The organism is Mesorhizobium sp. B2-3-11 (assembly GCF_006442215.1).
GTDB lineage: Bacteria > Pseudomonadota > Alphaproteobacteria > Rhizobiales > Rhizobiaceae > Mesorhizobium > Mesorhizobium salmacidum.
Window position 1 is genome coordinate 255,001 of the sequence record NZ_VFVS01000002.1, and the last position, 55,418, is coordinate 310,418.

At 63.0% G+C, this 55,418-nt stretch carries 55 protein-coding genes, 1 tRNA gene and 1 pseudogene (1 of these 57 running past the window's edge); 28 read left to right on the top strand and 29 right to left on the bottom strand.

The genetic code is table 11. The features are described 5' to 3' along the window. Nucleotides 1-426: 426 nt before the first annotated feature. Complete coding sequence (locus FJ960_RS04690; protein WP_181165918.1) at nt 427-2,397, top strand: M23 family metallopeptidase; 1,971 nt, start codon at nt 427-429, stop codon at nt 2,395-2,397. A gap of 1 nt (nt 2,398) precedes the next feature. Here the strand turns inward: FJ960_RS04690 and FJ960_RS04695 are convergent, their stop codons facing one another. Further along, nucleotides 2,399-3,952, bottom strand: a complete 1,554-nt coding sequence (locus tag FJ960_RS04695; protein WP_140712188.1) for an MFS transporter — start codon at nt 3,950-3,952, stop codon at nt 2,399-2,401. 151 nt (nt 3,953-4,103) lie between these two features. Between FJ960_RS04695 and FJ960_RS04700 the strand changes: the two genes are divergently transcribed. Then, nucleotides 4,104-4,736, top strand: a complete 633-nt coding sequence (locus tag FJ960_RS04700) for a TMEM175 family protein (protein ID WP_140712190.1) — start codon at nt 4,104-4,106, stop codon at nt 4,734-4,736. Nucleotides 4,737-4,880: 144 nt separating this feature from the next. Here the strand turns inward: FJ960_RS04700 and FJ960_RS04705 are convergent, their stop codons facing one another. From FJ960_RS04705 to FJ960_RS04740, 8 genes are all read right to left on the bottom strand, one after another. Then, nucleotides 4,881-6,374, bottom strand: a complete 1,494-nt coding sequence (locus FJ960_RS04705; protein WP_140712192.1) for a L,D-transpeptidase family protein — start codon at nt 6,372-6,374, stop codon at nt 4,881-4,883. Between the two features lie 150 nt (nt 6,375-6,524). Next, nucleotides 6,525-6,890, bottom strand: coding sequence for an MmcQ/YjbR family DNA-binding protein (locus FJ960_RS04710; protein WP_027143419.1), 366 nt, complete (start codon nt 6,888-6,890; stop codon nt 6,525-6,527). Nucleotides 6,891-7,031: 141 nt separating this feature from the next. Then, nucleotides 7,032-9,638: an ATP-dependent chaperone ClpB gene (gene clpB, locus FJ960_RS04715; protein WP_140712194.1), complete on the bottom strand. Its 2,607-nt coding sequence runs from the start codon at nt 9,636-9,638 to the stop codon at nt 7,032-7,034. Nucleotides 9,639-9,857: 219 nt separating this feature from the next. Further along, nucleotides 9,858-10,880: a DUF4167 domain-containing protein gene (locus tag FJ960_RS04720; protein WP_140712196.1), complete on the bottom strand. Its 1,023-nt coding sequence runs from the start codon at nt 10,878-10,880 to the stop codon at nt 9,858-9,860. 302 nt (nt 10,881-11,182) lie between these two features. Continuing rightward, nucleotides 11,183-12,061 (bottom strand): peptide chain release factor N(5)-glutamine methyltransferase, encoded by an 879-nt coding sequence (prmC, locus tag FJ960_RS04725; RefSeq protein ID WP_140712198.1) that lies wholly within the window; start codon nt 12,059-12,061, stop codon nt 11,183-11,185. Continuing rightward, complete coding sequence (gene prfA, locus FJ960_RS04730; protein ID WP_140712200.1) at nt 12,054-13,133, bottom strand: peptide chain release factor 1; 1,080 nt, start codon at nt 13,131-13,133, stop codon at nt 12,054-12,056. Before prfA ends, prmC begins: the two co-directional genes overlap by 8 nt. 10 nt (nt 13,134-13,143) lie before the next feature. Next, nucleotides 13,144-15,414: a phosphoenolpyruvate--protein phosphotransferase gene (gene ptsP, locus FJ960_RS04735; RefSeq protein WP_140503185.1), complete on the bottom strand. Its 2,271-nt coding sequence runs from the start codon at nt 15,412-15,414 to the stop codon at nt 13,144-13,146. A gap of 82 nt (nt 15,415-15,496) precedes the next feature. Beyond that, nucleotides 15,497-16,750: an aspartate kinase gene (locus FJ960_RS04740; protein ID WP_015315600.1), complete on the bottom strand. Its 1,254-nt coding sequence runs from the start codon at nt 16,748-16,750 to the stop codon at nt 15,497-15,499. 242 nt (nt 16,751-16,992) lie between these two features. Here FJ960_RS04740 and FJ960_RS04745 point away from each other — a divergent pair, with 242 nt between their 5' ends. Further along, on the top strand, nt 16,993-18,831 hold the full coding sequence (locus tag FJ960_RS04745; RefSeq protein WP_140712346.1) for a CHASE3 domain-containing protein: 1,839 nt from the start codon (nt 16,993-16,995) through the stop codon (nt 18,829-18,831). An 18-nt stretch (nt 18,832-18,849) separates the two neighbouring features. Here FJ960_RS04745 and FJ960_RS29750 read toward each other — a convergent pair whose 3' ends face one another. Together FJ960_RS29750 and FJ960_RS04750 are read right to left on the bottom strand one after the other, a co-directional pair. Next, a complete protein-coding gene (locus tag FJ960_RS29750; RefSeq protein WP_348642344.1) occupies nt 18,850-19,080 on the bottom strand; it encodes a putative glycolipid-binding domain-containing protein in 231 nt (76 codons plus the stop codon). Continuing rightward, nucleotides 18,971-19,420: a putative glycolipid-binding domain-containing protein gene (locus tag FJ960_RS04750; protein WP_246672615.1), complete on the bottom strand. Its 450-nt coding sequence runs from the start codon at nt 19,418-19,420 to the stop codon at nt 18,971-18,973. Before FJ960_RS04750 ends, FJ960_RS29750 begins: the two co-directional genes overlap by 110 nt. Before the next feature lie 181 nt (nt 19,421-19,601). Here FJ960_RS04750 and ubiG point away from each other — a divergent pair, with 181 nt between their 5' ends. After that, entirely contained in the window at nt 19,602-20,351 is a 750-nt protein-coding gene (ubiG, locus tag FJ960_RS04755) for a bifunctional 2-polyprenyl-6-hydroxyphenol methylase/3-demethylubiquinol 3-O-methyltransferase UbiG (protein ID WP_140712202.1), read from the top strand. Between the two features lie 82 nt (nt 20,352-20,433). Here the strand turns inward: ubiG and FJ960_RS04760 are convergent, their stop codons facing one another. Beyond that, complete coding sequence (locus FJ960_RS04760) at nt 20,434-21,324, bottom strand: DMT family transporter (RefSeq protein WP_140712204.1); 891 nt, start codon at nt 21,322-21,324, stop codon at nt 20,434-20,436. A 97-nt stretch (nt 21,325-21,421) separates the two neighbouring features. Here FJ960_RS04760 and FJ960_RS04765 point away from each other — a divergent pair, with 97 nt between their 5' ends. Continuing rightward, entirely contained in the window at nt 21,422-21,907 is a 486-nt protein-coding gene (locus tag FJ960_RS04765; RefSeq protein WP_140503193.1) for a MarR family transcriptional regulator, read from the top strand. 7 nt (nt 21,908-21,914) lie between these two features. Here FJ960_RS04765 and FJ960_RS04770 read toward each other — a convergent pair whose 3' ends face one another. Genes FJ960_RS04770 through FJ960_RS04785 form a run of 4 tightly spaced genes read right to left on the bottom strand, consistent with a single transcriptional unit; the run spans nt 21,915 to nt 24,316 of the window. Next, nucleotides 21,915-22,340, bottom strand: a complete 426-nt coding sequence (locus tag FJ960_RS04770) for a DUF1178 family protein (protein WP_140503195.1) — start codon at nt 22,338-22,340, stop codon at nt 21,915-21,917. Further along, nucleotides 22,337-23,197, bottom strand: a complete 861-nt coding sequence (locus FJ960_RS04775; protein WP_140712206.1) for a carbon-nitrogen hydrolase family protein — start codon at nt 23,195-23,197, stop codon at nt 22,337-22,339. The genes FJ960_RS04770 and FJ960_RS04775 overlap by 4 nt, the downstream gene beginning before the upstream one ends. 2 nt (nt 23,198-23,199) lie before the next feature. Then, a complete protein-coding gene (gene grxC, locus FJ960_RS04780) occupies nt 23,200-23,478 on the bottom strand; it encodes a glutaredoxin 3 (protein ID WP_140712208.1) in 279 nt (92 codons plus the stop codon). A gap of 25 nt (nt 23,479-23,503) precedes the next feature. After that, nucleotides 23,504-24,316, bottom strand: coding sequence for a ComF family protein (locus FJ960_RS04785; protein ID WP_140712347.1), 813 nt, complete (start codon nt 24,314-24,316; stop codon nt 23,504-23,506). 65 nt (nt 24,317-24,381) lie between these two features. Between FJ960_RS04785 and FJ960_RS04790 the strand changes: the two genes are divergently transcribed. Beyond that, the gene (locus FJ960_RS04790) at nt 24,382-25,254 is read left to right on the top strand and encodes a methyltransferase domain-containing protein (RefSeq protein WP_140712210.1); all 873 of its coding nucleotides are present in this window, start codon (nt 24,382-24,384) and stop codon (nt 25,252-25,254) included. 128 nt (nt 25,255-25,382) lie between these two features. Here the strand turns inward: FJ960_RS04790 and FJ960_RS04795 are convergent, their stop codons facing one another. From FJ960_RS04795 to argJ, 5 genes are all read right to left on the bottom strand, one after another. After that, on the bottom strand, nt 25,383-25,562 hold the full coding sequence (locus tag FJ960_RS04795) for a Flp family type IVb pilin (RefSeq protein ID WP_140503203.1): 180 nt from the start codon (nt 25,560-25,562) through the stop codon (nt 25,383-25,385). 109 nt (nt 25,563-25,671) lie between these two features. After that, a complete protein-coding gene (locus tag FJ960_RS04800) occupies nt 25,672-25,986 on the bottom strand; it encodes a hypothetical protein (protein WP_027143435.1) in 315 nt (104 codons plus the stop codon). A gap of 117 nt (nt 25,987-26,103) precedes the next feature. Further along, nucleotides 26,104-26,526, bottom strand: a complete 423-nt coding sequence (locus FJ960_RS04805; protein ID WP_027143436.1) for a (deoxy)nucleoside triphosphate pyrophosphohydrolase — start codon at nt 26,524-26,526, stop codon at nt 26,104-26,106. Further along, nucleotides 26,519-27,271, bottom strand: a complete 753-nt coding sequence (locus tag FJ960_RS04810) for a GNAT family N-acetyltransferase (RefSeq protein WP_140712349.1) — start codon at nt 27,269-27,271, stop codon at nt 26,519-26,521. Before FJ960_RS04810 ends, FJ960_RS04805 begins: the two co-directional genes overlap by 8 nt. A gap of 29 nt (nt 27,272-27,300) precedes the next feature. After that, a complete protein-coding gene (gene argJ, locus FJ960_RS04815; protein WP_140503207.1) occupies nt 27,301-28,542 on the bottom strand; it encodes a bifunctional glutamate N-acetyltransferase/amino-acid acetyltransferase ArgJ in 1,242 nt (413 codons plus the stop codon). A 112-nt stretch (nt 28,543-28,654) separates the two neighbouring features. On the opposite strand from argJ, the gene FJ960_RS04820 reads away from it, so the two are divergent. Beyond that, on the top strand, nt 28,655-29,014 hold the full coding sequence (locus FJ960_RS04820; protein ID WP_246672617.1) for a caspase family protein: 360 nt from the start codon (nt 28,655-28,657) through the stop codon (nt 29,012-29,014). A gap of 105 nt (nt 29,015-29,119) precedes the next feature. Beyond that, nucleotides 29,120-29,719, top strand: coding sequence for a TetR/AcrR family transcriptional regulator (locus tag FJ960_RS04825; RefSeq protein ID WP_140712212.1), 600 nt, complete (start codon nt 29,120-29,122; stop codon nt 29,717-29,719). A 75-nt stretch (nt 29,720-29,794) separates the two neighbouring features. Here FJ960_RS04825 and FJ960_RS04830 read toward each other — a convergent pair whose 3' ends face one another. Beyond that, nucleotides 29,795-30,721 carry a peptidylprolyl isomerase gene (locus FJ960_RS04830; RefSeq protein WP_140712214.1) on the bottom strand — a complete coding sequence of 309 codons (927 nt, stop codon included), beginning with the start codon at nt 30,719-30,721 and terminating at the stop codon, nt 29,795-29,797. 261 nt (nt 30,722-30,982) lie between these two features. Here FJ960_RS04830 and secA point away from each other — a divergent pair, with 261 nt between their 5' ends. From secA to FJ960_RS04870, 8 genes and pseudogenes are all read left to right on the top strand, one after another. Then, complete coding sequence (secA, locus tag FJ960_RS04835) at nt 30,983-33,715, top strand: preprotein translocase subunit SecA (protein WP_140712216.1); 2,733 nt, start codon at nt 30,983-30,985, stop codon at nt 33,713-33,715. 441 nt (nt 33,716-34,156) lie between these two features. Next, nucleotides 34,157-34,414: pseudogene (locus FJ960_RS04840) on the top strand (polysaccharide biosynthesis C-terminal domain-containing protein); the annotation flags it as partial. Beyond that, nucleotides 34,414-35,694 carry a GNAT family N-acetyltransferase gene (locus FJ960_RS04845; RefSeq protein WP_140712218.1) on the top strand — a complete coding sequence of 427 codons (1,281 nt, stop codon included), beginning with the start codon at nt 34,414-34,416 and terminating at the stop codon, nt 35,692-35,694. The pseudogene FJ960_RS04840 and the gene FJ960_RS04845, both read left to right, overlap by 1 nt. A 197-nt stretch (nt 35,695-35,891) precedes the next feature. Next, nucleotides 35,892-36,998 (top strand): DegT/DnrJ/EryC1/StrS family aminotransferase, encoded by a 1,107-nt coding sequence (locus tag FJ960_RS04850; RefSeq protein ID WP_181174148.1) that lies wholly within the window; start codon nt 35,892-35,894, stop codon nt 36,996-36,998. Then, a complete protein-coding gene (locus FJ960_RS04855; protein ID WP_210243275.1) occupies nt 36,995-37,933 on the top strand; it encodes a glycosyltransferase family 2 protein in 939 nt (312 codons plus the stop codon). Before FJ960_RS04850 ends, FJ960_RS04855 begins: the two co-directional genes overlap by 4 nt. After that, nucleotides 37,930-38,880, top strand: a complete 951-nt coding sequence (locus tag FJ960_RS04860; RefSeq protein WP_140503221.1) for a WxcM-like domain-containing protein — start codon at nt 37,930-37,932, stop codon at nt 38,878-38,880. The genes FJ960_RS04855 and FJ960_RS04860 overlap by 4 nt, the downstream gene beginning before the upstream one ends. A 4-nt stretch (nt 38,881-38,884) precedes the next feature. After that, nucleotides 38,885-39,253 (top strand): hypothetical protein, encoded by a 369-nt coding sequence (locus FJ960_RS04865; RefSeq protein ID WP_140712224.1) that lies wholly within the window; start codon nt 38,885-38,887, stop codon nt 39,251-39,253. Between the two features lie 310 nt (nt 39,254-39,563). Continuing rightward, entirely contained in the window at nt 39,564-39,767 is a 204-nt protein-coding gene (locus tag FJ960_RS04870; RefSeq protein ID WP_027143449.1) for a CsbD family protein, read from the top strand. A gap of 1,314 nt (nt 39,768-41,081) precedes the next feature. On the opposite strand, the gene FJ960_RS04880 is transcribed toward FJ960_RS04870, so the two are convergent. After that, on the bottom strand, nt 41,082-41,624 hold the full coding sequence (locus tag FJ960_RS04880; protein WP_140712226.1) for a phosphatase PAP2 family protein: 543 nt from the start codon (nt 41,622-41,624) through the stop codon (nt 41,082-41,084). 40 nt (nt 41,625-41,664) lie between these two features. On the opposite strand from FJ960_RS04880, the gene FJ960_RS04885 reads away from it, so the two are divergent. Beyond that, nucleotides 41,665-42,159: a DUF2127 domain-containing protein gene (locus tag FJ960_RS04885; RefSeq protein WP_140503227.1), complete on the top strand. Its 495-nt coding sequence runs from the start codon at nt 41,665-41,667 to the stop codon at nt 42,157-42,159. On the opposite strand, the gene FJ960_RS04890 is transcribed toward FJ960_RS04885, so the two are convergent. After that, the gene (locus tag FJ960_RS04890) at nt 42,156-42,863 is read right to left on the bottom strand and encodes a phosphatase PAP2 family protein (RefSeq protein ID WP_181174149.1); all 708 of its coding nucleotides are present in this window, start codon (nt 42,861-42,863) and stop codon (nt 42,156-42,158) included. The genes FJ960_RS04885 and FJ960_RS04890 overlap by 4 nt on opposite strands. A gap of 191 nt (nt 42,864-43,054) precedes the next feature. Beyond that, nucleotides 43,055-43,139: transfer RNA gene (locus FJ960_RS04895), tRNA-Leu, on the bottom strand. Nucleotides 43,140-43,417: 278 nt separating this feature from the next. Between FJ960_RS04895 and FJ960_RS04900 the strand changes: the two genes are divergently transcribed. Next, on the top strand, nt 43,418-44,011 hold the full coding sequence (locus FJ960_RS04900; protein WP_027143451.1) for a YqaA family protein: 594 nt from the start codon (nt 43,418-43,420) through the stop codon (nt 44,009-44,011). 83 nt (nt 44,012-44,094) lie between these two features. Beyond that, the gene (locus FJ960_RS04905) at nt 44,095-44,613 is read left to right on the top strand and encodes a disulfide bond formation protein B (RefSeq protein ID WP_027143452.1); all 519 of its coding nucleotides are present in this window, start codon (nt 44,095-44,097) and stop codon (nt 44,611-44,613) included. Between the two features lie 328 nt (nt 44,614-44,941). Here FJ960_RS04905 and FJ960_RS04910 read toward each other — a convergent pair whose 3' ends face one another. Next, nucleotides 44,942-45,499 carry an HNH endonuclease gene (locus FJ960_RS04910; RefSeq protein ID WP_027143453.1) on the bottom strand — a complete coding sequence of 186 codons (558 nt, stop codon included), beginning with the start codon at nt 45,497-45,499 and terminating at the stop codon, nt 44,942-44,944. 188 nt (nt 45,500-45,687) lie between these two features. Next, nucleotides 45,688-46,329, bottom strand: coding sequence for a DNA-3-methyladenine glycosylase (locus FJ960_RS04915; RefSeq protein ID WP_140712228.1), 642 nt, complete (start codon nt 46,327-46,329; stop codon nt 45,688-45,690). Nucleotides 46,330-46,404: 75 nt separating this feature from the next. Between FJ960_RS04915 and gluQRS the strand changes: the two genes are divergently transcribed. Together gluQRS and FJ960_RS04925 are read left to right on the top strand one after the other, a co-directional pair. Next, on the top strand, nt 46,405-47,280 hold the full coding sequence (gene gluQRS, locus FJ960_RS04920) for a tRNA glutamyl-Q(34) synthetase GluQRS (RefSeq protein WP_140712230.1): 876 nt from the start codon (nt 46,405-46,407) through the stop codon (nt 47,278-47,280). A 151-nt stretch (nt 47,281-47,431) separates the two neighbouring features. After that, a complete protein-coding gene (locus FJ960_RS04925; RefSeq protein WP_140712232.1) occupies nt 47,432-48,334 on the top strand; it encodes an EamA family transporter in 903 nt (300 codons plus the stop codon). Here FJ960_RS04925 and FJ960_RS04930 read toward each other — a convergent pair. Beyond that, nucleotides 48,304-49,155 (bottom strand): YihY/virulence factor BrkB family protein, encoded by an 852-nt coding sequence (locus tag FJ960_RS04930; protein WP_140503237.1) that lies wholly within the window; start codon nt 49,153-49,155, stop codon nt 48,304-48,306. The genes FJ960_RS04925 and FJ960_RS04930 overlap by 31 nt on opposite strands. Before the next feature lie 58 nt (nt 49,156-49,213). Here FJ960_RS04930 and FJ960_RS04935 point away from each other — a divergent pair, with 58 nt between their 5' ends. From FJ960_RS04935 to FJ960_RS04965, 7 genes are all read left to right on the top strand, one after another. After that, nucleotides 49,214-50,080, top strand: a complete 867-nt coding sequence (locus tag FJ960_RS04935) for an SDR family oxidoreductase (protein WP_140712234.1) — start codon at nt 49,214-49,216, stop codon at nt 50,078-50,080. A gap of 25 nt (nt 50,081-50,105) precedes the next feature. Beyond that, nucleotides 50,106-50,297 carry a twin transmembrane helix small protein gene (locus FJ960_RS04940; protein WP_015315567.1) on the top strand — a complete coding sequence of 64 codons (192 nt, stop codon included), beginning with the start codon at nt 50,106-50,108 and terminating at the stop codon, nt 50,295-50,297. 18 nt (nt 50,298-50,315) lie between these two features. After that, entirely contained in the window at nt 50,316-50,897 is a 582-nt protein-coding gene (locus tag FJ960_RS04945; RefSeq protein ID WP_140503241.1) for a cob(I)yrinic acid a,c-diamide adenosyltransferase, read from the top strand. Between the two features lie 33 nt (nt 50,898-50,930). Then, complete coding sequence (locus tag FJ960_RS04950; protein ID WP_140712236.1) at nt 50,931-51,731, top strand: rhomboid family intramembrane serine protease; 801 nt, start codon at nt 50,931-50,933, stop codon at nt 51,729-51,731. Between the two features lie 235 nt (nt 51,732-51,966). Then, nucleotides 51,967-52,716 (top strand): electron transfer flavoprotein subunit beta/FixA family protein, encoded by a 750-nt coding sequence (locus FJ960_RS04955; RefSeq protein WP_027143462.1) that lies wholly within the window; start codon nt 51,967-51,969, stop codon nt 52,714-52,716. Nucleotides 52,717-52,736: 20 nt separating this feature from the next. After that, nucleotides 52,737-53,666 (top strand): electron transfer flavoprotein subunit alpha/FixB family protein, encoded by a 930-nt coding sequence (locus FJ960_RS04960; protein WP_140712238.1) that lies wholly within the window; start codon nt 52,737-52,739, stop codon nt 53,664-53,666. A 209-nt stretch (nt 53,667-53,875) separates the two neighbouring features. Next, nucleotides 53,876-54,754 carry a 3-hydroxybutyryl-CoA dehydrogenase gene (locus FJ960_RS04965; RefSeq protein ID WP_140503248.1) on the top strand — a complete coding sequence of 293 codons (879 nt, stop codon included), beginning with the start codon at nt 53,876-53,878 and terminating at the stop codon, nt 54,752-54,754. A 9-nt stretch (nt 54,755-54,763) separates the two neighbouring features. Here FJ960_RS04965 and FJ960_RS04970 read toward each other — a convergent pair whose 3' ends face one another. Further along, nucleotides 54,764-55,418, bottom strand: the final stretch of a protein-coding gene (locus FJ960_RS04970; RefSeq protein WP_140712240.1) for a PAS domain S-box protein. The gene runs 1,325 nt beyond the window's last position; only the last 655 of its 1,980 coding nucleotides appear in the window; its start codon lies beyond the right edge, outside the window; it ends in the stop codon at nt 54,764-54,766.

Here is a 55,418-nt window from a genome sequence, read left to right on the forward strand (position 1 = left end):
CGTATATAGTCGCCACCAACCAAAACTGTCAACACCGATCTCAGATGTTTTTGAACTTTTTACGACAGAAGTTTCGGGCGGGCCTTGTCGATAGCCGACTGCCGCAGGGGAACAGGGGATAACAGGAGGAGGAGGCCACGAAGGAGCCCTATTGCCGCCGCATTGCCGTTCGACACCAAGGCCAATAAAGAGGCGCGAGCACAGCCGTGCAATGGCCTCTTTACGAGCCTCGTAAGGAAGCGCGCGGCAAGCCCTATAGATGAAGGCACGCCGCCCGCTTTTCACAGTGCTCTATAAGAGAAGTGCACGAGGGGAATTCGACCGGGGCCTGAGGCTTCGTTGACTTAACCTGCCGTGACAGGCAAATGTCATGGCCACAACAAAAGCGACAAGCCGTTCCGCCCGGGGAAGAAGCAGCCTTTCTGGATGCCAGATACGGAAGATGTCATAGCCGAACTCGGCAATGAGCCGCCGCTTATCGCGGACGGCCGCAGCGGCCCGCCCGATCGGCGCGAGGTTTCTGCGCGCTGGCTGTCGGGAACATTTCTCACTGGCGTGACCTCGAGCGTGCTGATGGGCGTCGCGCTGTTTGCCGCCCTCGACGGGCGCCAGCAACTGGCGACACCACCCGAAATCGCGGAACTAATCGGACTTGCCAGCAATGGCGATTCCGGCGAAGTGGCCAAGACCACCAGGCTGGTGGCGCCGCGCCAGATTGCCAAGGCCAAGGACCGTCGTCGCATGGAAGTGTCGATGGTCACCAAGGTGGGCGACCGCGACGTCATCCACACCATGCCTTTCGTACAGATCAAGATGGCACTCGCCGCCGGCCACACGACCAGCCGGGCCTACCCGCCTTTCGACCCGATGCAAGTGTTCGGCGACGACGGCGACGATGCATCGGCGCAGCCGGCGACGGCCTCGGCCGCTTCCGGCCAGATCTACGGCGCTAAGGTCGAAAGCGAAATGAGCCTGAAGACGGTCGATTTCCCGATCGAGACGGCTACCTTCGACGAAAAGAGCGACCTGTCAGCCGACGAAGTTGAAAAGGTGGTACGCGAAGCCGGCACCGACCTCAGCGACGGCGCCGTGCAGGTGGCTTCACTCCATTATGTCGATCCGCAGCGATTCGGCGAAGCCTTTGCCGAGAGCATGGCCGGCTCCTATGACGTGAAGATCGTGCCGGAAAACGTTTCGGTGTCGCCGCGTGCGAACGCTGACGACCAGGCGCCGGCTTTCGCCGAGGAAATCATCCCCTTCACCAAGGACACCGACCTCACCGAGGCCTTTGCCGATTCGGGCTATACGGGCGACGATGCCACCGGAATGGCCGAAGCGATCGCCAAGCTGCTCAACGCCCCGGCGCTCAAGGCAGGAACCGTGCTGCGCGTCGGTCTCGAGGTTCACGGCGATGCCGCCAAGGTCGTGCGCACCAGTGTCTACGACAAGACCACGCATATCGTCACCATCGCGCTCGACGATCGCGGTCAGTACGTGCCGGCGCAGGAGCCGGAGCCCAATCCCGAATTGTTGACGGCATTCGACGATTCATCGGCGCCGGTGGTGGTGCGCGGCAATCTGCCCAACGTCTATGACGGCATCTACCGCACCGCCTATTCCTATGGCATGTCCAAGGCGATGACCCAGCGGCTGATCAAGCTGCTGGCGTCTGGCGTCGACTTCCAGTCGCGACTCAATCCGTCGGATCGCCTCGAAGTGTTGTTCTCGCAGCCTGATGGCGACGACCAGACGTCCGACAATTCCGAACTTCTCTATGTCTCGGCAACCTTTGGCGGCACGACGCGCAATTTCTACCGCTTCCAGATGCAGGACGGCAGCACCGACTATTTCGACCAGGATGGATCGAGCGCCCAGCAGTTTCTACTGCGCAACCCACTGCCCAACGGGAGATTCACCTCCGGCTTTGGTGCGCGCAAGCATCCTATCCTAGGCTATGTCCGCATGCACACAGGCACCGATTGGGCTGCCCCCATCGGATCGCCGATCATCGCCGCCGGCAATGGCGTCGTCGAGAAGGCGGGCTGGGCCGGCGGCTATGGCAAGCAGATCATCCTGCGCCATGCCAACGGCTACGAGACCTCCTACAATCACCAGAGCGCCTTTGCCAAAGGTATTGCGCCGGGCGTTCGGGTTCGCCAGGGCCAGGTCATTGGTTATCTCGGCCAGACCGGTCTCTCCACCGGTCCGCATCTGCACTACGAGTTGATCGTCAACGGCACCAAGGTCGATTCGATGCGCGTGCGTCTGCCGGTCGGCAAGGTGCTGAAGGGCGACGATCTCGTCGCCTTCAAGCGCGAGCGCGAGCGCATCGACGATCTGCTGAAACAGGAAGACGGCAATTCGCTGAAGGTCGCCAGCGCCAAGATCGAAGGCTGAGTCAGTCGCGCGAATTCTCCGTTTGCGCCGGCCAGGGCGACGCTTGCCCAGGCACCGTAATCCAGGCGACGATCGCCGACAGCAGGCAAAGGAGCGCCGTGACCACGGCAACCGCCGCAAAAGCCGAATCGCCGGCGGCAACCCTTATTGCATTGATATCCGCTGCAAGCCCGGCCGGCGGCGGCTCGCCGAAACCGGGGATTCCGGACGCGTGGCCCACGCCCAGCGCATAAACCCAAGCGGCGAGCGAGCCCATCGCCGCCACCGCGATCAGGCCGCCGACGCGCGAGACGGCGTTATTGATGCCGGACGCGGCACCCGTATCCTTATCCTCGACCGCAGTCATGATCGCTGTCGACAGCGGCGACACGACCAGCGCCATGCCAAGCCCCATCACCGCCATAAGCGGAAAGGTGCCGGTCCAGAAATTGTGGAAGCCGGCATAGGTAAACAGCGCAAGGCCGGCAAAAGCGATGGCGACGACGAGACTGCCGGCGGCGATCGGAAAGCGGGGGCCGATCCGGTCCGACCACTGCCCGACCGGCCCTGACAGCAGCGCGATCAAAGCCGACAGCGGTAGGAAGATGAAACCGACCTCGGCCGAACTCAGCCCCCAGCCGGCGATCAAGAGCATCGGCAGGTAGAACAAATTGGCAGACAGCGCGAAATAGAGGAAGAAGGTCGCCAGGTTGGCGCCGGCGAAAGCCTTGACGCGAAACAGGCTGAGATCGATCATCGGCTCGCGCTGCCAGCGCTCGTAGAGGATGAAGACGACAAGTAGCATCACGCCGGCAACGATCGCCGGGCCCGACATCAGGCCGCCCCCCTCGGCGCTCATCGCCGTCAGCCCGTAGGCCAGCGATCCGAAGGCCAGTGTCGCGAGCCCAGCGCCACCGAGATCCAGGCTGCGCTTTTCGGCTGGCTGGTCCGCCGGGATCTTGGCCAACAGCAGATAGATCGAAACCAGCCCGAGCGGCAGATTGATGGCGAAGATGGCGCGCCAGACGCCGTTGCCGAAGGTCGAAAGCACGAAACCGCCCAGCACCGGGCCAAGCGCCGTCGTCAGCGCCGAGGCCGCCGCCCAGATGCCGATCGCGCGGCCGCGTTCCTTCTTCGGATAGGCCTTGGCGATGATGGCGAGACTGCCTGGCACCATGATCGCGGCACCGATGCCCTGGAGAGCGCGAAACGCGATCAGCACGACAGCGTTCGGCGCCAGCGCACAGGCAAGCGAGGTGGCGACGAACAGGCCAATGCCGGCCACGAACGCACGGCGCAGCCCGAACCGGTCGCCCGCGGCACCGCCGGCGAGGATCAGCGCCGAGAGCGTCAGCGCGTAGGCATTGGAAATCCACTGCGCTTCCGCCAGGCTGGCGCCAAGATCGGCGCGCAACGCCGGCATGGCGATCGCCAGGACGGAACCGTCGATGAAGCCGAGCGCCGAAGCCAGTATCGCCGCGATCAGCACATACCTGCGCTGCGACTGCGGACAGAACGTACCGTTCGCGACCGGAGCGGTCAGCGGAACGGCGGCGGCTTCATTGGGCGAATGCATGCCACCTTAGTTAGACCGCCGACGCGCCGGCAACAACCAGCCAGAAGCTGTTGTCCTTGAAACCAGCCATATTGCTAGGGATCGCATCTGCCCCGATGCAAACCGCCGCAGTCATGCTAGATTTCCCAAGAGCCGCAGGCGGGAGAAATCGATGAAGCGTCCACTCGAAGCATCGGTTGAGGGGCGCGGCCGTATCGTCGGTATCACCGATGGCGTGTTCGCCATCGCACTCACCCTGATCGTGCTCGAGATCAGGGTGCCGGTACATGAGGCCATCCATTCCGAACACGATCTTCTCGTCGCGGTCGCGGCACTGGCGCCCCGCTTTCTTACCTATGCCTTGAGTTTCCTGACCCTGACCATCTTCTGGTTCGGCCAGCAGGCGCAGCATGGTTTGATCGCCAAATCCGACAGACGGCTGGCCACGCTGAACCTCTGCTTTCTCGCCTTCATCGCGCTCTTGCCGTTCTCAACCGACCTTCTGGCCGACTTCCTCGAGTTCAGGACCGCGGTGCTGGTTTACTGGCTCAACCTGTTGATGCTCGGCATCACGCTGTTCGCCAGCTGGCGTTATGCGGAGAAGAGCGGCTTTGTCGCGGAGGACGTCGACGCGCAAACGAAGCGCACCGTCTACCTGCGCATCGTCAAGGCGCAGATCCTGTGGGCTGTCGGTGCCGCACTTTGCCTGATCACCCCGCTGCTGAGCGTCGGCTTCATTCTGGTGATGCAGTTGATCTATGCGGCAACGCCGAATGTGAAGTGGGTGCGCAGGATCATTGGTTGAAATTTGGCGAAGCTGACTTGGGATGCGTTGAGATTCAGGTCAGGCCGAGTCGAAGATGGTTGATACCGAGAACCGGAGCGGAGCGTATTTTCGGCTACGTGGACACCGGAAGTGCGGCCGGCATCACCTGACTATCGACATACCCTATTCGACGAACTCCACCGGCACGCCCGGCGAGACCAGTTTGGCGAGCTCCCGTGCATCCCAATTGGTCAACCGCACGCAGCCATGGCTTTCGGTCTTGCCGATCTTCGACGGCTCCGGCGTGCCGTGGATACCGTAGGTCGGCTTGTCCAGGGCGATCCACACCGATCCGACCGGACCATTGGGCCCAGGCGGAATGGTCAGGATCTTGTTGTTCTCGCCTTGCTTGAAGTTGATGTTGGGATTGTAGGTGTAGTTCGGATCGAGCGCGACACGCGACACGGCATGGATGCCGGTCGGGGACGGCGTGTCCGATGAGCCGATGGTGGCGGGATAGGCCGCGACCAGCTTGCCCGACGCGTCATAGGCGAAGACTTCCTTCTTGCCCTTGTCGGCAACGATGCGGGCAACCGGCGTCGAGACCAGTCTGCCGAAATTCGCGACCTTGACGATCGTGCCGGGACGATTGAAGTTGGCGTCCGGATTGAGCGCCTTGAGATAGTTCTCGTCCATGTGGAAGCGCTCGGCCAGCGCCTCGGTCACTGACGTATAGCCCATGCGGTCGAGCTGCGCCTTCTGGCTGTAGTCTTCCGGGATGGAGGCGACATAGGGACCGGCTGCGTCCTCCGCCGTGATGGTGTAGTTGGCGAACGCGTCGCCGCCGGATTGCGAGAGTGCTGACTGGATGCCGACCGCATCGGTCGATTTGAGGCTGCTGCCGTTGATCTGGTTGTAGGCCGCCAGCGCCTTGTCGACATTCGAACCAAAGCGCCCGTCGATGACGCCCGGCGAAGCCCCGCCCCGGTCGAGGAGCACCTGCAGTGCTGCCACATCCTGGCGTGCGCCCAGCGAAAGCGACGGATCGACCGACGTCTTGCCGCCAGCATTTGGCGGCAGTGCCGCCTGGCCGGAGGGCGCCGCCTCTTCCGTCGGGACTGCCGGCTGGACGGGGTCTATCGACGCCTCGTTCAGCGGCTGGCGCTGAATCGTACGCGGCTCTGCCGGCGGCGGCGCGTCGGGATAATTGTTGTCGTAACTGCCATCGTCCTGCGGCGCCGGCGGATAGGCATCGACGGAATTGTTATTGTCGGGATCATATTCATCGGCTGGCGGCGGAATGACCCGTCCTTCCTCTTCCAGCTGCTTGCGGCGGAAGCGGGCCATGTCCTGGGGATCGTCGAGATAGTAGCGGTCGTCGTCGGCGGGGACACGGCCTAGTTGACGCAGTCTTGTCTCGCGGCGTAGCGCGCGTCGGTCAAGCCGTGTCTGCGGCGGCTGGATGGCGATCACCTTGCCGGTATCCGCATCGACGATGACGCGATTGCCCCTGGCATCGTAATAAATATCGAGATTGCCGTCCTGGGCGAGCAGAATGCCGCCGCTCCCGGCCGCGCGGACAGGCTGGGCTGCGCCGTCACGCGTCGGCGCCGCGAACGCGTTGGAAAACACCAGTCCCGCAACAAGCGCCGAAAGGGTGAAGATAGTGCGCAGCATAGTGGCGAAACTCTCCGGTCCGTATGTGCCGCCGCCCGGCATTGTCCAGTTCGGCGAACCCCTTCGCCAGCAAACCAGTTACCCACCATATGGTTCCGATATGAACCGGGCATGAAGATGGCGGTTTTCCGGCGCCTCGAGGAATATTGGCTAGCCTGCGCCAAGCCCCAATTCCTTGCGCGCCTGCTTCGTCAGCTTCAGGGCAACCAGGCGGTGGCTCTCGCGCAGATAATCCTTCAGCGCACCATCATCCATGCTCTGGCTTGTCTGACGCTGGATCCACTTCATGCCGCGCGAGGCAAGATAGGGTGCGGGCCGCAGGCCCGGCTGCTCCTTGAGCACGTCATAGGCGATGTCGGAACATTTGAAGGTGACGAAGAGCTGCTGGCCCTGATCCCAGCCACCGATCGCAAACACCTTGGTCCCGACCTTCCAGACATGGGCGCCGCCCCATTGCACCACGTGGTTCGTTGCAGGCAGCGAGGCGCAGAAGCCGTTGTAATCGTCCAGCGTCAATCCTGCCCCCCCAACTTCTCATAGAAACGCCGCGCATCCGGAACGGACGCGCGGCACTCCAAAGCGCGGCGCGCTTCAGATCTTTGTCTTGTGCATGTCGTTGTCCCAAAACCGTGGTCACTTTTGGGCGACATGCATCGATCAGGCCGCCACCTCGGCCGCCACGATCGTCGGCTTGGAGCGGAAATTCAGCCGGTCGGAACCGGCCGTGACCTTGACCGTCGAGCCGTCCAGGATCTCGCCGAGCAGGATCTTTTCCGCCAACGGATCCTGCAGTTCCTTCTGCATCACCCGCTTCAGTGGTCTCGCACCATAAGCGGGGTCGTAACCTTTGGCGGCCAGCCACTCGATCGCCTCGGGATCCAGCGACAGCGTGATCTTGCGATCGGTCAGCAGGCTCTCCAGCCGCTTGAGCTGGATCTCGACGATACGGTCCATGTCCTTGCGGCGCAGCCGGTGGAACAGGATCACCTCGTCGACGCGATTGAGGAACTCCGGCCGGAACGATGCCCTGACCACGCCCATCACTTCGTCTCGCACGGCATCGACATCCTGGTCCTCGCCGAGATTGACCAGATATTCGGCGCCGAGATTGGACGTCATGATGATCAGCGTGTTGCGGAAATCGACGGTGCGGCCCTGCCCGTCGGTGAGCCGGCCGTCATCGAGCACCTGCAACAGAACGTTGAACACATCGGGATGTGCCTTTTCGATCTCGTCGAACAGCACGACCTGATAGGGCCGGCGCCGCACCGCTTCGGTCAGCGCGCCGCCTTCCTCATAGCCGACATAGCCGGGAGGCGCGCCGATCAGCCGGGCGACGGAGTGCTTCTCCATATACTCGGACATGTCGAGGCGCGCCAGCGCCGTCTCATCGTCGAACAGGAAGTTGGCCAAAGCCTTGGTGAGCTCCGTTTTGCCGACGCCGGTCGGGCCAAGGAACATGAACGAGCCAATCGGCCGGTTCGGATCCTGCAGGCCCGCACGCGCGCGCCGCACCGCCTTGGAAACCGCCTGCACCGCCTCGCCCTGGCCGACGACACGCTTGCCGATCTCGTCTTCCATGCGCAACAGCTTGTCGCGCTCGCCCTGCAGCATCTTGTCGACCGGAATGCCGGTCCAGCGCGACACGATATGGGCGACGTGGTCGGGCGTGACCACTTCCTCGACCATGCCGGCCTTGCCGTCCTGGGCCTCGGCCTCCTTCAGCTTCTTTTCCAGTTCCGGGATCTTGCCGTAGGCAAGCTCCCCGGCGCGCTGGAACTCACCCTTGCGCTGGGCAATGGCAAGGTCGTTGCGCGCCTCGTCGAGCTGCTTCTTCAAGTCGGCGGCAAGCCCAAGCTTCTGCTTCTCGGCCTGCCACTTCGAAGTAATCTCGGTCGATTCCTCCTCCAGGCCGACAAGTTCCTTTTCCAGCCGGGCGAGCCGGTCCTTCGAGGCTTCGTCAGTCTCGACCTTCAGCGCTTCCCGCTCGATCTTGAGCTGCATGATGCGGCGGTCGATCTCGTCCAGCGCCTCAGGCTTGGAATCGACCTGCATCCTGAGCCGCGAGGCGGCTTCGTCGACGAGGTCGATCGCCTTGTCAGGCAGAAAGCGGTCGGCAATGTAGCGGTTGGACAGCGTCGCCGCCGCCACCAGCGCCGAATCGGAGATACGCACCTTGTGGTGCTGCTCATATTTCTCCTTCAGGCCGCGCAGGATCGAGACCGTGTCCTCCACCGTCGGCTCGTCGACGAAGACCGGCTGGAAGCGGCGGGCGAGTGCGGCATCCTTCTCGACATGCTTCCTGTATTCATCGAGCGTGGTGGCGCCGACGCAGTGCAGTTCGCCGCGCGCCAGGGCCGGTTTCAGAAGGTTCGACGCATCCATGGCGCCGTCCGCCTTGCCGGCACCGACCAGCGTGTGCATCTCATCGATGAACAGGATGATGTTGCCACTTGCCGAGGTGACTTCGGAGAGCACGGCCTTCAGCCGCTCCTCGAACTCGCCGCGATATTTGGCGCCAGCGATCAATGCGCCCATGTCGAGCGCCATCAGCTGCTTGTCCTTCAGCGATTCCGGCACGTCGCCATTGACGATGCGCAGCGCCAGGCCTTCGGCGATCGCCGTCTTGCCGACGCCCGGCTCGCCGATCAGCACCGGGTTGTTCTTGGTGCGGCGCGACAGCACCTGGATGGTGCGGCGGATCTCGTCGTCGCGGCCGATGACCGGATCGAGCTTGCCCGCGCGTGCGTCAGCAGTGAGGTCGCGTGCATATTTCTTCAGCGCGTCATAGCCTTGTTCGGCACTCGCCGAATCGGCGGTGCGGCCCTTGCGGACGTCGTTGATGACCTGGTTCAGCGCCTGTGCGGTGACACCGGCCTTGGCCAGGATTTCGGCCGTCTTTGCCGATTTTTCCATGGCAAGCGCCTGCAGCAGCCGCTCGACGGTGACAAAGCTGTCGCCGGCCTTCTTGGCCAGGTCCTCGGCGGTCGAGAACACCTTGGCCAGCGGCTGCGCCAGATAGAGCTGGCCATTGCCTCCCTCCACCTTGGGCATCGCCTCGAGCGCCGTCTCGACGCCGAGCTTGACGTCGCGGACATTGCCGCCGGCACGCTCGATCAGCGACGCGGCCAGGCCCTCGTCATCGTCGACGAGGACTTTCAGAATGTGTTCGGGAGTGAATTGCTGGTGGTTCCGGGAGAGCGCCATCGTCTGCGCGGACTGGATAAAGCCGCGCACGCGCTCGGAGTATTTCTCGAGATTCATATTTGTCTCCTTCCATCACCGGCCCGCTTTGCGGCACCGGATCAGATTGCGGTGACGGACCCGCCCATTCGAGCCGGATCCTGTTCAGGCCAGATATGGTGCACGGACCCTGGCCCCTCAAGACGTCGCGACATGGCAGGCACATAATATTCCACGTCAGCCCAAACGAAAACGGCGGAGATTTCTCTCCGCCGTCCAATGTATTGAAATGCCGTTCGCTCAATTGTCGACGTCGGAAACCACGGGTTCGGCACTGCCGCTGTCGACCGGAGCCGCCGCTGTTTCGCCCGCAGCCCCATTTTCGCTGCCGCTCTCGACCCGATCGGCATTGGTGCGCGGACGGCGCGGACGCCGTGGGCGGCGGGCAGCACCGCTCTCGGCGGCCGCCTCATTGAGTTCGGCCTGGGCGGCCAGACCTGCCGGTGAAAAATTCTCGAACCGTGAAGCCGGCTCGGCTGCCGCGACAGTCTCGGACGGCGAAGCGGGCTCTGCCTGAACTTCTGTCTGCCCCGGGGCCTCGTTGCGCTGCTGCTGGCCGCCTTGTTCGGCTGAAGAAGCATAATCGCGCTGGCCGCTCTGGCCGTAGCCGCCGTTAGGGCGGCGATCGCGATGACGCCCGCCATTGTTGTCGCGGCCGCTATTGTTGCGCCCGCCACTGTCGCGGTTGTCACGACCGCTTTCCCGGTTCAGCGTAACTTCCGCTGGCACGCCCTCGATCACTGGCTGAGGGCCGGCGCCATGGTTGACCACCGGAATTTGCGCATCCGAACCGGCATTGCCGCTGCTATTGCCTGCCCCGCTATTGCCTGCCCCGCTGTTGCCTGCCCCGCTGTTGCCTGCCCCGCTGTTGACGGCCCCGCTGTTGACGGCATTGTCAAACTCGTCGCGATCCTCATCGCCGTCCTCGTCGAACTCGTCGCGCGACTGCTGGACGTTCTGGATCGGCATCTGCGCCTGCGCGGCGGCGATGATGCGGTTGTAGTGTTCGGCGTGCTGGAGATAGTTCTCCGCCATCACCCGGTCGCCGGAGCTGTGCGCGTCACGGGCAAGGGTGGCGTATTTTTCGGCGATCTGCTGAGCCGATCCACGGATTTTCACGTCCGGGCCGTTGCTCTCGTAATTGCGCGTTAGCGGATTCGGGCCCTTGCGGTTGTTGTTATTGCTATTGTTATTGTTGTTCCCACCGCCGCCGCCATTGTTGTTGCGACCGCGCATGCGCCTGTTCTGCTGTTGTGGCCTCATTCGACTCTCTTCATCTTGAAATTTTCGAAAAACTCTTCACGAACGGAGGCGCTCATGCAGCCGACCGTTTCGTCTCTTCACCGGCGTTCGCCCGCATCGATTGCGTTGGCGCCACGTGTCATCCTGTTCCGGTTACATCACTTGCCGGACGATTCCCGCACGAAGCTTGGGCGTCGTTTGCGCAAGAAGGCAGCTATTTCCAAGGAAACCGAATCGCTAAGAGCACTGCCTGCTTCGTCTCATCCGGTAAGGCGACCCTAGCTGCATTCCCCGGTATTGCCAAGCGCTTTTTTTGCACTGCGTCAAGACGTTGCCCGTTGAAAAACAAGAACCCTGTCGTTTCCGCCGAGATCGCCAAACACCTCGCCACCCGTGTAACCGGCCGCGCGAAATATATCGTTGACGTCGTTGCTTTGTGTGTGGCCGATCTCGACCGCAATCCTGCCTTCGGCTTCCAGAAACCTTGCCGCCTCGGCGGCGATGATCCTGTAGGGGTTCAGCCCATCCACGCCGCCATCCAAGGCAATACGCGGGTCGAAATCGCGGACTTCGTCCTGCAGATTTCCAATCTCTTGAGTTGGTATATAGGGAGGGTTTGCGGCAATTACATGGTACCGGCCGGAAACTTTTTCGAACCAGTCCGATTGAACCGTCGTGAACCGGCCGCCGAGCCCGAATTGCCCGGCATTGCGGGCTGCCATTGCCAGCGCGCCGGCGGAAATGTCGACACCGGTGGCGGTCGCGGCCGGCACGACGCTCAGCAGCGCCAGGGCGATCGCGCCGGTCCCGGTGCCGAGATCGAGGATGCGGCATGCCCCCTTCCGCGCGACCATTGCCTTGACGAAAGGCAGCACCGCCTCGACCAGCGTTTCGGTGTCCGGCCGCGGCTCCAGCGTCTCCGGCGACAGCGACAGGCGCAAACCGTAGAATTCGCGATAGCCGAGGATGCGATGCACCGGTTCGCCACCGGCTCGCCGTCTCAGGGCGCCGTCGATCGCGGGGATGGCGTCGCCGTCGATCTTGCGCCCGGGGTCGGCAATGGCCTGGGTGCGCGTCGTGCCGGAATAGTGCTCGACGATCAGCCGCGCATCGAGCGCGGGATCATCGATACCGGCTGCGGCAAGCCGGGTCCGCGCTTCCCGCAGCAGTGGCCCCAGCGCCTCGGGCAGATGGTCAGCCATCGAGGCCGATATCGGCCATCAGCTTCGACTGGTGATCGGCGATCAGCGCGTCGACGATTTCGTCGAGTTCACCCATCATCACCCGGTCGAGCTTGTAGAGCGTCAGGTTGATGCGATGGTCGGTGACGCGGCCTTGCGGAAAATTGTAGGTGCGGATGCGCTCCGAGCGGTCGCCCGAACCGACCTGCGACTTGCGCGATTCGGAACGCTCCTCGTCCGCCTTGCTGCGCTCCATGTCGTAGAGCCGGGCACGCAGGATCTGCATGGCCTTGGCCCGGTTCTGGTGCTGCGACTTCTCCGCCTGAACCACCATGATGCCGGTCGGCAAATGGGTGATGCGGACCGCGGAATCGGTGGTGTTGACGTGCTGGCCGCCGGAGCCGGAGGCGCGCATGGTGTCGATGCGGATGTCCTCGCCCCTGATGTCGATGTCGACCTCTTCCGCTTCCGGCAGCACGGCGACGGTGGCGGCGGACGTGTGGATGCGCCCGCTGGCCTCGGTTGCCGGCACACGCTGGACGCGATGCACCCCGGACTCGAATTTCAGATGGGCGAACACACCCTTGCCTGAAATCGTGGCGATGATTTCCTTGAAGCCGCCTGCATCGCCGTCGCTCGCCGATACCGTTTCGAACCGCCAGCCGCGTTCGGCGGCGTAGCGCTCATACATGCGAAACAGGTCGCCGGCGAAGAGTGCTGCCTCATCGCCACCGGTGCCGGCGCGAATTTCGAGGATGGCGTTCTTGTCGTCGGCGGCATCCCTGGGCAGGAGCAGGATCTGGATGTCCTTCTGCAGCGCCTCGATGCGCTCCTCGACGCCGGGCAGATCGGCTTCGGCGAGCGCCCGCATCTCGACGTCGGTGTCCTTGTCGGCGAGCATCGCTTCGAGATCGGCCTGCTCATGCTCGGCCGAGCGCAATTCCCTGACCTTGGCCACCATCTCCTGCAACTCGGCATATTCGGACGCCATCTTCACATAGGCATCCGGCGCCGGTCCGGCCGACATCTGCGCTTCGAGCATCTCGAAACGCTTGACGACTTGATCCATGCGATCGCGGGGCAAATTGACCATGATGAGGGTGCTACAACGGGATCGAGCGGTCGTCGGCGAAGGCCTGCAGCAGCGCCCGCATCGGCAGCCCTTGCGCCGGCGCCATCAGATTGTCGTCGAAGAAAGCCTCCAACTCCTCCAGCGGCAGCTCCGTCAGCATCGCCTTGACCGGACCGATCGAGGCTGGCGACATCGAGATCGAGCGGAAACCAAGCCCGATCAGCGCCATCGCCGAAATCGGCTTGCCGGCGAGTTCACCGCACAGGGTGACGGGCGTATGATTGCGAACGCCGGCGTCGGCGATCTGCTTGAGCACGCGCAGGAACGGCGCCGACAACGTATCGAAGCGGTTGGCCAGTTGCGTGTTGCCGCGGTCGACCGCCATGACGAACTGGAACAGATCGTTCGACCCGACCGAGACGAAGTCGACCGCCTTCATCAATTCGTCGAGCTGGAATAGAAGCGACGGCACTTCCAGCATGGCGCCCAGTTTGAGACTGGTCGGCAGATGATGCGCGAAGCGTGAGAGGTGCCGCACCTCGCGGTCGATGATTTCGCGCGCCTGGGCGATTTCGCCAAGCTCGGTCACCATCGGCAGCATCAGCTTGAGCTCGCGCCCGCCGCTGGCCTTGAGCAAGGCGCGGATCTGGGTGCGCAGCAAGCCCGGCCGGTCGAGCGTCAGGCGGATCGCCCGCCAGCCGAGCGCCGGATTCTCTTCCTGGATCGCGCCCTTGAAGTAGGGCAGCACCTTGTCGCCACCAATGTCGATGGTGCGGAAGGTGACCGGCTTGCCGCGTGCGGCCTCGAGCACGTCGCGATAGAGCTTTTCCTGGGCTTCGGCGCGTGGAAAAGTCGAGGCGACCATGAACTGCAGTTCCGTGCGAAACAGGCCAATGCCGGCAGCGCCCGCCTCCGCCAACTGCGGCAGGTCGACGGCTAGCCCGGCATTCATCAGCAGGTCGACCTGAACACCGTCCCTGGTCGTCGATGGCTTCTTGCGCAGCTCGCGGTAGACCTCCTGCCGGCGCGCCCGGAACCGCACTTTTTCGGCATAGGCGGCTTCGAGATCGGATTGCGGCCGCAGATGGATCGCGCCTTCCTCGCCGTCGACGATGATCGCATCGCCGTTTTCCGCCATGGAAACGGCGCCCTTCATCTGGCCGGCGACGGGAATGCCCATGGCGCGCGCGACGATGACGACATGACTGGTCGCCGCGCCATCCTCGAGCACCAGGCCACGCAGCTTGTCGCGGGGATAGTCCAGCAGTTCAGCGGCGCCCATCGAGCGGGCGACGATGATGGCGTCCTTCGGCAGCGAGGCCGCGACATCCTCGGGTCCGCGTCCCATCAGCTGGCGCAACAGCCGGTTGGCGAGATCGTCGAAATCGCTCATCCGCTCACGCAGGTAGGGATCGGTCATGTGCAGCATGCGGGCGCGCATGTCGCTCTGCACCTTTTCCACCGCCGCTTCCGCTGTCAGGCCGTTGCGGACCGCCTCTTCCAGCCGCCGGACCCAGCCGCGGTCGTTGGCGAACATGCGGTAGGCTTCCAGCACCTGGCGATGCTCGCCCTCGAAGGCGACATCGCGGCGCTCCAGCATGTCGTCGATCGAGAGCCTGAGCGAACCAAGCGAGGCTTCGAGCCGCCGCACCTCTTCCTCGCTGTCCTCGTTGAACAAATTGGTGACGACGATGCGCGGCTCGTGCAGCACGACATGGCCAAGCCCGACGCCGTCGTTGAACGACAGGCCGGTGAAGCTGACAGGCCGGCGCAGGTCGAGTTCGAGACCAGGCCGGGTCAGCCGTGCCAGATCGCCGGTGGCGATCATCTCGGCGATGACCATGGCCGTGGTTTCCAGCGCCTCGACCTCGTCGTCGCGGTAGTGGCGCATGGTCTTGTTCTGCACAACCAGGACGCCCAGCGTGCGCCCTGCCCTGAGCACCGGCACGCCGAGGAAGGAATTGTAGATCTCCTCCCCGGTCTCCGGCAGGTAGGCGAAGGCCGGGTGTTCCTGTGCGTTGGACAGGTTGAGCGGCCTGGCACTCGCCGCGATCGTGCCGACCAGGCCTTGCCCCAGCCGCAACTGCGCCAGGTGGACGGCGTTCGGGTTCAGACCTTCGGTGGCGTAGAGTTCGAGCACCGAATCGGCGCGCAGCACATAGAGCGAGCAGACTTCGGCGACCATGTTGGAGGCGATGTCGCGCACGATCCGGTCAAGCCGCTCCTGCGGCTCCAGCGGCTCCTGCATGAGCTCGCGGAGCCGTTTCAGCAAAACGCGCGGGCCGCTGGCCTGGTCACGCATCGCGGCTTCTTCTCCAATAAACTTCTTGCCGGGCGCAGTTTCCGCCGCGGCCGGCATGCACGCAACAACTGATTCAGTCTTGCTACTGCTTATCCAGACCGTAGACGGAATGCAAAGTGCGAACCGCAAGTTCCGTATACGGACCGTCGATCAGTATCGAAATCTTGATCTCGGAGGTGGTGATGGCGCGGATGTTGATTGCCTTGTCAGCCAGAGCCTTGAAGGCGGTGGCGGCAACACCCGCATGGCTCCTCATGCCGATGCCGATGACCGAAACCTTCGACATGCCGGCTTCCGACTGCACGACATCATAGCCGATCTCGGCTTTCAGCCGGTCGAGCACGGCCAGCGCCTTGTCGACATCGCCCGACGGCACGGTGAAGGTCATGTCGGTCAGCTTGCCGTCCTCGGAGATGTTCTGGACGATCATGTCGACATTGATGTTGGCTTCGGCCAGGGGACCGAAGATGCCGGCGGCGACGCCTGGCCGGTCGCCGACACGGCGCAGCGAAATCTGCGCTTCGTCCTTGGCGTAGGCAATTCCGGTGACGACCTGCTGTTCCACGATCTCTTCCTCGTCGCAAATGAGCGTTCCCGGAGGATTGAGCAAATCCCCCATTCCGGGCGCATCGGGATCGTCGAAGGACGATCGCACGAAGGTACGCACCCTGTGCACCATGGCAAGCTCGACCGAACGCACCTGCAGAACCTTGGCGCCGAGCGAGGCCATTTCAAGCATTTCCTCGAACGATATCTTGGCCAGCCGCCGCGCCTTGGGCTCGATGCGCGGATCGGTGGTGTAGACCCCGTCGACGTCGGTGTAGATGTCGCAGCGGTCAGCCTTGACCGCGGCGGCGATCGCCACGGCGCTGGTGTCGGAGCCGCCGCGGCCAAGCGTTGCGATGCGGTTGTCCGGCCCGATGCCCTGGAAACCGGCGATGACAGCCACCTGCCCCTCGCCGAAGCGCTTGACCAGGAAGGCACCGTCGATGTCGAGAATGCGCGCCGCGCCATGCGCGTTGTCGGTCTTGATCGGGATTTGCCAGCCTTGCCAGGAGCGCGCATGCACGCCCATGTTCTGCAAGGTGATGGCGAGCAGGCCAGCCGTGACCTGTTCGCCGGAAGCGACGACCGCGTCATATTCGCGTGCGTCGTGCATCGGCGAGGCTTCGCGCGTCCAACCGACCAGTTCATTGGTCTTGCCGGCCATCGCTGAAACCACCACCGCCACCTCGTGGCCGGCGTCGACTTCGCGTTTGACGTGGCGCGCCACATTGCGGATGCGGGCGATGTCGGCGACGGAGGTTCCGCCGAATTTCATCACGATACGCGCCATGGAAGCGAAATGCCTTTGACTGGAGCCGGCCCGAGGCCGAAAACGGAAGAAAAGCGCCCGGCTGGCGCCGGCCGCTCAATGCGCGGCCTCCTTAACCAAATGAGCAAGGTTTCGCAAGACTGACGACGGATTGCGTAACAACACGACATATTGCCTTCCACGCCGGTGCCGCTTACCAAATGCTGCCCGCGGGAATTCCTCTTGGTTCGGCATAACAGATGATTGCTCGTCTTCGGCGCGCCATGCGACTGCAACCGCTCCCGATTATCGCCGGCTTCGCCGCGCTGGCGCTGATCGTCGGCGCCCGTGCCGTGCTCGTCGAGAGCCAGAGGGCCAATCGTGCCGCCGCGCGCGAGACAATCGAATACCAGGAGCAGCTTTCCGGGCTGCTTTCACTGGCGCAAGACGCCGAGAGTGGTCAGCGCGGCTACCTGCTGACAGGTGAAAAATCCTATCTGGAGCCTTATCGGAAGGCCATCGAGGCAATTCCTGGACAACTGGCGCGGATCGAGAGCGCGGCCGCTCCCGATGATCAGATCATCCAGCAGATCAGCCACATCAAGGCAGCGCTTTCGCAACAACAGGCCGAACTGGCCGAGACCATAGCTCTCTACGATCGAGGCGACGCGGCAAAGGCCCTGCAACTGGTCCGCGGCGGCCAGGGCAAGTCAGCCATGGACGAAATCCGCGCCAGCATGGATACGATCCGGCGTATCGGCGCCGCTGCGGTGGCCGCGCGCGACGAGCATACCGATCGGGTCGAGGCCTGGTTGCGCATCGGCTCGCTGGCTGCGTTGTTGGGGATTTTCCTGCTTGGTGTCTACACTATCCGTCAATCCCGCCGCCGCTTCCGCGAGGTGCTCGTCGCCCAGGAAGAGCTGATGCGCAAGAACATCGAGCTCGGCAATGAGATCCAGACGCGTGAAAATGCCGAATCCCAGATACGCCAGATGCAGAAGATGGAAGCCGTCGGGCAGTTGACCGGTGGGATCGCCCACGACTTCAACAACATGCTGGCGGTCATACTCAGCGCCATGAACCTTGCCCAGCGCAAGCTGAAGCGGGGCGAACACGACATTGAAAAGCTCGTCGAGGCCGCGACGGACGCGGCCAGCCGTGCGGCCAATCTGACCTCCCGCCTGCTTGCCTTCTCCCGTCTGCAGCCTCTGGCGCCGCAGGTTGTCGACACCAACCGGCTGTTGACCGGCATGTCCGATCTTCTGCGCCGTGCCCTGGGTGAAGGCATTCGCATCGAAACCGTGCTGGCGGGCGGCCTGTGGAAAATCCACGCCGATCCCAACCAGCTCGAGAACGCGATTCTCAATCTGGCCGTCAATGCCCGTGATGCCATGGACAATGACGGCAAGCTGACCATCGAGACCGTCAACAGCCACCTCGACGAGGCCTATGCATCGACGCACGCTGACGTCGCGCCTGGCCAATACGTGATGATCGCGGTTACCGACACCGGTGCGGGTATGTCGCCTGAGATCATCACCAGGGCCTTCGAGCCCTTCTTCACGACCAAGCCGGCCGATAAGGGCACGGGGCTTGGGCTGAGCCAGGTGTTCGGCTTCGTCAAACAGTCGGGCGGCCACGTCAAGATCTACTCCGAGCCCGGCGAAGGCACGACGATCAAGATCTATCTGCCCCGACTTTTCGGACCTGAGGAGCCGGCGGTTCCAGCCGGGCGCGACAAGGGCGCCGCCACGGTCACCGAGACGATCCTCGTCGTCGAGGACGACGCCCGCGTGCGGGCTTCCACGACGGACGTCATGCGCGAACTCGGCTACACCGTCATCCACGCGGCAGGCGGACAGGAGGCCCTTCAGAAGCTCGCCGCGACACCCGGCATCGCCCTACTTTTCACCGACATCGTCATGCCGGTGATGAACGGCCGCAAGCTCGCCGAGGAAGCGCTCGCGCGCCAGCCCGGGCTGAAAGTCGTCTTCACCACCGGCTTCACAAGGAACGCCGTGGTCCACAACGGCGTGCTCGACCATGACGTGCACTTCCTGGCCAAGCCGTTCACCATCGATCAACTGGCAGCGAAGCTGCGTGACGTGCTGGACACGAATTAGGCGGCGCCGGAACTCGCATCATCCTGACGCAGTCACGCTTGTCCATAGGCCGGGGTAGTCGACAACAAAGCCGTGCGGCGAGACGCCGAGGATTTCGTCATAGCTGAATAAGGGCGCGGCGTAGGCGTAGCGCGTCTCATCAAGACGCCGATAGGTCTGTTCGAGACGCACCAGTTCCAGTCTGGGAAAGGTCAGGTAAGCAGCCGGAGAGGACGTCGTTGCGCCGATGCCAAGATCGAACCGGCGGATCGCAAGCAGATTCGACGCGGGGCGTGAAACCGAGGTCGACGTCGATAAGACCGGTCACATCATGCTGCGGTTCGCCGTTCAGCATCCACCGGCCGTCGGAATCCCGTTCGATCGCGTGGTGCAGCCTGTTTCCGCCCAGAAAGCCGTTGACGCGCGCCGACTGAGTACGCCAACCGGTATCGCAGTCTACCCGATAGGCAAGGCAGCATGGCTTGTCGTCCTGGATGAAGATGGCCTGCCCCTCGAGGCTGTGACGGCTATCGGTCCGCGAAAGCAGGCATCCGTCATGCCCTTCGAGGTCAAGCCTCCGCCAAAGGATCGAAACCGGCGTCGCTGTCATCGCTCACTCCTCTGGTTCAAAACGATGCTTCTCATTCGTCCGCGAGGCCGATCGTGTTTCATGGCGATGCTCGGCAGCTGACATGGCCTGACATGGAGCGCCGCGATGTCAGCAGGGGAAAATGTTGCCTTGACATTCGATGTCTCACGCCCGACTTCCTAGCGTCCGAGGAGACCAACCGATGCCTGAGCCCCGACGATCGACGATCGATGCCGGAGAAGTGGAACGCTTTTCCGCCCTTGCCGCCGAATGGTGGAACCCGAACGGCAAGTTTCGTCCGCTGCACAAATTCAACCCAATCCGGCTTTCCTATATCCGCGACCAGATCGCGGCGCGCTTCGGCCGCGACCCGCGCGCGGCGCGGCCGTTCGAGGGCCTGCGTATCCTCGACATCGGCTGCGGCGGCGGTCTTTTGTGCGAGCCGATGGCGCGGCTCGGTGCCGAGGTGGTCGGAGCGGACGCCTCCGAAACAAACATAGAAGTGGCGAAACTGCATGCCGCCGAAGGCAATGTGAGCATCGACTATCGCGCCACGACGGCAGAAGATCTCGCCGAGGCCGGCGAGAAATTCGATGTCGTCCTCAACATGGAAGTGGTCGAACATGTCGCCGACATCGACCTGTTCGTCGCCAAATGCGGCGAGATGGTCAAGCCCGGCGGCATCATGTTCGTGGCCACCATCAACCGCACGCTGAAGGCGCTCGGCCTGGCCATCATCGGCGCCGAATATGTGTTGCGCTGGCTGCCGCGCGGTACCCATCAGTTCGGCAAGCTGGTGCGCCCGGAAGAGCTGGAAAAGGCGCTGGGCGGCGCCGGCCTGACCATCATCGACCGCACCGGCGTCACCTACAATCCGCTTGCCGACCGCTGGTCGCGTTCGAAGGACATGGACGTCAACTACATGGTGCTGGCGGAAAAGGGATTGGTCTGAACAGCCAATCCTCAGCCTCAGCCGCCGCCGATACCCACAGCCCGAGCCCGGCGGCGACGCCGGCGAAATAAGCCCGAACCCCTCAGGCTTTCTGGCTCTGCGCCTTTGTGGTGATGAACACGCCGGCGGTGATGATGACGGCGCCGATCCAGGTCAGCAGCTGATAGTGTTCGCCAAGGAAGATCGTACCGGCAAACAGCCCGACGGCCGCCGCGACATAGCCGATCTGGCTGAGATAGACCGGACCGCCCACCGCCTGCAGCCGGAAAAAGAAAGCAAACATCGCCGATGCCGAGGCCATCTGCGCCACCACGGTGAGCTGCACGGTGCCGAGCTGGATGAAGGCCTTGTCGCCAAGCAAGATCAGGATGCCGACGAGCAGCATCGTCGCGGACGCCAGATGGCTGCCGACCGCGAGTTCGATAGGACCGGTTCCTTCCGGCCAGTCGATAGTGCGGTAGATGTTGCCGGCAGCGAGACTGACAGGAATGAGCAGGCCCAGGACGACCCAGAAGATTTCGGCCGGCTGGCCGGCCTCGCCGCGCGTCACCGCCACCATGATCGCGCCGACGAAGCCCACGGCGATGCCGATGATGCCCAGCATGTTGGGGCGCCGCACACCGAGCAGGATTGAAAACACCAGCGTGACGACCGGCGACAGCGTGAACATGATGCCGGTGTAGCCGGCGCCCAGATGCGGAATGGCCGAAAACATCAGGAGATTGGGGACGGCATAAGACACCGCGGCGGTGACGAAGAAATAGCGCAGTTTGTGCCCGGTGAGCCGGATGCGCTGGCCGCGCAGCAGCAATACGACGAGAAGCACACCGCCGGCGCCAAGCGATATGACGAAGGCCCAGACCATGGCCGGCACGCCGGCCGCCGTGGCGACCTTGCCGAAAGGCAGCGTCAGGCCAAGCAGGCCGCCGGTGACGACCAGCAGGCCGAGCGCCGAATCCCAGAGAAGCTTCATCGTCGAGTCCTGTCGCGTGCGGCCCTTGGCCGGCATTACATCTTCGGGTAAGATATCGGAAAGATTCTTAGCGTCAAGATACATTACGGTGAGATAGATGGACCGTGCAGGGAAAGCCATCGAGCAATGGCAGCGGGAACGACCGGACCTAGACGTGTCGCCGATGGCGGTGATCGGGCGCTTGAATGAGGTCTCCGCGCTGATCGCGCGCGAGCGCCTTGCGCCGCTCTTTGCCCGCTTCGGACTGCAGGCGGGAGAGTTCGATGTGCTGGCAACGCTGCGCCGCTCCGGCTCACCTTACGCGCTGAACCCGACAGCGCTTTACGAGGCGACGATGGTGACCTCCGGGGCCATGACCAACAGGCTGGATCGGCTCGAAACATCCGGATTGATCCAGCGCGGGCCACACCCCAACGACCGGCGCGGCATCGTCGTGCGGTTGACCGAAAAGGGGCTCGCCTTGATCGACGAAGCTGTTGCCGCCCACGTGGCCAATGAGCACCAGATCCTGTCCGGCCTGACACAGACCGAACGAGAAACACTTTCGCGTCTGCTGGAAAAACTGATCGGCAGCGTAAGCTAATTGCTAGCTAGTTCCGGTCGTCCGGAAACACCGGGATCGGCATGAAATCGACGCCGTCCTCGGCCAGGCCCTTGGCCTCTTCCAGCGTCGCCTCGCCATAAATGCCGCGGGCATCGGTTTCGCCGAAATGGATCTTGCGCGCTTCCTCGGCGAACTTGTCGCCGACATAGTCCGCATTCTCGCGCACCTTCTCGGCCATCGCCTTCAGTTGTGCCATGGCCTGCTTCTGCGCCTCGCCCATGGCAAGTGCTATGGTTTCCTGCTTGCGGGCCGTGGAAACGGCGGGCGCCATCAGGGCCTTCTCGACCTTGTGCGAGCCACAGCTGGGGCAATCGACAAAGCCGCGCTTCTTCTGCGTGTCGAAATCGTCATTGCTGCGAAACCAACCCTCGAACTCGTGCTCGTTTTCGCAGATGAGGGAAAAGCGGATCAAGAGGCGGCACCCCTGAGACGCGGCGCCTCGCCGGCGTTGATGGTGAAATCCCGCGCATTTTTCAAATTGGGGATCTTCTTGCGCGTGGCAATCGACTGCGCCGGGTCGATCTCGGCAACGATCACGTCAGGTTCGTCATGCGCGGCTTCCGCGATGATGCGGCCCCACGGATCGACGATCAGCGAATGCCCATAGGTCTCGCGGCCGTCCTCGTGCAGACCGCCTTGCGCGGCGGCTACGACAAAGGCGCCGTTCTCGATGGCGCGTGCTCTGAGTAGCACATGCCAATGCGCCTCGCCGGTCTGGCGGGTGAAGGCGGCCGGCACGGAAAGCAGGTCGGCGCCGGCCATCGCCTCGGCGCGGAACAGTTGCGGAAAACGCAGATCGTAGCAGACGGCAAAGCCGAGCTTGGCACCCCCGATCCCGGTGACGACGGCCTCTGTGCCGGGCTCGTAGGCGGCCGATTCACGCCAGCTCTCGCCATTGTCGAGATCGACGTCGAACATGTGGACCTTGTCGTAGGTGGCGAGCGTCGCGCCATCGGGTCCGAACAGGAGCGCGCGGTTGGCAAGCTTGCCGTCGGCGCGCAGGATGGCGGTCGAGCCGATATGCAGGTACACGCCGAGTTCGCGCGCCAGCCTGCGCGCCGTCGAGACGATGATGTCCTTGTCCTCGGAGGTGAAGGAGGCGGCACGCGCCTGCTTGTCGCGGATCAGCGCGCCGGTCATCTCCGGCGTCTGGATATAGGTCGCGCCCTGGACTGCCGCCTCGCGCACCATCCGCTCCATATCGGCCGCATTGCGCTCGGGGCTCTCGCCTGAACGCATCTGCACTGCCGCTGCCTTGAAGACACCCATTGTCACCCCCTCAAATCGACGCGCCCGTTGGCGAGCAGTTTGTCCAGCCGGCCTTCCGCCTCCAGTTCATGGAGGTCGTCGCAGCCGCCGACATGCGTGTCGCCGATGAAAATCTGCGGAAAGGTCGTGCGCCCGTGAGCCCGCGACATCATCTCCTGGCGCAGTTCCGGTGAGAAGGACGCGTCGTGCTCGGTATAGGCGACGCCTTTGCGCTCCAGCAGCCGCTTGGCCGCCGTGCAGTAGCCGCACATCATGCGCGTATAGATCGTGACATCGACCATGACGAATTCCGCTTCCGTTGCCGACTTATATAGTCGCGGACTCGTCGGCCCGGAAGTCCCCCGGCAACACGCGGGCAAAGGTCAGCACGTCGACGGCGGCAGCGCCTCCCTTTTTCAGCGCCTTGGTGGCGGCACGCGCGGTTGCGCCCGTGGTGTAGACATCGTCGATCAGAAGCACCCTGCGGCCGGCAATCTCGATCTCGGCCTCGGCGGGCACGCGAAAGGCGGCGCGCACGTTCTCCTCGCGCTCGTGCCGCTCCAGCCCGACCTGCTGGCGGGTGAGTTTCACGCGATGCATGGCGGAAGGCGCGAAAGATAGCCCGCTCAGCTCGCAAACCGCGCGCGCCAGTTCCGCCGATTGGTTGAACCGCCGCCTGAAAAAACGGCGCCAATGCAGCGGCACAGGCACCACCACATCCGCGTCGGCGATGAGGTCGGCGCCCACGCGGACCATCCAGCGCGCCATCCAGGGAGCGAGATCGGTGCGATCCTGGTATTTCAGCCCTTGCACCATCTGGCGGGCGACGCCGGAATAGGCGACCGCTGCCCGCGCCCGCTCGAAGGGCGGCGGATCGGCGATCGCCTCCGCCGACAGGAAACCCTCGCCCATGTGATGCGTGAACGGCGTACCCATTATCGGGCACCAGGGCCGCTCCAAGAGCCGCAGCTTCGGCCAGCAGGCGCCGCACAGCACGCCGGGCTGCGAGACCTGCCGGCGGCAACCGGCGCAGACCGGCGGAAACAGGATACGCGCCGGCCAGCCAAGAGCCGACCGGGCTGCCGACCCGGCCAGCTTCCTGATCTCGTCGGACTTGATCTTGGGCATCGGATCGGCCACGTGGTTGGTTTCTCGTCGCCACCATACGAACCATATCAGGGCGCGGATATACAAGGACCCATCCCTTGCAACCTATAGTGGATACCTCCCTGTGGCTGGCGCACAAGCGGCGTGCGCTCATCCATCCGGTTGACGGTGCCGACTTCCTCATGCATCGCGCCGCCGAGGACCTTGCCGACCGGCTGGGCGCCGTCGAGCGCAGGTTCGCCAAGGCGGCGGTGCTGTTTTGCCAGACCTCGGCCGCGGCCGACGTCCTTGCGAGGAGCGGCAAGGTAGCCGACATCGCCCGTGTCGAGGCGGATGCGGCTTTCCTGAATGGCGCCGCCGGCCTGATTGCGCCGCTGGAGACCGTGCCGTTCGAGCCGCAAGGTCTCGATCTGGTGGTGTCGCTTTTGTCGCTGCAGACGATGAACGACATTCCGGGCATGCTGATCCAGATCCGCCGCGCCCTGCGGCCGGACGGACTTTTCCTTGGCGCCTTCGCAGGCGCCGGCACGCTTGCGGAACTGCGCGAAAGCCTGCTTGCCGCGGAGACCGAACTCTACGGTGGCGCCAGCCCGCGCGTCATCCCGTTCACCGATGTGCGCGATGCCGGCGCACTGCTGCAGCGCGCCGGTTTCGCACTGCCGGTCGCGGACGTCGAGACGGTGACCGTGCGCTATGCCCACCTGTTTGCGCTGATGGCCGATCTGCGTGCCATGGGCGAAACCACCGCGCTTACCGACCGCAGCCGGCGGCCGGGGTCACGAAGGCTGTTTGCCCGCGCCTCGGAAATCTACGCCGAACGCTTTTCCGACTCCGATGGTCGCATCAGGGCAAGCTTCTCCATTGTCTGGATGTCCGGCTGGGCGCCCGACGCGTCGCAGCAAAAGCCGCTGAAGCCCGGTTCCGCCAAGGTTTCGCTAAAGACGATATTAGAGAAGCCTGAAGGACACTGACCCGTTCGCGGGCATCAGCCCCAGAGCAATCCAGGGAAACTCGGGAAAACGCGTAGCGGTTTCCCTTGCGGAATTGCGTGAAAACAGGAGTTAGAGCGGTTCAGCGGTTCTATCAAACAATGACCGCCCTACTGGGCGAAGGCGTTGGCAAGTCTACTGGAATTGTCGCTGAACAACCAAGTGATCGCGTTGAAGACCTGACTGATGCCGCCGACGATCGTCAGCGACAGCACGGCAATGATCAGACCATATTCGATGGCCGTGGCCCCGTTTTCGTCCTTCAGAAAGCGTAGCAGCACTGTTTTCATCACGTTCATCCCTCTTGCCGCAACCCTACCGCCGACCTGTTAAGAAAGGTTAACGGCACAGGCTTAACAGGCGATGAAATCGCCGCCTTTCGGAAATGTCTTAACCTTGTCAGCAGTCGCCACTGCTTTTGCCATCGGAGCGGATAATGCAGACCCCGCCGGGCTCGGCCTGCAGCACGCTGCGGCGCACTGTATAGGTGCTGCGATGGCTGATCGAACCCGTAGCCGTCATGTCGAGGCCGGGGAAATCTTCGCGGGCCGATTGCGAGCGCGTCTGACTGTCGAGGAAGGGGGTCGCGATCAGCGCCAGCGCCACCGCGGCCGATCCGAACAGCAACGTGATCCGCAGGACGCCCATGCCGGCATCGGCGGCACGAAAACCGCGGTCGGGCCGGATCGTATCCCAATCCCTGTCCAGGCTCATTCTATCGCTCCCCAGCGCATGGCGGCGGCCGTACCAGAACGGCCATCCATCAATTTTTCATGATGAGATAAATCTTCCATTAATGCTGGCTGACATGGACCGTGGTCCAATCAGCTCTCAGAGGAGATCGATCAGGAACGGGATCAATGGCGCGTCGGCCGGCGGCATCGGATAGTCGCGCATCTGTTTCGGCCGCACCCATTTCAGCGCCTGGCCTTCCCTCGGCTGGGCGATGCCGCGGAAGCGGCGGCAGACAAACAGCGGCATCAGCAGATGGAAGTCGTCATAGGAGTGGCTGGCGAAGGTTAGCGGCGCCAGGCATGGGATCTCGGTTTCGATGCCGATCTCCTCATGCAGTTCACGGATGAGGCATTGTTCCGGCGTCTCTCCGGCTTCGACCTTGCCGCCGGGAAACTCCCAGAGGCCGGCAAGTTGCTTGCCTTGCGGCCGCTGCGCCAGCAGCACGCGACCGTCGGCATCGACCAGCGCGCAAGCGGCGACCAGGAGCAGGCGCTTGCCGCTGGATATCACATCATTCATGTCCGGGCGGCCGGCGGTAATGATAGCGATAGACTTCCTCGAAGCCGAGCGCGCGGTAGAGCGCCAGCGCCGGCGTGTTACCCGCCTCGACCTGCAGCCAGGCTTCCCGCGCGCCGCGCAGCCTCGCCCATTTCAGCGCCGACAGGATCAGGTTGCGGCCGTGGCCCTTGTTGCGCGCCGCCTTGTCGGTGGCGACCTCGAACAGGCCGGCTAGATCGCCGTCATGCACGCAGATCAGCGTCGCCAGCGGCTCCGCCCCATCCTCGAGCGCAAACAGCCCGGCCTCGGGCTGGATAGCGCCGATGATCTCCGACAGGCCCGGCCGCAGCGATACGTCAGAGCCGCTGACCTTGAGCAATGCGCCGATGAAGCGGCTAATGTCCTTGAGCGGTATCTGGTCCATGGCCGCGTCGAGATGCGCGTCGGCCAACGGCAGCCGCATGACGAGCGATTCGTCGAACCGGCTCCAGCCCTCCTTGTCGAGATGGCTGGCAAGATCGGGCCCGGAGAGTGGCGACATGCGGAACGTCAACGGCCGGCCATAGGCATCGAAACGGCGGCTCGCCCGACCGATGCGGTCGGCGATGTGCTGGATGTCGCCGGGATCGAGCGGATTGACCGAGTTCAGCCGCTTGGCCGGATGGCCGGCGGTCAGGCGCACCACCCATGTGCCGTCATAATGGACGGCGGCCGCGGGCCAGGCGCGAAAGCCGGCCGCCTCGTAGCGGCGCACTGTCGCGAGCATGCTTGCAGGATGACGTGAAGCCAAGGCGATCAGCTCCGGTAGTCGCCGTTGATGGCGACATATTCCTTGGTGAGATCGCAGGTCCAAACCGTCGCCTTGCCACGGCCGATGCCGATATCGGCGCGGATGCGGATGTCGTCGCGTTTCATGTAGGCCGAGGTCGCTTCTTCCGAATAGCCGGGGTCGCGCTCGCCCTCATGCGCCAGCCGGTTGTCGCCGAACCAGATCGACAACCGGTCGCGATCCGCGGGCTCGCCGGCCTTGCCGACGGCCATGACGACGCGGCCCCAATTGGCGTCCTCGCCGGCGACCGCAGTCTTCACCAGCGGCGAATTGGCGATCGACAGCGCGATGCGCTTGGCCGAGCGGGCCGATTTGGCCCCGGTGACGGTGACCTCGACCTGCTTGCGGGCGCCCTCGCCGTCGCGCACCACCTGCAGCGCCAGCGACTTCAGCACCTTGCCGAGCGCCCGGCGGAACTGGCCAAGGCGGGCATCTCTGGGATCGGTGATTTCAGGCGCGCCGCGCTTTGCCGCCTTGCCGGTGGCGAACAACAGCAGCGTGTCGCTGGTCGAGGTGTCGCTGTCGACGGTCACCGCGTTGAACGTCTTGGCCGTGCCGCGCGACAACAGGTCCTGCAGGACCGGTGCCGCGATCGGCGCGTCGGTGGCGATGAAGGACAGCATCGTCGCCATGTCGGGCGCGATCATACCGGCGCCCTTCGAAATGCCGTTGATGGTGACATCGGCGTCGCCGAGCTTGACCGTCTGCGTCGCCACCTTCGGATAGGTATCGGTGGTCATGATGGCCCTTGCCGCCTCGGTCCACAGGTCCGGCTTGCCGTCGCTGACCAGCCCGGCGAGCAGATGGCTGAACTTGGTTGTGTCGAGCGGCTCGCCGATGACACCGGTCGAGGCGAGGAAAACCTCAGCTGCCGTGCAGCCGGCCGCCTTGGCCGCAGCTTCGCCCGTCATCGCGGTCGATTCGCGGCCTTTCTTGCCGGTGAAGGCGTTGGCGTTGCCCGAATTGACGACCAGCACCCGGGCCTTGCCGGTGCCAAGGTTCTGCCGGCAGAAATCGACCGGCGCCGAGGGACATTTCGACTTGGTGAACACGCCGGCGACCGCGGTACCGGCGTCGAACACCATGGCCAGGAGATCCGTACGGTTCTTGTACTTTATTCCCGCTTCGGCGGTGGCGATGCGCACCCCTTCGATTTCCGGCATTTTGGGGTATTTCTTTGGCGCGAGCGGCGAAATCGTCGTGGACATGGGACCTCGGGCGGGAAAATCGCAAGGGGAAGGCCGGTTTGCCCGATACGGCGCGCCGGTGCAAGCGCCGTTTTCGTCGCTTCCGCCAGGGCAAACACGTTCAGGATTAAGCTTGCGTTTCAAATCTGTTGGCGTCGCCAGGATCCATGGCGCTATGATCCTCCCTATGGGCAGGCTTGCGATCCTCGCTTGGGCATTTCTGGGACTTTTGCTGCTACGCGCCGACGCCGAGCCGGCACGGCGCGTGGCGCTCGTCATCGGCAACGGCACCTATGCCGAGGCCGGCACGCTGGCCAATCCCGTCAACGACGCGCTCGACATCGCCGACAAGCTGCGTTCCATGGGCTTCGAGGTCATCGAAGGCAACGATCTCGGCAAGCGCGCGCTTGAACGCAGCATTGGCGAGTTCTCAGATGCGCTCGAAGGTGCCGGCGTCGGGCTTTTCTATTATGCCGGCCACGGCCCGATGTGAGACACCGCTTGATGACCGCGGCGCCCCTGCGTCACAAAACGGGTCGTTTCGTTTCATCGCCGGATCGCTTATCATTGCCAGAGAATTGAAACGAGGACGACAGGAATGGCCGAGGAGGCTGATACGGCGCGCAAATCGATCGGTGCGCGGCGCAATCCCGACAGTGCGGATGCCATACTGGAGGCCGCCGAGGCAGTCCTTGTCGAGGCCGGTTATGCCGGTTTTTCGATCGAAGCGGTGGCGCGGCGCGCACGCGCCGGCAAGCCGACCATCTACCGCTGGTGGCCAAGCAAGGCGGCACTGCTGCTCGAGGTCTATCAGCGCCAGAAGCGCGTCGACGTTCCCGATACCGGAGGACTGGAGGAGGATCTCGTCGGCTTTTTGACGAACCTGTTCTCGCACTGGCGCGAGACATCGTCGGGCAGCGTGTTCAGGTCCCTGATCGCCGAGGCGCAGTCGGATGAAACCGCCGCCGAAGCCCTTGCCGATTATGCTGGCGGACGCCGGGCCCACACCCGCCAGATCATCGAACGCGCCAACGCAAGGGGCGAGATCGCCAGCGACATCGATCCGGCCGTGGTCGCCGATCTCGTGGCTTCCTACGCCTGGCGGCATCTCCTGACCAACCGGCTCGGCGAACCCGAAGCGACGATCCGCAAGGCGGTTCGATACCTCCTGCAAGGCATAGCAGCGCCCGGCAGGTAGGCACCGCTGGCAAGTGCCAACGAAAAAGGGCGCGGCGCCTTTCGGCTGCCGCGCCCTTTTTCGAGCTGTTCGGGCTTACTTGGCGCTTTCCAGCGTATCGACGGCCTTCTTCAGCTTGGCGTCGGGGATTTCGACCTTGGCATCAGCGCGCAGCGACTTGACCAGCGCGAAATACTTGTCCCTGATGACAGCCTGCTTGGCCTGGTCCTTGACCTCGTCGAAGGCCGGCGGCTGCTTGGCGCGCTTGTCCTCGAGCTTGATGACGTGCCAGCCGAACTGGGACTGGACCGGCTGCTCGGTGTACTTGCCGACATCGAGCGCGAACGCCGCCTTGTCGAACTCCGGCACCATCTGGCCAGGTCCGAACCAGCCGAGGTCGCCGCCATTGGACTTGCCCGAGGGATCGCTGGTGTGTTCGTTGGCGAGCTTCTGGAAGTCGGCGCCGCCGTCGAGCTGCTTGATGATCGCCTCGGCCTCTTCCTTCGTCTTCACGAGGATGTGACGGGCATGCACCTCGTTGACCGGCGGCGTGTTGGCGATTTCCTGGTCGTAGCGGGCGCGAACCTCGGCGTCGGTGACCTTGTCGACGACGCCCTTCTCGACCATTTCGCCATGCAGCGCGCGCTGCTGCAGGAAGGCCATGCGGCGCTGGAAGTCGGGATCCTTGTCGAGGCCTGTGGTGACCGCCTGGGCGGCCATGACGCGGATTTCGATGGCCGCCGAAAGTGCCGCGGCGCGGCGCTGCTCGGGTGGCAACTGCGCGAACTGCTGCGACAGTTCGCCCTCGGCAAGCACCAGATCGGCTTCGGTCAAGGGCTGGCCATTGACGGTGGCGATCACGGTATTCGGGTCGACCGGCGCCGCGGCCGGTGTGGCCGCATCCGCCGGGGCAGCCGGTGCGGGAGCGGCCTCCTGCGCCATCGATGGCGACAGGCAAAGAGCCGACAGGCCGAGGGCAAGGCCAAGGCTGGCAAGCGACGCACGGCTGAACAACAAGGACATAAGCATGACTCCGGTGAAGGATTGTAAGGAGGGCGGCTTCCAGATCAGCCAGATTGTGGCGGAATTTGGCGCGACCGGCAGGGCCAGCGCGGCGTTGACATCAGTTGAGCCCCCTCTTATCTGTCCATCGACTTGGCGTCCAGAACCGTTTTCCGGGCGCTTTTTGTGTTTGCCCGCATTCAGGCGGTGCGTTCACGTGGATGTGATGGGGCCGGCCGGCGCCTGTCTCAAGATTGAGAATTCTATCGAAAGGACCATTGGATGGTCAGTCTCGGCGGTCTCGCCCGTAAGGTTTTCGGTTCCTCCAACGACCGTCGGGTCAAATCGACCCGCCCCCGCGTCGAGGCGATCAACGCCATGGAAAACGAGATGCGGGCACTCTCCGACGCCGAGCTTGCCGGCCGCACGGAAAAGTTCCGCCAGGACATCGCCAACGGCGCCAGCCTTGACGACCTGTTGGTCCCTGCCTTCGCGACCGCCCGCGAGGCGGCGCGCCGCGTGCTCGGCATGCGCCCCTTCGACGTCCAGCTGGTTGGCGGCATGGTGCTGCACAATGGCGGCATCGCCGAGATGCGCACCGGCGAGGGCAAGACCCTGGTCGCGACGCTGCCGGTCTATCTCAACGCGCTTGCCGGCAATGGCGTCCATGTCGTCACTGTCAACGACTATCTCGCCACCCGCGACTCCGAATGGATGGGCCGCGTCTACAAATTCCTCGGCCTTTCGGTCGGCGTCATCGTCCACGGCCTGTCGGACGAGGAGCGCCGCGTCGCCTACGCCTCCGACGTCACTTACGCCACCAACAACGAGCTCGGCTTCGACTATCTGCGCGACAACATGAAGTATGAGCGCGCCCAGATGGTGCAGCGCGGTCACAACTACGCGATCGTCGACGAGGTCGATTCCATCCTGGTCGACGAAGCACGCACGCCGCTGATCATTTCCGGTCCGCTCGAGGACCGTTCGGAAATGTACAACACCATCGACACCTTCATCATCCAGCTGCAGCCGCAGGATTATGAAATCGACGAGAAGCAGAAGACCTCGATCTTCACCGAGGAAGGCACCGAGAAGCTGGAGAACATGCTGCGCGATGCCGACCTGCTCAAGGGCGAGTCGCTCTACGACGTCGAGAACGTCGCCATCGTCCATCACGTCAACAACGCGCTGAAGGCGCACCGGCTGTTCCAGCGCGACAAGGACTACATCGTGCGCAACGGCGAGATCGTCATCATCGACGAGTTCACCGGCCGCATGATGCCGGGCCGCCGCTATTCGGAAGGCCTGCACCAGGCGCTCGAAGCCAAGGAGCATGTGGCGATCCAGCCGGAGAACCAGACGCTCGCCTCCGTCACCTTCCAGAACTATTTCCGCCTCTACAAGAAGCTTTCCGGCATGACCGGCACAGCGCTGACCGAGGCCGAGGAATTCGGCAACATCTACGGTCTCGAAGTCACCGAGATCCCGACCAACCTGCCCGTTATCCGCAAGGACGAGGACGACGAGGTCTACCGGACGGTCGAAGAGAAGTACAAGGCGATCGTCAGGGAGATCCGCGAAGCCAGCGCCAAGGGCCAGCCGACGCTGGTGGGTACGACGTCGATCGAAAAGTCCGAGCAGTTGGCCGAGCGCCTGCGCAAGGAAGGCTTCACGGATTTCGAGGTGCTGAACGCCCGCCACCACGAGCGCGAGGCGGCGATCGTCGCCCAGGCCGGCAAGCCCGGCGCCATCACCATCGCCACCAACATGGCCGGCCGCGGTACCGATATCAAGCTTGGCGGCAATGCCGAGATGCGCATCGCCGACGAGCTGGGCGACATGCCGGAGGGTCCCGAGCGCGAGGCGCGTGAAAAGGAGATTTATGCCGACGTCGAGCGCCTGAAGGAAAAGGCGCTGGCCGCCGGCGGCCTTTACGTGCTCGCCACCGAGCGCCACGAGTCGCGCCGCATCGACAATCAGCTCAGAGGTCGTTCGGGCCGCCAGGGCGACCCCGGCCGCTCGAAATTCTTCCTGTCGCTGCAGGATGACCTGATGCGCATCTTCGGCTCCGAGCGCATGGACGGCATGCTGCAGAAGCTCGGCCTCAAGGAAGATGAGGCGATCATCCATCCGTGGATCAACAAGGCGCTGGAAAAGGCGCAGAAGAAGGTCGAGGCGCGCAACTTCGACATCCGCAAGAACCTGTTGAAATATGACGACGTCTCCAACGACCAGCGCAAGGTGGTGTTCGAACAGCGCATCGAGCTGATGGACGGCGAGGGCCTCTCGGAAACCATCAGCGAGATGCGCGAAGGCGTCATCGACGAGATCGTCGCCAAGGCGATACCCGAAAACGCTTACGCCGAGCAGTGGGACGTCGCGGGCCTGAAGGCCGAGGTCGCCGAATTCCTCAATCTCGACCTGCCGGTCGAGGACTGGGTGAAGGAAGAAGGCATCGCCGAGGACGACATCCGCGAGCGCATCTCTGCCGCCGCCGCCGACGCCGCCAAGGAGCGCGCCGACCGTTTCGGCCCCGAGGTGATGACCTATGTCGAGCGCTCGGTGGTGCTGCAGACGCTCGACCATCTGTGGCGCGAGCACATCGTCAATCTCGACCATCTGCGTTCGGTGGTCGGCTTCCGCGGCTACGCCCAGCGCGATCCGCTGCAGGAATACAAGAGCGAGGCGTTCGAGCTGTTCCAGGCGATGCTCGGCAATCTGCGCCAGGCCGTCACCGCGCAGCTGATGCGCGTCGAACTGGTCCGCCAGGCCGCCGAAGCCCCACCGCCCGAAGCGCCCGACATGTTCGGCACGCATATCGACGGCACCACCGGCGAGAACGATTTCGATGGTGGTGAGACCGCCCTCCTCGTCCGTCCGGAGCAGAATGTCATCGTCGCTCCCGAAGATCGCGACCCGAATAACCCCGCAAGCTGGGGCAAGGTCGGCCGTAACGAAGCCTGCCCCTGCGGCTCCGGCAAGAAATATAAGCACTGCCACGGCGCGTTCGCCTAAGGACGCAGCTCTTTCCTCCTCCCCGTCGCTACCGTCGCTACGGGGAGAAGGTAACCCGAAGGGGCCGCGATGAGGGCGGCGCCGAGGCTTGCGATTTTGTCTGATGTCTCCACCTTGGAGATGACTTCGCAACCGCGGCTCGCCTGTAGGAGGATTCCTCCAACCTTCCCGACGTAAATCTCCAAACCCTGCGCCGCCCCTCATCCGCCTGCCGGCACCTTCTCCCCATATAGTGACGAGTAGAAGGACGCTCCCCACCCACGCTTTCTTAAGGTGTCTTCGCTACACCAAAGCCTGAAAAGAGGCGGGAAACGGAGAGAAATCGGGGTGCGCTTTTCCGCGGCCACGACTGTCGGGCGGTTCTTGCCGCAGCGTTTGGCGCTGGGGCCGCTGCTTGACCGCATCGACGCCGTGCTGTTCACCGCCGACGAGCGCGTCGCGGCGCGCGCCGCCGTCGGTCCTTGCGAAAGCCTGCTCGCCATCAGCGGCAATCAGAATGTCTGCGCCGCCGTCCATGCCATGACACTGGCCTTCAACGTCGCGCTCAACGTGGTGCTGATCCCGTTTTTCGGCCTGTGGGGCGCGTCCCTGGCCACCGCCTTCGCCATGATCTTCGAGGCCGGCGCGCTGTCCTTCACGGTCTGGCGCAGGCTCGGCATCGTCATGGCGATCTTCGTGCCAGCCGAAGGAGCCGCCTGATGTCCGCCATCCCCTTGCTCGAGGAAACCAGCGGCGGTTCCGCCGGCGCCATGGTGTCCGGCCTTGCCGGACTGGCGCGCGACGCCGATCCGGCCCATATCGAGATCCTCGCCAACAACCGGCCCGAGCGCAAACTCGCCATCTACCCGGCATCGGCCGGCTTCGACCTGGTCGAGGAACTGGACTATCTCTGCGCCCGCACGATCGAGCCGAACGTCTTCTTCAACCCGCGCTTTCTGGCGCCGGCCATGCCCCGGCTGGAAGACCGCGAGGTACGCCTTGCAGTGATCCGCGACGGTGACGAATACCGCAACCGGCTGCGCCTGCTGGTGCCGATCTCGGTGGAACGGCCGGTGGTGCCGCTGGGCGTGCCGGTCATGCGCACATGGTCGAGCCCGTTCGGTCCGCTCGGCACGCCCTTGATCGACCGCGACGATCCGATCGGCGTGGTCGAGGATTTCTTCTCGATGCTGTCGCGCCCGCATTTGAAGTTGCCGAAAGTCCTGGTCCTGCCCGACATCAGGCTGGACGGTCCGGTGGCGAGCCTGATCGGCACCGTGGCCGAGACGCGCGGGCTGATGCTGGTCACCACGGGTCAGACCTCACGCCCGGTGCTGGAGAGCGAACTCGACGGCGACGACTATCTGAAGGCTTCGCTGCGCGCGCACCATTATCGCGAGTTTCGCCGCCTGAAGCGGCGCCTGGGCGATCTCGGCAAGCTCGAACACGTCGTGGCACGCGGCCCCGAGGAAATCCGCCACGCCATCGAGCACTTCCTGACGCTGGAAGCGTCCGGCTGGAAAGGCCGCGAGCGCACCGCCATGGCGATCGACCGATTCCGCGCCGCCTTCGCCCGCGAGGCTGTGCACCGGCTCGCCGAACAGGACATGTGCCGCATTCATTCGCTGACGCTCGACGGCCGCACCATCGCTTGCCTGATCGTCTTCGTCGAAGCTGGCGTCGCCTACACCTGGAAGACAGCCTATGACGAGACGCTGGCCGTCTATTCGCCCGGCACGCTGCTGATGATCGAGGTCACCAGGCAGCATCTCGAAGATCCCAACATCATGATGACCGATTCCTGCGCGGTGCCCGATCACCCGGTGATGAGCCGGTTATGGAGCGAGCGCAAGCCGGTCGGCACGCTGGTGATCGGGTTGACTCGCGACGCCGACCGCCTCGCCCGCCAGGCCGCCTCCCAGTTGCACCTGTACCGCGAGACCCGCAACATGGCGCGACTGCTGCGCAACCGGATGAAGAGTTTGCTGAAAAGGCGGTAAGGGGTCCGTCGAGACGAGCCTGGCCGCGGTCAATCAACCTGTCGCGCAGCCGGCGTATCGAGTTCCGCAATGGAGGTCGCGGTTTCTTGACAATAGCATTAATTCAGCTTGCCAAGAGTTGTGTCCAGCGACCACTCTCGAAGTGAAAAACAGATTCAGCCATTGAGTCGCCGATGACGAAACAAGATTCCGTCCCGATGAACGACCTCAAGCGACTGTATCAACGATACCAGGTCGAAATTGAACGTGAAGTAACAAGCACACTGCGCTCCGGATGGTGGCTCAATGGCGCGATGGGCAAGAAATTTGCCGCCAACTTTGCAGAGTTCATCGGCGTCTCGGATTGCGTTCTTGTGGCCAACGGAACGGACGCTCTCGAACTGGCCTTAGCTGCGGTTGTCTCACGCAATGGCGCTCGGGGACGCGAAGTCATCATGGCTGCCAATGCCGGCGGCTACGCAAGTTGCGCCTGCTGGCACAACGACCTTGTCCCCCACTATGTCGACATCGAGGCAGCCAGCCAGTTGATCAGCGTTTCATCGGTGCTGGCCGCGGCCGGCATCGATACCGCAGCCATCGTGGTCACGCATCTTTATGGTGGCGTCGTCGATGTCGGTGCCATCAAGAGCGCGCTCGCCGAGACCGGGCTCTCACATATTCCTATCGTGGAGGATTGTGCGCAGGCGCATGGCGCACGTATCGGCGGGCGCGTGGCGGGTTCGCTCGCGGACGTGTCGACTTTCAGCTTCTACCCGACCAAGAATCTCGGCGCGGCGGGTGACGGAGGCGCCATTCTGACGTCGGAGCCGGCGATCGCCGAACATGTACGGCGGCTGCAGCAATATGGCTGGATTTCAAAATACCATGTCGGCGTACCCTATGGCCGGAATTCCCGCATGGATGAGGTCCAGGCGGCCGTTCTTGATGTCTTTCTGCGTGATCTGGGCGATAGAAACGAACAGCGCCGTGCTATTCTGGGCCGCTACAAGTCGGCCGCCGGGCGGCGGCTGCAGTTCGTGGAAGGCGGTGATGGCGCGGTCGCGCACCTTGCCGTCGCCCTATGCGAGGAGCGCGATGCGTTCAGGATTTTCATGAAGGAGCGTGGCGTCGATACCGATATCCACTACCCCGTCCTTGACTGCGATCAGGTTGGCTGGGCAGGACTGCCGATGAAAGGAAGCGAAAATCTGGTGGTCTCAAGGGCCAGCGTAAACCGTCTCTGCACCGTGCCATGCTATCCCGACATGACGAATGACGAGGTCGGCCAAGTCTGTCTGGCGCTCGCCCAATGGGAGGCAATGTGACGACACGCTCGATCGTTTTTCCGATCTACCGCAATCAGGCGAATGTCCCCTCCCTGATGCAGGCGGTCGGCAATTTTCATGCCAGATATGGGGGCGATATCGAATTCGTCTTCGTCATCGATGGGTCGCCGGATGAATCGGGGCCCCTGCTTCTCAATGCGCTGAAGACCTCCGCCTTCGACTACAAGATCATCTTTCACAGCCGGAATTTCGGCTCCTTCACCGCCATTCGAACCGGTCTCGAGCATGCTTCTGGCGATCATGTCGCCGCCATGGCCGCCGACCTCCAGGAGCCGCCGGAACTGATCGTGGAGTTCTTCTCGATCCTGGATAAGGATGGCGCAGATGTCGTATTTGGACGCAGGACCGGCCGCAATGATCCGCCGATCACACGGTTTTTGTCGAAAGCGTTCTGGGCGGCCTACCGCAGGCTCGTCCTGCCCAGCATGCCAAGCGGCGGGGTCGATATTTTTGCCTGCAACCGCCAGGTGCTGGAAGCGATCCTGTCCATCGAGGAGCCCAACTCCTCGCTTGTCGTGCAATTGTTCTGGGTTGGCTTCAGGCGGGAATTCGTGCCCTATCGCCGGCGCGAACGAGAGCACGGAACGAGTGCCTGGAGCATGGCCCGTCGGTTCAGATACATGATGGACAGCATCTTTTCGTTCTCCGACTTCCCGATAATTCTGACCCTTTGGGTGGGCTTTGCGGGCTGCCTGCTCAGCCTGATGTTTGCGGCCGTTACCGTCGCGGCGCGGTTGCTCGGCAACATTGACGCGGCGGGCTACACAACGCTGGTGCTGCTGATCGTGGGCTTCGGATCGGCCAGTCTGATGGTCCAGGGCATTCTCGGCTGCTATCTCTGGCGGGCGGTTGAAAACACCAAGTCACGGCCCCTCCGGGTGATCAGCCGCGTCGTCGAGGGGACATCGAAATGACCGGCAAGGCATTTTTTGTTCATGAGCAGGGCATCTGCGAAAGTCCGCATATCGGCCAGGGAACACGCATCTGGGCGTTTGCCCACGTTCTGCCGGGCGCCGCTATCGGTGCGGGCTGCAACATTTGTGATCATGTTTTCATCGAGAACGACGTGGTGATCGGTGATGACGTGACTATAAAAAGTGGCGTTCAATTGTGGGACGGCCTCCGCCTTGGGAACCGCGTGTTCGTTGGTCCAAACGCGACATTCACCAACGATCGTTTCCCGCGCTCGAAAGAGTATCCCGAGGCATTTCTTCTGACGACGGTGGAGGACGGGGCATCAATAGGCGCTAATGCGACCATCCTGCCAGGCATAGTCATCGGACGTCAGGCGATGATCGGCGCCGGCGCGGTGGTGACCAAAAACGTTCCCCCCAATGCCGTGGTGGTCGGAAATCCAGCCATCATCATCGGCTACCAGACCGGTCCGCAAATCCAGCCGACAGTGACGCAGACATTCCCCGATACGCCCGGCGAAAGAATGCCGCTTGGCATCGGCGGCGGCGAACTCTGGCGGCTGCCGCATTTTGGCGACCTGCGCGGCGAGATCGCACCGCTGGAGTTCGGTTCGAACCTGCCCTTCAAACCGGCACGCTCCTTTCTGGTCTACGGCGTGCCTTCCGACAAGGTCAGGGGCGAGCACGCGCATCGCGAATGCCATCAATTCCTTATCGCCGCCCACGGCCGGCTTTCGGTTGTCCTCGACAACGGCCATGACAGAAAAGAGGTTTCACTGGCCGAACCGTCGATCGGGCTCTACATGCCGCCAGGCATCTGGGGAATCCAGTACAAATTCCAGCCAGACACGGTCCTGCTGGTCATGGCTTCGCATCACTATGACGCCAGTGACTACATCAGGGATTATACGGATTTCCTCAGCGTAGTCAGACAGGACGGCCGCTGACCGAATGCGCGCAGACGCTGTCCGCTTCCTCGTCGCCGGTGGTCTCAACACAGCTTTGACCAGCCTCATCTATTTTGCCGGCCTCGTTGTCCTGCCTTCAGGTCTTTCCTATACCATTGCCTGGCTGGCCGGTCTGTTGTTCGTCATGATGTTCTATCCCGAGCGTGTCTTTCTCGGAGGACGCACCGGTTTTGCCGATCGCCTGGCGATGGGGGGCTCGATCATTGTTGTCTTCCTGATCGGATTGGCGAGTCTTCACTTTCTGCGAAGCATCCAGCAGAAGACCGCGATCGCGTTCTTCCTGACCCTTGCCGTCACGACGATCCTCAACTTCCTGATTTCCCGATGGATACTTCGCCGACCATGCAGATAGGCAAACGCGCGACCAAGCCGGCGATCAACCTGTTCGCCACCTTTATTGATATGTATTTTTCGGAACTGACTTCCTTTCGCTGACCGGATTGGCGGGGGCGCGGGATGCCGCAACGGACCTGCCAAGTGCGACCTGGACGGGTTGGTCAAAACGCTGATCTTGCATCGCTGCCCACCTCCCGAAGCGCTCAATGCGACACCCGTAGCTGAATATAGGCGAGCTATTCCGGAACATTTTTGCAGAGCTGGATGTTGGATGTCATGACGGGGCGTGCTCGCCCTGCTTTCGACAGACCATCGAGGAGAGAACCATGGATTGGAACCGCATCGAAGGAAATTGGAAGCAATTCAAGGGCAAGGTGAAGGAACAGTGGGGCGATCTCACCGACGACGATCTTGACCAGATAGCCGGCAGGCGCGACCAGCTGGAGGGCAAGATTCAGGAACGCTACGGCATCGCGAAGGATCGCGTTCGCCAGGAGGTCGACGACTGGTATCGCCGCCAGAGTTGGTAGTTCGTTCAAACGTCCATTTCGTTGAGAGGCGCCGGCATGGGCCGGCGTCCTTTTTCCGTCCTGGGCAGATGGTTGCGGTGTCCTCAGCTTTGTCTTGCTGATCGAGAACTGGCTGACGCTGGCAAAACTCCGGCGACGCCTCCCGCTTTGAAAGCCTTCCGCGCGCAATGCTTCCTGAACTTCAAACGGCGTGTTGGTCGCGATGGTCAAAACAAACGGCCATGGTCCGACCAGTTGCGAATTTGACCACGGCCTCCACCAGGGCGTCATCGCTGCACGGCCAGTCCGGCGCCAGGCGTCGAACCTCCGCGATCACTTCCCGGGTGGAGACTATCGCAAATGCCTCCCACCCCGATAGCGTCATAGAAACAAGCTCTTCGCTTGTCAGGCGGGGTAATATCCGATGCCGCGTCATGTTCACCGCGTTTCCTCCCAACGATGAACGTTAAAGATAGAGCCTAGCGCGAAGCCCTGAGGTCAGCGAGCTAAAATGTGGTCTGACCAAAATGGCTCACGCCCACGGTCTTGGGGTTGGATTTGTTGACTTCAAAGCGATCAAATGGTGCCCCTAGCCGGGGTATTTCCACCAAATCGAACTCGGTGGAAAAACGCTGAAAAGTCTAATCGAGACTCACTGCAAGCCGCCGCGAGCATCTCAGCCTCCGCAGCCGGACCACAGCGGAGGTCATCACGAACTACCAACGTCAGGTTTCGAGGTCCTCACGATACCGGCATCGCTGAACCCCTTGTGCTGCAAGGGTTTGCGTCCAACGTCGCCGCAACCATTGTCTCCCCGAAATCACGAACTCAGCGTAGGCTGGGGATTTCCCCACTTAAAAGTCGTCGGCGGTAGTCGGCAACCGCCTCAGGATTTCCTTCTCGACGCCCGTAAGCTCCGACCGCATTGGCCACGTAGGTGTCATTCGGGTTTGCCTCCAGCCATGCCAGAGCGGCGACCCCGTAGGGGTTGACCTCTCGCGCCCGTAGGACGGTTTGTAGGGGCTCCCGTGGCGGGCGTAGTGATCCGCATGGGAGCGGCAGAAGCGCGTGTCTAAGCCGTCTCCTGTGCCCGCACGGGCCGGCCTGCTACACCCGACCACTCGGCACCGGGTGAACATCGCGCTGGGCTCCTGAGCGCGTTCCTTGACCTCGTCCCTGCGGCGTCGTCTCGCAGTCCAATTCGTCGTCTTCTCCAACATCGCCACCCCGCTCTAACGCGAAGGCGGGCGTCTATCAGGAAGAGCGCGCAGGCTCAAACAACAAACGATGGCCATCACAGCTGGAGGAAGCATCAACAGGCTCGGACCCTGGCTCTTACAGGATTTTGATCGCCAGATTGTTCAGCCGAGAGTTCTCACGGTAGGTCAAACGCACCACAACGGCTCCCACGATGCCAGTGATGGCACCGCCGAGCACGTCAGTGAGGTAGTGGGTGCCGATGAAAATTCTGGACCAGCAAACCAGACATGCCAAAACGCCAAGAGCAAGCGTTCGGCGCGGCAGGGCTTGCATCGCGAACGCCGCAACGATGGCCACGGTCGCGGTCGCGTGATCTGAGGGGAAGGACCAGTCCGCGCTAGGCGCGATCAACAAATGTGTCACGCCGGCATCATAGGGCCGTATCCGATGCACGAACAACAGGATGAACTGGTTGATCGCCAGACCGAGCAAGAACGCCAGACCCGCTGACAGGGCCGCGTGTCGAACGTGGTAGCGGTCGGCCTTGACCCACCATTGCAGCACCACGGCCATCACCATGAACGGAACGCCGATCTGGGAGACCCCGATCATTACCATGTCAAGCACGGGGTGAAGCCCGGCGGCCCCGTTGATCCAGTGAGTAAGAGTTGCATCCATTCGGTCTTGCTTCCGTTATTGAGGGTCGCGAGGTGAATTTATGAGAGCAGTCGACGAACGACGCATCCATCAGATTTTTGAAGTCAGCGTCTGGCTCAAGGGCGCCCACGCCGTGATCGAGTGTCTCGGTGGTGTCCTGCTCTATTTCGTCACCACAGGCGCGATTGCGTCGTGGGTCAATGCCTTCACCCAAGACGAGTTGATCGAAGACCCGCACGATTTCATAGCGGGCCATCTGTCGCAGATGGCGAGCCATTTCTCGGTCGCCAGCAAGGAGTTCTACGCCTTCTACCTGCTCAGCCACGGCCTAATCAAGCTGCTCTTGGTCATCGGCCTACTGCGAGGCAAGCTGTGGTCGTATCCCGCTTCGCTCGTGGCGCTTGGAGCGTTTATGGTTTATCAAGTCTATCGCTGGTCCTACACGCACTCTGCCGGCCTCTTGGTTTTGACCGTCTTCGATGCCGTGGTGATGGTGCTGATCTGGCACGAATGGCGCGTGATGCGGCGGCACAGCCCAGCACAGTCACCGAGCTAACGACTTCGCCTTTGCTCAATCCACCTGATGGCAGACCAGCACAGAATTGCCCAGGCGGAACCGACACACCAGCCCGCGAGAACATCGGTGGGGTAGTGTACGCCGAGATACACGCGGCTCAATCCGACCATGACCGTCAAGAACAGGGCGAGCGAGACAAAGTAGGCTTTGGCACGGTAATCGGGGTTGGCTTTGGCGAGCAGGGCTCCGAGCGTGAGGAACGTGACCGCCGAAAGCATAGCGTGTCCGCTTGGAAAGCTCGCAGTGAAGACCCTTGCAGAATGAATAACATCTGGCCTTGGCCGGTCGAACGCGATCTTGAGTAAGGTGCTGATTACCTCCCCGCCGACCACGGCTAGGGCTACCAACGCCGCGTACCATCGTTCCCGTGTGATCAGCAGATACCCCACTGCAGCTACCGACACGAAGGCCAGGAACGCGAAGCTGCCGAGGGAGGTGACATCACGTCCCATTTCTTCCAGCCAAGGGGGGCCAATCGGATTGCTCGGATCACCGGCGCTGCGGAACGCCAGAAGCACTGTCCGATCAAAACCCTTTGTGTCGCCCTCAATGACCTCCTCCGCGAGAAGGCCGAAGCCCAGGATGAGGCCGCCTGCCACAAACAAGGAGAGGATCAGCCACATGCCGTCGCTTTGGAAGCCCCGCAGAACACCGGTGGATGAGGAAGGAGCCTTGATGTCCATGCAACTCGGCCTGTTAGGAGGGCCACACTCGGCAGCCGACACACGTCAATTCTCGTTCATTCATCTGGTTCCATGGGGCATCCCCGTCGCCTGCGTGCTGGCTTCCATACCGTGTTCGCCCCTGACTGTTAGCGCCCGGAGAACGGCAAACCCTTGAACCTGTTTGATTTATTGACTTCCAAGCGCCCAAATGGTGCCCCTAGCCGGGATCGAACCAGCACTCCTTGCGGAACTCGATTTTGAGTCGAGCGCGTCTACCAATTCCGCCATAGGGGCTCAGGCCGGGCGGCCTGGATGGGCGCGGACTATACGGTCGGAGGCCTGTTCGTCAACTGGCCAATTCTCGGTATCGCATTGGATGCGACCAATCTTCGCCTTTCGATTTCGCGGCGGTGCTGCCATTGTGCAGCGCGGAAAATCTTTCTAGACAGGCGGCGCACCGAAGCGCGCCGTGTCTGGAGACATGCTGCGGCGCGCTTTGCGTCCTTGTTTTCATCCATGCCCTTGTCCCAGGGCGGCCGTGCGGTTTTGGGTCACTTGCGCTAGGAGAGCCGATGCTTCGCGGACTGTACGACTGGACCCTGTCGCTGGCGGCCCGCAAATCGGCCGAATGGTGGCTGGCCTTCATCGCTTTCGTCGAAAGCTCGGTATTCCTGGTGCCGGCCGACGTGCTCTATCTGCCGATGGCATTGTCGCGGCCGGATCGCGCCTATCGCTATGCCTTCATCGCCACCGTCGCCTCGGTGCTGGGCGGCATTGCCGGCTGGTTCATCGGCCACTACGCCTATGACGCGGTGGCGCGGCCCATCCTCGAATTCTACGGCAAGTATGACGAGTTCGAGCAGTTGCGCTCCTCTGCCGGCGTGAGCATCGAATTCATCGCCCTGATGCTGGTCACTTCGGGTGCCGCGCATCTGCCGCCCATCAAGGTCGTGACGATCCTGTCCGGCGCCCTTGGCGTCAATCTGGCGCTGTTCATCGTGCTGGCCATCATCGCGCGCGGCGGCCGCTTCGTGCTCCTGGCGTGGCTTTTGCGCCGCTATGGCGAGCCAATCCGCGAATTCATCGAAAAACGCCTGGGCCTGATCGCCGGCGCCGCCGCGGTTGCCCTGATTTTGCTCTATATCCTGATCAAATACGCTCTCTGACGTTTGTCGCTCAAACCGCGCAACGGTTTTGAGTGCGTGGCAAGCAGATTTGGCAGACGGCGAACACGATGGACGAGAGACCGATGACAGCGACCATGAATGCCGATACCGGACGCCAGCGGACACGCGCTGCCTTGTTTCTCGCGGTCGCGATGGCCGCGACCGTTGGTTCGGCGCTCGGTTTCCAGCACATCGGCGGCTACATACCCTGCCATCTCTGTCTGGAACAGCGCACCCCATATTACATCGGCGTGCCTTTGATGGTGCTGGCGGTGATCGCATCGATGCTGCGCGCACCGGCATGGCTGACGCGCGGCCTGCTGGCGATCGGCGGCCTCTTGATGCTCTACGGCCTTTATCTCGGCGTCTATCACTCCGGCGTCGAATGGGGCTGGTGGCAGGGTCCGGCCGATTGCACGGCGGGGGCCGGACCGGTCGACACCGGCGGCAAAGGCGTGCTCGACGCGCTCGACAAATTCGTGCCGCCCTCCTGCGACAAGGCCGCCTTGCGCATTCTCGGCCTGTCCCTGGCCGGCTGGAATGCCATCGCCAGCCTGATCCTCGCCGCCGTCGCCTTCCGCGGCGCTCTGTCTCGTGACTGACACAACAGCGCCGTCGCGAGATCATTCAAGAATTCGGCAGATTGAGTGACCCATTGTGGGTCGGAGGAGTGGGACTTGTGCGCCGGTCTGCTTGTGGGCGGGCAGCATCGTTATCCGGCCGACCGCTCCGGACTAAACGTCCATGACACGATGCGGCGCTCGGTCGATATGCTTTTGCACTACCGGATTTTAGCGCACGAGGGAGCTCCGGCTGCTGCGCGACCCCCAAGCACCGATGGCGACGATGCGTGGAATCCTTTGTTGCCCCGTTGCCGCTCAGACCCAAAAAACGCTTCAGGCGCCCAGCCTGCCGAATTCTCGAACGGACTCAAGGCTCCAGTTCGACATCCCAGTAGAGATAATCCATCCAGCTTTCATGCAGATGGTTGGGCGGAAACAGCCGGCCGTTATTGTGCAGATCGTGCACGGTTGGCTGATACGGCTTCTGCAGAGGCCACATCTTTGCCTGCGACGGCATCATCCCGCCCTTCCTCAAATTGCAGGGCGAACAGGCGGCGACGACGTTCTCCCATGTCGTGGCACCGCCGCGATGGCGAGGGATGACATGGTCGAAGGTCAGGTCGTCGGGCGTGCTGCAATACTGGCACTGGAAACGATCGCGCAAGAAGACGTTGAAGCGGGTGAAGGCCGGATGCCTGGACGGCTTCACATAGGCCTTCAGGCTGACCACGCTCGGCAACTTCATCGAGAAGGTCGGTGAGGATACCGCATGCTCGTATTCGGCGACGATGTTCACCCGGTCGAGGAACACCGCCTTGATGGCATCCTGCCAGGACCAGAGCGACAAGGGGTAATAGCTGAGCGGACGGTAATCCGCATTCAGCACCAGCGCTGGAAGCCCATCCGGAGATACGGCAACCGTCACCTTGTTGACCTCCTTGGTTCGCACATGATCCCGAAAATCGAATTCGACTTTCGGAAAGGATCATGCGCTGCTTCAAAAGCCCGACCGTTCGGCGCGGATACTGTAAGCCCGACATGACAGGGATGTGAAGCGGATTGTCGCTCGCGCGCCGTGCCAAAAACGTATGATTTTTATGCTTTTTTGCAAATTCAGACCGGCGGTGCGGCGTCCCGGCCCCTGGTTTCGCGATAATAGGACCAGAAAAGCCGCGATGCGACACCTCGCCACGGGCTCCATGATTCGGCCAATGCGATCAGTGTTTTCTCCGCTGGACGCGGGTCGATGCCCAGCGCGCGGCCGACAGCGCTCTGCAGGGCGACATCGCGCGCCGGGAAAATATCGGGATGCCCGGCGGCAAACAACAGATACACTTCCGCCGTCCAGGGACCGATACCGGGCACAGCCGTCATCCTGGCGATTGCCTCCCCAGCGTCGAGCGAACAAAGGTGATGCAGGTCGAGCCCGTCGGCTACGGCCTGTGCGACCGCGACAAGGCCACGCTGCTTGGGCCGCGACAGGCCGGCCTCGCGAAATATATCCTCGCCGGCGGCCAGGATCGCTTGCGGCGTCAGCGGATCGACCAGTTTCGTCAGCCGGCCGAAGATGGCATCGGCGCTGGCCCGCGACACCTGCTGCGAGACGATGATCGAGGCCAGGCTCCTGAAGCCGGGCTCCGAAAGCCTGAGCGGCACCTCGCCGGCCATGCCGCGCACTTTTTCCAGGCGCGGGTCGAGCGCGCAAAGTGCATCGAGCCCCCGCTCAACGTCGTCCACTGTCGCGATGCGCTGCATGATATCCTTGTCCGAAAATGTGCCGCAAAGTAGCAACGGCCAAAACCGCAGCACAACCCGATTGCCGCCTGAGACATGACGCTCCTGACATTCCGCTTCGCGCCCAGCCCCAACGGCGAACTGCATCTGGGCCACGCCTATTCGGCGCTGCTCAATCAGAAGCTGGCGATGCATATGGGCGGCCGCCTGCTGCTTCGTGTCGAAGACATCGACACCACGCGCTGCACGCCGGAGTTCGAGGCGGGCATGTTTGCCGACCTGAAATGGTTGGGCCTAGGCTGGGAAGAGCCGGTGCGCCGGCAATCCGAGCATTTCGCCGACTACGAAGCGGTGCTGGAACGGCTGATCCGCGAGGAACTGGTCTATCCCGCCTTCATGAGCCGTGGCGAGATCAGGGCTTTCATCGCCGGCAGCGAAAGGTGCGGACGCGACTGGCCGCGCGATCCCGACGGTGTGCCGCTCTATCCGCCGGCCGACAAGGCATTGCCGATGAAGGAACGCAAACGGCGCATCGCCGAAAATGCGCCTTTCGCCTGGCGGCTGGACGTCGGCGCCGCCATGGCGCGGGCCGGCAAGGACCTCACATGGGCCGAATTCACCGATGAGACGCTATCGGCGACGCGCCCGGTCGAAGCCCGTCCGCAGGACTGGGGCGACGTGATCGTGGCGCGCCGGGACATCCCGACCAGCTACCACCTCGCCGTCGTCATCGACGACGCGCTGCAAGGCGTCAGCCATGTCGTGCGCGGCCAGGATCTGTTTTCCGCGACCGGGGTGCAGCGTCTGCTCCAGGAGATTCTGGGGTTACCACGGCCGGCCTATTTCCATCATCCGCTGATCCTCGGGCCGGACGGGCGAAAACTGTCGAAGAGCCTCAGGGATACCAGTCTGGCCGCCTTGCGCGAAGCCGGCGCTTCGCCGGACGATGTCAAAAGGATGGTCGGGCTTTGACCAGTACACCGTCAGGAGAAATGCTCTCCAGACGCGTGACCCGTTGAATTCCCGTGACGCATGGATCAATGGTTTCGTTTTGCGCGCCGGGTTGAACAGGACTAGAGCATCGTCACGGTTAATTCTCACCCAGCGCGGCGGTCCCCGGAAAATGTCCAGCCTCAAGCGGTTCATCCCCGCCACCTTCGTCGTCCTTTGGGCGACCGGCTTCATCGGCGCGCGTTACGCCATGCCTTGGGCGGAGCCATTCACCTTCCTCGCGGCGCGTTTCGTGCTGGCCGCCATCCTGCTGGCTGTCCTGATGCTGGTGCTTGGCTCGAAACCAGCCACCCGCACCGAGGCGCTGCATGCCACCGGCGCCGGCGTGCTGATGCATGGCGTCTATCTCGGCGCCGTCTTCTGGGCCATTCATAGGGGCATGCCGGCCGGTTTTTCGGCCCTGATCGTCGGCCTGCAGCCGCTGATCACCGCGATGCTCGCTGGCAAGTTCCTGGGCGAGGCCATCCTGCCGCGCCACTGGCTTGGCCTTGCTATCGGCCTTGTCGGCATCGTCATCGTGCTGTGGCCAAAACTCGGCGCGCTCGGCGGCGGCGTGACGGCGGCCACGCTGATCGCCTCCCTGGTCTCCGTGCTCGGCATGAGTGCCGGCACCATCTGGCAGAAGCGTTTTGCTTCCGGCGGCGACCTCGTGGCGGCCACCATGTGGCAATATGTCGGCGGCGCTTCGCTGATGATCCTGGCTTCGCTTGCCTTCGAAACACAAACCGTCGTCATCAATGGCGAATTGATCTTCGCCATGGCCTGGCTGCTGCTGGTGCTGTCGCTCGGCGCCATCTTCCTTCTGATGGTGATGATCCGCGACGGCGAGATGTCGAAAGTGGCGTCGTTGTTCTACCTCGTGCCGGCGGTGACGGCCATCATCGCCTGGGCCCTGTTCAACGAACAGCTCAACGCATTTCAGATCGCCGGCATGGCGATCACCACGTTCGGCGTTGGGCTGGCGACCGCCCGATCGGGCAAACTTCAACCGACCCGGGCGCGCGCCTCCAGATAGCGGCTGATCGCGGCGTTGAGCTCGCCGCCGAGGATGAAGATCGCCGAGACGATGTAGAGGAAAACCACCGCGATCATGATCGAGGCGAGACCGGCATAGGTCGTCACATAGGACGAGAAATGATCGAGATAGGTGGCAAACATCGTCGAGCCGATAAGCCATGCGGCCAGTGTGAAGATGATGCCGGGTATCAGCGATACGAAACGGCGCTTGCCGGCCGGCAGCCAGTAGTGGACGGCAAAAAGTCCGCCGATGATGACCGTTGAGGCAATGACGTAACGCCACAGCGTGCTCGTGCCCGTATAGGGTTTGATCCACTGGAAATGGGCCTCCGCCAGCCGCGCCAGCAGGGGCGCGAACACCAGGAGCACGCTGATAGCCAGGAACCCGGCGGTCGCGATCAGCACGAAGAAGATGCTCTGCACCCGGCGATAGATGATGCCGCGCGTCTCGGTGACCCGATAGGCGCGGTTGAGCGACGTGCGCAGCGCCTCGATGCCGTTGGAGGCAAAATAGGCGGCAAGCAGCACGCCATAAGTCAACAGGTCGGTGCGCCTGACAGTCAGCACGTTCAGCACCTCGCGCGCGATCGGCTTGGCGATCTGCTCGGGCCATGTGTCGAAGACCAGATGCACGGCTGTGTCGGCAAAGGCCTGGGCGCCGAGGAAGCTGGCCAGCGTCGTGGCGAAGATCAGGAACGGAAACAGCGCCATCAGCGAGGTGATCGCCAGATGGCTGGCCATCGCCCAGCCGTCATCGGTGTTGAAATGGCCGAGCGCGTCGTAGAGCACGCGGCGCAGGGCGACAATATTCCGCAGCAAGAAAGCGCGCTCCCTTCGATTGTCTCGACGCCGCGAATATGGGAAGGGAATGCGACAAATGGCAACCCTTCGTCAAACCTCGAATTCTCCAGCGGCAGAGTTGCGCACCATCATCGTCACCGGTGCGTCTTCCGGCATAGGCGCCTATTGCGCCCGTGCGTTGAAGGCCGAGGGCTGGCGGGTGTTCGCGACGGCGCGCAAGCCGCAAGACATCGCCGCGCTCGAAGCGGACGGCATCGAGGCCTTCTATCTCGATTACACTGAACCGGCATCGATCGCCGCCCTGGTGGCGGCAGTGCTCGACCGCACCAGCGGCAGGCTCGACGCGCTGTTCAACAACGGCGCCTACGCGCAGGCAGGCGCCGTCGAGGATCTGCCCGTTGCGGCGCTCAAGCAGCAGTTCGAGGCCAATTTCTTCGGCTGGCACGATCTGACCCGCCGTCTGGTTCCGGTGATGCGCCGCCAGGGCCACGGCCGCCTCGTCCATTGCTCGTCGATCCTGGGTCTCGTGCCTGTGCGCTTCCGCGGCGCCTATTCGGCGTCCAAACATGCCTTGGAAGCCTTGATGCTCTGCCAGCGCCAGGAACTGGCCGGCAGCGGCATCCATGTCTCGCTGATCGAGCCGGGGCCGGTGAAATCCAAGATCGCCAGCAATGGCCTGCCCTGGTTCCTCAGGAATATCGATCACGAGAATTCCGTGCATCGCGCCGACTATGCCGCGCAGCTGGAACGCATGCGCGCCGGCGGCAGCCAATCGGCACTGAAGCCCGGGCCGGAAGTGGTCCACAAGGTGCTTTGCCATGCACTTCTGTCGCGACGCCCGCGCCCGCACTATGTGGTAACAATATCGGCCAAGATCGGGGCCATGCTCAAACGCATCCTGCCTGCCTCGATGCTCCACCGCCTGCTCGCCAAGCGCGCCTGAACAAGCAAAGAACTGGAAACACAAAATGGCTACTGCCTTCAACATCCTTGCCATTCTGGTCATGGCCGCCGTGGTGGTCGTGCTGATCAGGGGCCTCATCAACATGATGCGCGGCGGCTCCGGCGTGACCTCCAACAAGTTGATGCAGGCGCGCGTTCTGCTGCAGGCCGTGGCGCTGGCGCTGATCCTGCTGGCCGTGTATTTCACCCGCAAGTAAGGGCCTTCGGGAGGCGATGTGGTCAAGCTCAACAAGATCTACACCCGCACCGGCGATGACGGCACCACCGGGCTCGGCACTGGTGAGCGGCGGCTGAAATCCGATCTCAGGGTGGATGCGTATGGTACGGTCGACGAAGCCAATGCCTGCATCGGCATGGCTCGCGTGCATACCGCACAGAGCTATCAGGCGATCGACGCCATGCTTGCCCGCATTCAGAACGACCTTTTCGACCTCGGCGCCGATCTCGCCGTGCCTGATGACGGCAAGCCGCTTGGCTACGAGCCGCTGCGCATCGTTGCCGCCCAGACCAGCCGTGTCGAGCGCGATATTGACCTCCTCAACAAAGACCTTCGGCCGCTGAAATCCTTCGTGCTGAACGGCGGCACGCCGGCGGCGGCCGCCCTCCATCTTGCCCGCACCGTGGCCAGGCGAGCCGAGCGGCTGATGGTCGCCCTGGCTCAGGACCCGGCCGAACACGTCAACCGCGACGGGCTGAAATACATCAACCGCGTCTCGGATTTCCTGTTTGTCGCCGCCCGGGCGGTCAATGACAATGGAAATGCCGACGTGCTATGGGTTCCCGGCAGGAACCGCTGAACAGACTGAAAGGCGGGACGAGGCCAACGACAAATGTTCATCCCGCTTTACGACACCAACAGGCTTCGCCACATCAGGCTGCAATATGTGACGATCGGGCTGATCGTCGCCAATGCCGTGGTCTATTGCGCCACGGCGCTCGGCGGCGAGAACTTCACCAATGCCGCCGTGCTTGGCCTCGGCTTCATCCCCTCCGTCGTTCACGACACGGCCGAGCTTGACCCTCGCTTTATCATCATCCCCGAGAGCCTGAGCTACCTCACCTACTCCTTCCTGCATGCCGACATTTTCCACCTCGGCGGCAACATGCTGTTCCTTTGGGTGTTCGGCGACAATGTCGAGGACGCGCTCGGCCACATCCGCTACCTGATCTTCTATCTCCTCTGCGCCATCGCCGGAGCCGCTTTCCAGGGGCTTATCGCCTGGGATTCGCAAGTGCCGCTGATCGGCGCCTCGGGCGCCATTGCCGGCGTGGTCGTCGCCTACCTGATCCTCTATCCCAGGGTGAAGGTGTGGGTGCTTGCCTTTGCCCGCATCCCCTTGCGTATTCCAGCCTTCATTCCGCTCATCCTGTGGGTGCTGTTCCAGGTCGTCATGTTCGCGGCCGGTGGAGAGGATCAAATCTCCTGGGCCTGCCACATCGGCGGCATCATTGCCGGCGCGGTCCTGGTGCTGGTCCTGCGCAGTCGCGGCGTGCCGCTGTTTGCCCCCGCTGATGAGGACGCCGTGGTTCCGGCCCCCGAACAGCCGCCGGCCGTTGGCGAACCAGCGACACCCCAAACGTCCGTCACTGCGGCGCGCTGGGGCCGCGGAAACCCTTCTGGCCCGAACTGAACCGATTTGAGCAGCTTCCAGCGTATTGACGACAAGGGTTGCCACAATTACGGAAACGTCTCCGTCGCAGCCCAAGGCGGTTAAGGAGCAGCCGCAAGGCGGGCAAAGACCAGAATTTCCATCCGGCCAGAATTCCGTCTGGCCGGAATTCAGTCCGGAATGTCGGCTTTCGACAACTCAGAAAGGGCGCAGGCTGCTATAGCGCGCCCAACTAGCGTGAAGAGGTGACAGGCAAATGAAGATCCTTGTGCCCGTGAAGCGGGTTGTGGACGCGAATGTGAAGGTTCGCGTGAAGGCCGACGGTTCGGCGGTGGAACTCGCTAACGTCAAGATGGCGATGAACCCGTTCGACGAGATCGCCGTCGAGGAAGCGATCCGGATCAAGGAAGCCGGCAAGGCCGAAGAGATCATCGTCGTGTCGATCGGCCCGCAGCAGGCGCAGGAAACACTGCGCACCGCGCTCGCCATGGGCGCCGACCGCGCCATCCTGGTCAAGACCGACGAACAGACCGAGCCGCTCGGCGTCGCCAAGGTGCTGAAGGGCGTGGTCGAGGCGGAGAAGCCAGGCCTTGTCATTCTCGGCAAGCAGGCGATCGACGATGATTCCAACCAGACCGGCCAGATGCTGGCCGCCCTGCTTGGCTGGGCGCAGGGCACCTTCGCATCCAAGGTCGTGCTCGAGGGCGACCATGCCAAGGTGACGCGCGAAGTCGACGGCGGCTTGCAGACGGTGGAGTTGAAGATGCCGGTGATCGTCACCGCCGACCTTCGCCTCAACCAGCCGCGCTATGCCTCGCTGCCCAACATCATGAAGGCCAAGAAGAAGCCGCTCGACGAGAAGTCGCCCGCCGACTACGGCGCCGACGTCACGCCGCGCCTCAAGGTCATCAAGACCGAGGAGCCGGGCGGCCGCAAGGCGGGCGTCAAGGTCAAGAGCGTCGCCGAACTGGTCGACAAGCTCAAGAACGAAGCCGGCGTGCTGTAAGGCTGGGAAGGGATAAAAAGATGGCAATTCTCCTCATCGCAGAACACGACAACGCAACGCTTTCCGACCAGACCGCCAAGGCACTTTCGGCTGCGCTGCAGATCGGCTCGGACGTTCATGTGCTGGTGGCCGGCAAAGGCGCCAAGGCTGCTGCCGACGCAGCCGCGAAACTGAAGGGCGTGAGCAAGGTGCTGCTCGCCGAAGCCGACGAGCTCGCCGAGCGTCTGGCTGAGCCGACGGCGGCACTGGTCGTCTCGCTGGCTGGCGCCTACGACACGATCATCGCGCCGGCGACGTCCGCGGGCAAGAACGTCGCGCCGCGCGTCGCGGCCCTGCTCGATGTCGCGCAGGTCTCCGAGATCATCGAAGTGGTCTCGCCGGATACCTTCAAGCGGCCGATCTATGCCGGCAACGCAATCCAGACGGTGCAGTCGAGCGACGCCAAGAAGGTGATCACCGTGCGCACCGCCTCCTTCCAGGCAGCACCCGAGGGTGGCTCGGCTTCGGTCGAGACGGTTCATGCGGCTGCCAACCCCAGCCTGTCCACCTTCGTCGAGAACAAGCTGTCGGAGACCGACCGTCCGGAGCTGACCTCGGCCAAGATCATCATCTCGGGCGGCCGTGCGCTCGGTTCCTCGGAAAAATTCCAGGAAGTCATCCTGCCGGTCGCCGACAAGCTCGGCGCCGCCGTCGGTGCTTCCCGCGCCGCCGTCGACGCCGGCTATGCGCCGAACGACTGGCAGGTCGGCCAGACCGGCAAGGTCGTCGCCCCCGATCTCTACATTGCGGTCGGCATCTCCGGCGCCATCCAGCACCTCGCCGGCATGAAGGACAGCAAGGTCATCGTCGCCATCAACAAGGACGAGGAAGCGCCGATCTTCCAGGTTGCCGACTACGGCCTCGTCGGCGACCTCTTCGTCATCCTGCCGGAGTTGCAGAAGGCACTTTGACGCTTCTGCGCAACCGTATTAAATTGCCAGGGGTGGGGTAGACGAAGTCGCCCCACCCTTTTAGTTTGCACCGCACAATAAGCAGGCCACAAAGGCTGAGAGCAATTCCAGCGGCAGTGCGCAGGTTTTTTGCGCCGGGAATTGCGGGAAAACAAAGAGATGGGGCGGTTCGCGATTCTGGCGAGAAACGCTCCGGACGGGATCGGGTAATGAGCAAGATCGAGACGATCGGCATCATTGGTGCGGGCCAGATGGGCGGCGGCATAGCGCACGTCTCCGCGCTTTCGGGTTACAAGGTTCTGATCTACGATATATCGCCCGACCGTATCGAGAAGGGCATCGCCACCATCAGCGGCAACATGGCCCGTCAGGTGGGGTCCGGCAAGCTCGACGAGAAGCTCCGTAATGAGGCCATGGCACGCATCGCGTCGGCGCCGACGATGGCCGATCTTGCCGGCGCCGATCTGGTGATCGAGGCGGCGACCGAGGACGAAACCGTCAAGCGCAAGATCTATGCGCAGCTCTGCCCGCAGCTTAATCCCGAAGCGATTCTGGCGACCAACACCTCGTCGATCTCGATCACGCGGCTAGCAGCGCAGACCGACCGGCCGGAGCGGTTCATCGGCATACACTTCATGAACCCTGTTCCGCTGATGAAGCTGGTCGAACTGGTGCGCGGCATCGCCACCGAGGACCAGACCTTCGAGGCGGCGAAGACCTATGTGAAGCAGCTCGACAAGACGATCACGGTCTCGGAGGATTTCCCGGCCTTTATCGTCAATCGCATCCTTCTGCCGATGATCAACGAGGCGATCTACACCCTCTATGAGGGCGTCGGCTCGGTCGATGCCATCGACACCGCCATGAGACTCGGCGCCAACCATCCGATGGGACCGCTGCAGCTTGCCGATTTCATCGGCCTCGATACCTGCCTGTCGATCATGCAGGTGCTGCATGACGGCCTGTCGGATTCGAAGTACCGTCCCTGCCCGCTGCTGGTCAAATATGTCGAGGCCGGCTGGCTCGGCCGCAAGACCGGACGCGGCTTCTACGACTATCGCGGCGAGCACCCCGTTCCGACGCGCTGACGCGTCCGGTCACGAGGCCGCGGCGAGCGGCTTGGGTGGTTCTGACCTGTCGTCGGCGGTTTTGCCGTCGGGTGCCACGCAAACGCATCCGCGCCCGGCCGCCTTGGCCGCATAGCAGGCGGTATCGGCCCTCGCGATGATCTCGTCGACTTCGCCGCAATTGGCGCAGATCGCCGTCAGCCCGATGCTGGCGCCGATCGCGTGCGGCCGGCCTTCCCAGGTGAAGTTGAGGCCGGCTATCGCATCGATGATGGAACGCGCCGCGAGCCGCGCGTCAGTGGCAGAACCGGACTTCAGGATAACAGCGAATTCGTCGCCACCCAGACGCGCGACGATGTCTTCAGAACCAAGCACGCCGCGCACTGCCTCCGCGACCCGCTTCAGCAGGGCGTCTCCGGCAGCGTGACCGCCCGTGTCGTTGACCAGCTTGAAATGGTCAAGGTCGATGAACATGAAGTGATGGCGGTCCCCGGCCATCGTGCCGTCCTTGCGCGCCTGATCGACCAATCCCTCCATGGCGCGGATGAAGCTCGAGCGGTTGGCGAGCCCGGTGAGCGCATCGTGCGCGGCGGCATGGGCAAGCTGGCGCTGCAGGGCGCGCGCATCGGTGAAGTCCTGGAAGACGATCACCAGCCCGCCGAATTCGTTGCGCTCGTTGATGATC

What these genes read in the sequence shown, in the direction of transcription:
- FJ960_RS04800 (WP_027143435.1), bottom strand. Translation starts at nt 25,986, where the DNA reads ATGAGCCTGGACAGGGATTGGGATACGATCCGGCCCGACCGCGGTTTT.
- FJ960_RS04700 (WP_140712190.1), top strand. Translation starts at nt 4,104, where the DNA reads ATGAAGCGTCCACTCGAAGCATCGGTTGAGGGGCGCGGCCGTATCGTC.
- FJ960_RS04950 (WP_140712236.1), top strand. Translation starts at nt 50,931, where the DNA reads ATGTTCATCCCGCTTTACGACACCAACAGGCTTCGCCACATCAGGCTG.
- FJ960_RS04965 (WP_140503248.1), top strand. Translation starts at nt 53,876, where the DNA reads ATGAGCAAGATCGAGACGATCGGCATCATTGGTGCGGGCCAGATGGGC.
- FJ960_RS04810 (WP_140712349.1), bottom strand. Translation starts at nt 27,271, where the DNA reads ATGCTCGCGACAGTGCGCCGCTACGAGGCGGCCGGCTTTCGCGCCTGG.
- FJ960_RS04805 (WP_027143436.1), bottom strand. Translation starts at nt 26,526, where the DNA reads ATGAATGATGTGATATCCAGCGGCAAGCGCCTGCTCCTGGTCGCCGCT.
- FJ960_RS04900 (WP_027143451.1), top strand. Translation starts at nt 43,418, where the DNA reads ATGCTTCGCGGACTGTACGACTGGACCCTGTCGCTGGCGGCCCGCAAA.
- FJ960_RS04960 (WP_140712238.1), top strand. Translation starts at nt 52,737, where the DNA reads ATGGCAATTCTCCTCATCGCAGAACACGACAACGCAACGCTTTCCGAC.
- FJ960_RS04690 (WP_181165918.1), top strand. Translation starts at nt 427, where the DNA reads ATGCCAGATACGGAAGATGTCATAGCCGAACTCGGCAATGAGCCGCCG.
- FJ960_RS04845 (WP_140712218.1), top strand. Translation starts at nt 34,414, where the DNA reads ATGTCCGCCATCCCCTTGCTCGAGGAAACCAGCGGCGGTTCCGCCGGC.
- FJ960_RS04750 (WP_246672615.1), bottom strand. Translation starts at nt 19,420, where the DNA reads ATGACAGCGACGCCGGTTTCGATCCTTTGGCGGAGGCTTGACCTCGAA.
- FJ960_RS04720 (WP_140712196.1), bottom strand. Translation starts at nt 10,880, where the DNA reads ATGAGGCCACAACAGCAGAACAGGCGCATGCGCGGTCGCAACAACAAT.
- FJ960_RS04760 (WP_140712204.1), bottom strand. Translation starts at nt 21,324, where the DNA reads ATGAAGCTTCTCTGGGATTCGGCGCTCGGCCTGCTGGTCGTCACCGGC.
- FJ960_RS04890 (WP_181174149.1), bottom strand. Translation starts at nt 42,863, where the DNA reads ATGGACATCAAGGCTCCTTCCTCATCCACCGGTGTTCTGCGGGGCTTC.
- FJ960_RS04825 (WP_140712212.1), top strand. Translation starts at nt 29,120, where the DNA reads ATGGCCGAGGAGGCTGATACGGCGCGCAAATCGATCGGTGCGCGGCGC.
- FJ960_RS04925 (WP_140712232.1), top strand. Translation starts at nt 47,432, where the DNA reads ATGTCCAGCCTCAAGCGGTTCATCCCCGCCACCTTCGTCGTCCTTTGG.
- secA (WP_140712216.1), top strand. Translation starts at nt 30,983, where the DNA reads ATGGTCAGTCTCGGCGGTCTCGCCCGTAAGGTTTTCGGTTCCTCCAAC.
- FJ960_RS04705 (WP_140712192.1), bottom strand. Translation starts at nt 6,374, where the DNA reads ATGCTGCGCACTATCTTCACCCTTTCGGCGCTTGTTGCGGGACTGGTG.
- FJ960_RS04765 (WP_140503193.1), top strand. Translation starts at nt 21,422, where the DNA reads ATGGACCGTGCAGGGAAAGCCATCGAGCAATGGCAGCGGGAACGACCG.
- FJ960_RS04795 (WP_140503203.1), bottom strand. Translation starts at nt 25,562, where the DNA reads ATGAAAACAGTGCTGCTACGCTTTCTGAAGGACGAAAACGGGGCCACG.
- FJ960_RS04775 (WP_140712206.1), bottom strand. Translation starts at nt 23,197, where the DNA reads ATGGGTGTCTTCAAGGCAGCGGCAGTGCAGATGCGTTCAGGCGAGAGC.
- FJ960_RS04850 (WP_181174148.1), top strand. Translation starts at nt 35,892, where the DNA reads ATGAACGACCTCAAGCGACTGTATCAACGATACCAGGTCGAAATTGAA.
- clpB (WP_140712194.1), bottom strand. Translation starts at nt 9,638, where the DNA reads ATGAATCTCGAGAAATACTCCGAGCGCGTGCGCGGCTTTATCCAGTCC.
- gluQRS (WP_140712230.1), top strand. Translation starts at nt 46,405, where the DNA reads ATGACGCTCCTGACATTCCGCTTCGCGCCCAGCCCCAACGGCGAACTG.
- FJ960_RS04935 (WP_140712234.1), top strand. Translation starts at nt 49,214, where the DNA reads ATGGCAACCCTTCGTCAAACCTCGAATTCTCCAGCGGCAGAGTTGCGC.
- ptsP (WP_140503185.1), bottom strand. Translation starts at nt 15,414, where the DNA reads ATGCGTGACCAGGCCAGCGGCCCGCGCGTTTTGCTGAAACGGCTCCGC.
- grxC (WP_140712208.1), bottom strand. Translation starts at nt 23,478, where the DNA reads ATGGTCGATGTCACGATCTATACGCGCATGATGTGCGGCTACTGCACG.
- FJ960_RS04940 (WP_015315567.1), top strand. Translation starts at nt 50,106, where the DNA reads ATGGCTACTGCCTTCAACATCCTTGCCATTCTGGTCATGGCCGCCGTG.
- FJ960_RS04860 (WP_140503221.1), top strand. Translation starts at nt 37,930, where the DNA reads ATGACCGGCAAGGCATTTTTTGTTCATGAGCAGGGCATCTGCGAAAGT.
- FJ960_RS04830 (WP_140712214.1), bottom strand. Translation starts at nt 30,721, where the DNA reads ATGTCCTTGTTGTTCAGCCGTGCGTCGCTTGCCAGCCTTGGCCTTGCC.
- FJ960_RS04955 (WP_027143462.1), top strand. Translation starts at nt 51,967, where the DNA reads ATGAAGATCCTTGTGCCCGTGAAGCGGGTTGTGGACGCGAATGTGAAG.
- FJ960_RS04880 (WP_140712226.1), bottom strand. Translation starts at nt 41,624, where the DNA reads ATGGATGCAACTCTTACTCACTGGATCAACGGGGCCGCCGGGCTTCAC.
- FJ960_RS04745 (WP_140712346.1), top strand. Translation starts at nt 16,993, where the DNA reads ATGCGACTGCAACCGCTCCCGATTATCGCCGGCTTCGCCGCGCTGGCG.
- FJ960_RS04740 (WP_015315600.1), bottom strand. Translation starts at nt 16,750, where the DNA reads ATGGCGCGTATCGTGATGAAATTCGGCGGAACCTCCGTCGCCGACATC.
- FJ960_RS04915 (WP_140712228.1), bottom strand. Translation starts at nt 46,329, where the DNA reads ATGCAGCGCATCGCGACAGTGGACGACGTTGAGCGGGGGCTCGATGCA.
- FJ960_RS04865 (WP_140712224.1), top strand. Translation starts at nt 38,885, where the DNA reads ATGCGCGCAGACGCTGTCCGCTTCCTCGTCGCCGGTGGTCTCAACACA.
- FJ960_RS04695 (WP_140712188.1), bottom strand. Translation starts at nt 3,952, where the DNA reads ATGCATTCGCCCAATGAAGCCGCCGCCGTTCCGCTGACCGCTCCGGTC.
- prmC (WP_140712198.1), bottom strand. Translation starts at nt 12,061, where the DNA reads ATGGCTGACCATCTGCCCGAGGCGCTGGGGCCACTGCTGCGGGAAGCG.
- FJ960_RS04870 (WP_027143449.1), top strand. Translation starts at nt 39,564, where the DNA reads ATGGATTGGAACCGCATCGAAGGAAATTGGAAGCAATTCAAGGGCAAG.
- ubiG (WP_140712202.1), top strand. Translation starts at nt 19,602, where the DNA reads ATGCCTGAGCCCCGACGATCGACGATCGATGCCGGAGAAGTGGAACGC.
- FJ960_RS04905 (WP_027143452.1), top strand. Translation starts at nt 44,095, where the DNA reads ATGACAGCGACCATGAATGCCGATACCGGACGCCAGCGGACACGCGCT.
- prfA (WP_140712200.1), bottom strand. Translation starts at nt 13,133, where the DNA reads ATGGTCAATTTGCCCCGCGATCGCATGGATCAAGTCGTCAAGCGTTTC.
- FJ960_RS04885 (WP_140503227.1), top strand. Translation starts at nt 41,665, where the DNA reads ATGAGAGCAGTCGACGAACGACGCATCCATCAGATTTTTGAAGTCAGC.
- argJ (WP_140503207.1), bottom strand. Translation starts at nt 28,542, where the DNA reads ATGTCCACGACGATTTCGCCGCTCGCGCCAAAGAAATACCCCAAAATG.